Source organism: Verrucosispora sp. TAA-831 (assembly GCF_050780145.1).
Classification (GTDB): Bacteria; Actinomycetota; Actinomycetes; order Mycobacteriales; family Micromonosporaceae; genus Micromonospora.
This window is the reverse complement of record NZ_CP192240.1, coordinates 3945675-4001704: the sequence shown is the minus strand read 5'-3', so window position 1 is coordinate 4001704 and position 56030 is coordinate 3945675. Positions and strand designations below refer to the sequence as shown.

The following is a 56030-nucleotide window of genomic DNA, read 5'->3' as shown; positions in this document are numbered from 1 at the left end:
TGTGCTGTGTTCAAGTGATGGCGAGCGGCGTTTCTCCTGCTCAACTGAGGTTGACAGCAAGAATTGTCCGGCACGGCGCGGGCGAGATCGTGGCCGCGATCGCCGCCCGGGTGCCGGTGGTCGACCTGCGGATCGACGAGCCCTCGATCGAGGACGTGGTCCGCCGGGCGTACGCGGGCGAACTCGGTCAGCCGACGGTGGGAAGACCGACATGAGGGCGTACCGGACGCTGGCCCGGACGGCCTGGTCGACGGTCCTGGTCTACCGGGGCGAGTTCCTGCTCCAAGTCGCCGGGGTCGCGGTGCAGACCGTGGCGCTGTTCGCGGTGTGGCGCGCGTTGTTCGCCGCCGACCCCGGCGGCGAGATGGCCGGCCTGACCTGGGAACAGATGAAGGCGTACCTCTTCGTCGCCTTCCTGGCCGGCACCCTGCTGTCCAGCTTCACCGACGGGCAGGTCGCCCTGCGGGTGCTGGACGGCTCGGTCGCCATCGACCTGCTCCGCCCGATCGACTACCAGGTGGCCCGGTTCGCCGAGACGATCGGCTATCTCGTCGGCGAACTGCTGGTGGTCGCGGTGATGCCGACGGGGTCGGTGCGCCGCTCGACCCACACCACGGTGGACGGCCGGGCCTCGTCGTTGCTCATGGGCATCATTGTGGTGCGCCATCGTGGCGACTGTCAGGTCGGCACGCGGCATCCGGTCGCGATCCCGGCCCATCGACCGGCGTGGCCGATCGGGCCGCAGAATGCGGCCCAGGGTCATCGGCTGCCCTGGTACGTACACCCATTCGTTCTCGCCACGCCGGCACCGATGGGGAGATCGGTGACCGGACGTCGATGCGATTCATGCACCACCGGTTAATGGCCCGTCACGGTGCGCGTGCCCCGGCTGTGCAGAGGCTTCACCGCACCGGTACGAGCGTTTCGTCCAACCGCGCGAGATGAGTCGTGCGGGCGGTCAGCGACCGGCTTTCGCGTGGTACTCGTCCACGATCTCCTGCGGAATCCGGCCCCGGTCGGAGATGTCCTTACCGGCCTTCTTGGCCCACTCCCGGATCGCCTTGTTCTGCTCCCGGTCGGTGCTGGCGGAACCCTGACCACGAGCAGCCCGGCCGCCCACGACCACGCCGCCGCGCCCCACCTTCGTGCCGTGGGCGACGTAGGAGGCGAAGGCTTCCCGCAACTTCGCGGCATTGCTGCTGGACAGGTCGATCTCGTACTGCACGCCGTCGAGAGAGAACTTCACGGTCTCGTCGGCGTCGCCACCGTCCAGGTCGTCGACCAGCTTATGAATGATCTGCTTAGCCACGTCTGAGCACATTCCCTTCCAGTGAGGACAGTTCCACGAACGTGGTAGTCACAATAGCGCCTGCGTTACTTGCCGCGTCAACGGGATCCGCATAACGGCCCAGGTATTGACCGATCCGATCGCCCGGGTGGATCTGCCCGGCCCGAGAGGGCCGAAAATGTGCGGTGCGGTAAGTGGACGGCGACTATGTGTCGCGGCGAAGGGTGGCCGACCACCCGCCGCCGCGCGATTCGGGGCTCCGGCCGGGGCCGGGACGGTGCTCGCCCGACGCGGCCCCGGCCCGTCGTGAGCGATTGCGGCCCGGGCGGGTGCGGTCCACGCCGTCCGGGCCGCAATCGACGCGGTCGACGGCGGTGCGCGGTTCCGGTGCGGTTCCGGTCCGCCGGGTCGCTGCCGCCGCGCGATCGGCAGGCATTACCCCGATCTCGCCCGACGGCGTCCGGGGAATCGTTCGCGGAACGGTCGGCCGAGTCGGCGGGGCGAATTCGTGGGAGCGCCATTTTCGACTGCGTTCGACACCGGACGCACCGCTGCTCCGGTCCGGAAGTGGTCCGGGCCGGAGCAGCGGCGTAATTGCCGACCTTACGGATCAGACGATGTTGATGTCGCTGCACCACATGTAGGTCTGGTCCATGTGCGACGCCTTCCAGATCACGAAGAGGACGTGCTGTCCGCTACGGCCGGAGGTCGAGACGTTGAACGAGATGTTCTGCGTCGGCGCGTACCGCCCGGTCGTCTGGATCAGGTCGATGTTTCCCCACCCGACCTGCTGGGTGGCCGGGTTGAACCCCTGCCGGGTCAGGTACACCCGGAAGAAGTCGGCGCCGTGGCTGGCCTGGTCGTAGAACTGGAGCGTGAAGCTGCGGCTGACGGTGGTCGCCTTCCAGGCGCCCGGCTGGTTCAGGGCGTTGTTCCGGGAGAGGGCGTTGCTGCACAGTTGACCGTCGGGCGTACGGGCCTGGAACTGCCCACCCAGGCCGTCCCGCAACTGGCTCATCCAGTTCCACATGGTGTCGGGGTTGGCCTGGAAGGCCCGGTAGCACATCGGGTCCTGCGTCTGCATGGCCGGATCCATGTGCCGGTGGCCCCAGTTCTGCCAACACTGGTAGGCGCGGGTCGCCGGGTTGATCACGGTGCCGTGGGCCTGGGCGGCACCGGCCCAGGGCAGCATCGCGACGACCATGGTGAGCGCCAGGGCGAGCGCCTGAAGAGGTCGGTGGACGACCGACCGGGATTGAGGGGGGTGGTGTGAACGCACGGTGCATCCTCCGTTCCGAGCGCTCCGGGGGACGGTGTGGGAGCGCTTCCAACGAGTGTTGCATCGAGGGTACCCTATATCAATGATCGTCTATTGATTTTCGGAACCGCACCATTCACCCGGCACGACGAACTCGTCGATCGTGTCGCCGCTCATCTCGTGTCGTACGGGGAATCGGATCTCTGCGCCGTCCGCGTCGGTCCCGGGACTCCGACTCCATGGCACCGTCGACTGACCTTCCACTCAGTCGCCGCCGTCCCCGGCACGGGGGTGGCGGCAGGGCCACGCCCGGTGAGCGGGTGCGTCGTCCCGTAGGTTTGGCGGTGCGGCAACGGGAACCACGGCGAGGGGCGGAGCACACATCATGACGGCGGTATCGGGTCGACGGCCTGCTGCTGTGGGTCCGGCGGTGACCACGCCCGCGGCAGAGGACGACCTGCGTACGTTGTTCGGCCAGTCCATCGCCGTGTTCGCCGCGCTGGCCGGGCCGACGCACGTGCTGGAGGCCGCGAACCCGGCGTTCTTCACCACGATCGGCCAGGAACGCGCACGCACCGGGGTCCCACTGGCGGACCTGATGCCCGAACTCGCCGGTCAGGGCTTCATCGACCTGCTGGACCAGGTCTACCGCGCGGGGGAGTCCTACACCGGACGTGACGTCCGGGTCGAGCTGGGCACCGGCCCGCAGGCCCGGGAGACCTTCTTCGACTTCACCTACGAACCACGCCGCGACACCGACGGTACGGTGATCGGCATCCGGGTGATCGGCGTGGAGACCACCCAGGTCAAGCATGCCCAGTGGCTGATGGCCGAACATCGCGCCCTGCTGGAGCAGATCGCCCGACAGGCACCCCTGACCGAGGTGCTCGACGGGATGGCCCGCTGCATCGAGAACCTCGCTCCGCAGGAGGTGCTCGTCTCGGTCCTGCTCGCCGACACCGACGGCCGGCACCTGCGCCACGGGGCGGCACCAAGCCTGCCGGACTTCTACAACCAGGCCATCGACGGCATCGCCACCGGCGAGGGTGTGGGTTCCTGTGGCACCGCGGCCCACCGGCGGCAGCCGGTCGTCGTCACCGACATCGCGACCGACCCGTTCTGGAGCGACTTCCGCGAGTTGGCCGACCGGGCCGGGCTGGCCGCCTGCTGGTCCACGCCGATCCTGGCCCGTGACGGCGGACTGCTCGGCACCTTCGCCATGTACCACCGCGTTCCGCGCGTCCCGCAGGACACCGACCTCGCCATCGCCCGGCTCTTCGCCGGCACCGCGGCACTGGCCATCGAACGCCACCACATCGAGCAGGCGCAGAAGGCCGCCGAGGAGCGCGCCGCGGCAGCCCACGACGAACTGGCCAAGGCGGTACGCGCCGAGCGCGAACTCCGCGCCGAGGCCGAGCAGCGCGCCGCCGCCGCTGCCGAACTCAACGCCCGGATGCGGTCCGCCGCCGCCGCACAGGTCGCGGTGCCGCACCCCGATCACTGCCAGCTCGGCGGCACGGCCGGATGCGCCGAACCGGCCGAGATCAAGATCGCCGACTCCTGGGGCGACGCCGCGTGGGGCTGCCCCGCCCACGTCGAGGAAGCCATCATCAACGTCCGTTCGGTGTTCATCGCCAACGAGGAGCTCGGTGGTCTGGCCGCCTACCTGGCCCGCTGACCCCTGTCGGACCGGAACGACGCCGGCACCGACGACGGCGCGCGGCAGGCGGTGTGGGATGGGCCGACGGCAACCATCGCGCGCCGCCATCGCGGACCACCTCGCCCCGACCCTGCGGGCGTACACGCTCACCGTCGATCCGGCCCGGTGGGTGACCCTGGCGTTGCCGCCGGACCGCTACTGGCAGGAGCGCGCCGCGCTGCCCTGGATCTGAGGCCGTCGAACGCCACGAGCTGAATACCGCGGTCGGCGCCGTGACGTCAGCTCCCGCCCCGGGATCGACGCGGATAGCCGCCGGTCGACCGGCCCGCGACGAAGGTGATGGCCGTCACAGTGATCCGGGACCCGATCGTGGTCCGCCCATCGTCTTACCCGGTGTGAGTACCGGCATGGACGCGGCGGACGAGGGCGAACTCGTGCGGCGCGTCGCCTGCGGAGATCGGCGGGCCTTCGACGAACTGTATCGGCGCACCGCGCCGTGGCTGGAGGTGCGGCTGCGCCGCCGGTGCGCCGACCCCGACGTCGTCGCCGAGGTTCTCCAGGACACCTATCTCACGGTCTGGCGGGCCTCGGGCACCTTCGCCGGAGTCCGGACCGGAGGGGGCGGGGCGCGGGGGACCGCCGTGGGCTGGCTGTGGACCATCGCCGCCCACCGACTGGTCGACGCGTTCCGTCGTCGGGCCCGCACGGCGCGACTGCCGCAGGTGCCACTGATGCCGACCACGGCACCCGCCGCCGAGGACGAGGTGATGGCGGCGCGGATCGGACAGGAACTCGAACAGGCGCTGCTCACGCTGCCGCCCGAGGTCCGGGCCGCCCTGCGCGCCACCGTCCTGGACGGCCTCTCGCCGCGAGAGGCGTCCGTGCTGCTGGGGGTACCCGAGAACACCGTCAAGTCCCGTGTCCGCCGGGCCCGCATCGCGCTCCGGGAGGCCCTGTCATGACCCCCCATCCGACCCTCACCCAGATCGAGCGGTACGCCACCGCCGACCCCCGCCTCGACGAGCCCAGCGTCTGGGCCATCGAGGTGCACCTGGAGGACTGCGCCGACTGCCGGGCCCGGCTGGCCGGCAGCACCACCGTCGACACGCGTACCGTCCTCGCCCAGGTCGCCGCCACCCTGGACCGGGAGATCGCCGCGTCCCCGGCCCCGGCCGCCCGCAGCCGGTCCTGGACGGTGCTGCGCCGCCGCTGGCTGGCCGGCACGCTCGTCCCCTGGCTGGCCATGACCGCCGCGGTACTCGCCTGCGCCGTCCTGCTCAGCGAGTTGTGGACCGAGTTGCCGTCGCTGGTGCTGCTGCTCGCGCCGCTGGCCCCGTTGCCCGGCGTCGCGGTCGCCTGGCACCGGCGGGCCGATCCCGCCTGGGAACTGATCGCCACCACCCCCGGCGCCGGCCTGACCACCCTGCTGCGACGCACCGCGACGGTGCTGGTGGTCGTCATCCCACCCCTCGCGCTCGCCGGCTACGGCACCGGCGTGCCACCGGCGCTGACGCTGTTGCCCTGCCTGACGTTCACCGCCGCCACGCTGGCGCTGGGCAGTCTCGTCGGCGTCCGTCGGGCCGCGATCGGACTGGTCGCGGTATGGACGCTCGCGGTGATCACACCCAGCATCGCCGCCGCCCGTACGCCACTGGTGCTGACCGAGGAGAGCACCGGCATCTGGGCACTGACCACGGTCGCCCTGACCCTCACCGCGCTGCTGCGGGCCGACGGGCTCCGACGACTCGCCCAGCAGTAACACCTTTCCGCCCACCGGACGCGCGACGCCGCGTCCCGCTCCACCGACCCCGAACGAAGGAGGATGCCGATGCGTGCCCTGAGCGCGGCCGAAACGGCCGTCACCACCCATCCCTGGGCTGTCCACGCGGAGGGACTGCGGGTCCGCGCCGGACGACGCCTGGCCGTCGACGGCCTCGACCTGGCCCTGAACATCGGGGTCCACGGACTGCTCGGCCCCAACGGCGCCGGGAAGACCACGCTGATGCGGTCCCTGGCCACCGTCCTCGCGCCGGCCGCCGGGCGTCTGACGCTGCTCGGACACCCGGTCGACGGCCGCGCCGACCTGCGGGCGGTGCGCCGTGGCCTGGGCTACCTGCCGCAGCACTTCGGCTTCTACCCGCGCTTCACCGTGCGGGAGTTCGTCGGATACATGGCGTGGCTCAAGGAGATGCCCAAGGCCGCGATCCCTGCGGCGGTCCAGCGGGCCGTCGACCGGGTCGGCCTGACCGACCGGGCCGACGCCCGGCTCAAGACCCTCTCCGGCGGTATGCTGCGCCGCGCCGGCATCGCCCAGGCCATCGTCAACGACCCACAACTCCTGCTGCTCGACGAGCCCACCGTCGGCCTCGACCCGGAACAACGACTCGACTTCCGCGAACTGCTGCGCGACCTCGGCACCGACAGTTGCGTCCTGGTCTCCACCCACATGGTCGAGGACGTGGCGGCGGCCTGCACCGACGTGGTCATGATCAACGAGGGGCGCCTGGTCTGGCAGGGCACCGCCGAGGCGCTCAGCGCCCAGGGCGACCAGAGCCACCCGGGCGACAGCCCGACCGAGCGCGGCTATTCCGCCGTCCTGCGCCGGCACCGGGCGGAGGCCGCCCGATGAGCATCCTGGGAGTCGAACTCCGCCGCTCCGCCGCGCTCGGTGCCGCGCTGATCACCGTGCTCGCCGGGATCGGCGCACTCTATGTCGCCCCGGCCCGCTGGTCCGGCGGCTGGATGTCGCTGGCTCTCATCACCCGCGAGTACCTGCTGCTGATGTGGCCGTTGGCGCTGGCCGCCGGTGCCTGGCAGGGCCGTCGGGAACACCGGTCGAACGTCGGCGAACTCTTCGGCACCACCGCCCGGCCCCGCGCCCAGCGGATGGTGCCCGTCCTCGGCGCGATGGCCCTCACCCTCGGCACCGCCTACCTGCTGGTGACCGTGGCGGGTGCCGCCCGGATCGCCACCAGCGCCGGCTATCTGCCCCTGCTCGGCTTCGCCGTCGTCACCGGCGTCGGCGTGCTGTCCCTGATCGCCGCGGCCTGGCTCGGTCTGGGGATCGGGCGTCTGCTACCCGCTCCGGCGACCGCGCCCGCGTTGGGCGTGGCCGGTGTCCTGCTCGTGTCGGTCAGCATGTTCCTCCGACCGGACTGGCTGGCCGCAGCGGTGTCACCGATCTATGGCACGAGCCAGTTCCACGCCTATCAGACGATCGACAACCGGGTCAGCGGTGCGGTGGCGATCTGGCTGGCCCTGCTCGCCGTCGCCGGACTGATCCTGTTCGTCGCCGGTGGCTGGCGGGCCCGTACGGCGGCGCTGGTGCCGGTGCTGCTCGGGCTCGCCGCGGCAGTGGCGGTCGTGCCCCGGGACCCGGCCGTGCTCGACGCGCCGGTCGACCCGGTCGCCCGGGAACTGGTGTGCACCGACGACGCCCCGACGGTGTGCGTGAGCCGGGTCAACACCAGGGTCCTCGACGACCTGACCCCGCTGGCCCGTGAAGGTCTGGCGGCGTTGGCGAAACTCCCGGACGCCCCGACCGCCGTGCACGAGGACACCGCCACGTACGGGCACGGCGAGGCCACGCCGTCCCGCGACGACGTCGTCGAGGTGCCGGTCCGGATCGACAGGTACGGCGGACTCGCGCACCCGGGCGTCGTGGCCGTCGAGGTCGTCCGAGGGCTGGGCGTCCCCATCGACCTCGAATGCCGGCAACACCACGAGGCGGTCGAACGGGCGGCGGCGTACTGGCTGCTGGGCCGCGAGCCGCAGTCCGACGTCGGGCTCATCCCCGGCATGATCCAGGAGAACCCCGAACTCAACGCCGAGGCGCTCGCCCTGTGGCACGGGCTGCGCGAGGTCTCCGCCGACGAGGCTCTGGCCCGGGTGACGGCGGTCCGTGACGCCAAACGCGCCTGCGAGGACCCGACGGGACTGCTGTCCCGGAGCCCCCGGTGACCTGGACGCTGCTCTACCTGCGCTCCCGGCGCGTACCCCTGGCCCTGGCCGTGGCCCTCGGCGGCGCGGCGGTGATCTGGACGCTGTGGCTGACCATCGCCGACCAACGGGACGTCGCCCCGACGACGGTCGTCCTGACGGTCCTGCTGATGGTCGCGGTGCTCTCGGCCACCCTGGCCGCCCCCGACGAGCACCTGGACCGGACCGCCTCGGTGCGGTGGCCGCCACGGCGCGCGGCACACCTGCTGGCCGGTCTGCTGGTGGTCCTGCTGGTCCTGCTCGCCACCCGCTACACCGGGGCCCGCTTCGGGCCGGCCACGCTGGTGTTCCGCGACGCCACCGGCCTGCTCGGACTGACGGCGCTGTGCGCGACGGTGGTGGGTGCCGGTCGATCGTGGTTCCTGCCGCTCGGCTGGACCGCCGTCGCGGTCATGTATCCCCTGGAGGGCACCAGGGGAGCGGTGCTGACCTGGCAGGCCCAACCCACCGACAGCACCGCCGCGACGGTGACGGCGGCGGTGCTGGCCCTCGGCGGGCTGATCGCCTACTCGCTGGCCGGCCCGGCCCGCAGGGAAGCCACCGAGTCGATTCCCTGAGGCGTTACAGGAATCGGCAAGCCATTGATATTCTTCGAGCAGATCCAGTTCGTGCCGCTCGTCATGGAGGTCGTCATGCGCCTGCGCCGCACGGTCGTGTCCCTCGTCCTGCTGGCCGCCGCCGGGGTGGTCGCCACCCTCGGTCTCGACCAGGCCCAGGAGATCTCGCACCTGGCGGGATTCACCTGGTCCAACTGACCCGACCGCACCTGCTCGTGATCGTGGACCTCCGACGATCGCGAGCAGGTGCGTGTGTCACCGGTCCGGTGCACCCGGGGTGCGAGGCGACCGGGTCACCGCCACGGTGAGCGCCGTGGACAGGCAGACGGAGGCGCGGGCGATGGGCATCAGCATGACGCCGGAGCAGCATCCGCGGGTCAGTGGCGCGCAGTTGTACGAGTCGATCGGGTCCGCGTACCCGGCGACGCGGCGCACCGAGCCGCGCATCGCCGCACGGGTCTGGGAAGCCCTCGGTGACGCCCGCACGGTGCTCAACGTCGGGGCGGGCACCGGCTCGTACGAGCCCACCGATCGTGAGGTCACCGCGGTGGAACCCTCGGCGATCATGAGGGCGCAACGTCCCGTGGACGCGGCACCGTGCGTGGCCGCCAGCGCGGAGAACCTGCCTTTCGAGAACGGGGCGTTCGACGCCGCGCTGGCCTTCAGCACCGTCCACCACTGGCACGACCCGATCGCCGGGCTGCGCGAGATGCGGCGGGTGGCCCGTCGCGTCGTGGTGTTCACGCACGACGCCAGTGACACCGGTTGGCGTCAGCGGTTCTGGCTCAGCCGGGACTACCTGCCCGAGGTCGCCGGCCTGGTGGTCGGCCGCCCCTCGGTGGACGAACTGGCCCGCGCCATCGGGGCCCGCACGGAGCCGGTGCTCGTCCCGTGGGACTGCGCCGACGGCTTCTTCGAGGCGTACTGGCGCCGACCCGAGGCGTACCTGGAGGAGCAGGTCCGCCGGGCGGTGTCGGTGTGGACCCGGGTCGGGCCGGCGGCCGAGCAGCGCGCCGTACGCGCTCTCCGGCAGGACCTGTCCTCGGGCCGGTGGGCCGAACGCAACCGCGAACTCACCGACCTCGACGCCGCCGAACTGGGCCTGCGGCTTCTCGTGGCCTGAGGCTCACCACCCGGAGTGGGGATCGCTCAGGTCGCGGTGAAGACGACCGCGCGTCCGGCGGCGGCGGCGCGCTCGTAGAGGGCTGTGATCTCGGTGAAGCCGTCCCAGGTGTACGCGAAGTCCGCGTCGTCCTGGGCACCGAGGTAACTCGGGTCGTCGACTGCGTCGAACCGTCGGCGCAGCCACGCCGGTTGGACCTCGCGCAGGGCGTCGGCGACATCCCGCACCTCGGCGGCGCTGACGTAGACGACGTAGTACTGGTCGTGCAGGTGCCGCCCGCCGAGCACCGCGTGGGACAACGGGTACGTGCCGGCGTCCGGGTCGAGGGTGCCGTCGGTCAGGCAGCGGTGGACGGCGTCCCACGCCTTGTCGGTGTCCGCCGTCAACTCGCCGTCGGTCCACGACTCCTCGATGCCTTCGAGGATGTCACCCACACCGCCGCTGTCGCCTCGATCGGCGGCCACGAGCAGTGCGCGTTCCGTGTCCGCCGCGACGGCGAAATGCACTCCCAACATCCCGGGATCGTACGGGGGCACCGCACCGTCCCCGGTCGGTGCGGCGGGTGGGCACCCGGCTGACGCCGGATGCCCACCCGTTTCCCCGTCGGACGGTCACCGACCCGAGGCGAGGGGCGGTCCGGATGTCAACGGCGCAGCAACGCGTCCGAGACCTTGAGGTGCGAGATCACCTCTTCGATCTCCGGCGGTCCCTCGACGTAGTCACCGGCCTTGAGGCGCTGAGACTGCACCCGGTACTGCTCCTGTAGGGCGGCCAGACGCTGGGTTGCCTGGATGGCCACGCAGTCGCCGACCGGATCGCCCGGCATTTCGGGCACCGTCACGGCCGGGCAGTCCACACCGAACTGCGCCGGAGCGTGGCCTCGCGGTGAGAACCAGTCGTTGTACGCGCACGCACCGCCCAGCGTCTCCGGCCGGCACGCGTCGTACGCCTTCAGTGCGCCCGCCATCGCCTCGGCGAGGTGATCGGAATCGCCGGTACCCGGCAGGGTGAACGCGCCCGGGAGGTGCTGTCCGCCGAAGAGCAGGCTGTTCAGCGTCTCATTGGTGCGCAGCGCCTTGGCCCAACCGACCTGGCTGTACGCCTGCAGGAGCAGCAGGGTGTCGTTGAGCTTCGTGTACGCCCGAGCGAGCGGGGTCGCCGGAGAGTTCAGGTCGGTGAGCACCCGCTGGTAGTAGTACTTCTGCCGACCGTGCAGGGCTGCGGTGGCCCGCAGCCAGGCGTCGTCCTCGCTGGCGGCGACGTTCGAGATCTGGGCGTGCCGTTCCACGCCCGTCCGCAGGCCGCTCGCCCAGAGGTTGGACACCGCCTCGTCGGGGGCGATGCTCCGGCCGGACCCGGTCTTGGAGTTGTACCACTCGACCTTGCCGGCGGAGCCGACGTGGACCAGTCTGCGTGCCTCCCGCCACTCGCCACCCGGCCACTGGACGTGCAGCCGGATGGTGACCCGTACGTCGGCGGTGGTGCCGGTCTCGTAACCGGCCTCGTAGTACTCCTGGTTCTCGTAGACAGCGTCGAAGCAGGTCTTGAACGACGGCTGCGCCGCCTGCGGCAACAGGGTGTACGCGGTGTGGTACGAGTGCGGCAGGTTCGCCGTCACCCCGTTGCTCGGCACCGGCAGGGGCCTGGCATTGGTGGCGCAGGTGCGCATCGTGTCGACCGCCGCCACCCGACCCGGGGGTGCCTGGTTGGCGTGGCCGAACGGGTCGTACCTCCCGTTCATCCCGACCTCTTTGCGGATGTCGCCGAGCGCACCCGTGAGCGCCGTCAGGTCCGTCCCGTACGACTGGGTCAGCTTGGTGAACAGGGTATTGGTGCCACCGGCTTCGGTGGGACCGCTGAAGCTGCGGGCGACCGTCAGGATGTCCTGGCCGGTGTTCTGCAGGTCGATCGCCCGCTGCGGTGTGCCGGTGCGGGCGAATGCGGCGTTCTGCTCGGTCATCGCGATGTAGGCGCGGGAGGCGGCCGACCACACCCCGGCGTTCGGAACGCCGAAGCCGGTCTGCACGGTGGGCATCGGGAACTGGGGGTCGTACCCGCGGGCCAGCCGGGCGAGCAGCAGCATCGAGCCGTTCGGCGTGTGGGTCCTCACCCCGTCCACGCCGAGGGAGCCGACATCCTTGGTGGTGACGGCGAGCCCGCTGGCGGCCGACTTCTCCTTGCCGTAGTGGAAGAAGGCGGAGACCGCCGGCCAGTAGAAATCGAAGTTGTCCAGCGGGCGGCCGGATTTCGCCTCGTACCCGAGATAGGTCTCGGCCTGCAACTTGAAGTCGTGCATCGCGTTCTCCTCGAACGCGGCGTGGGTACTGACCGCCAACGCGCTGACCTTGGCGTCGAGCCCCAGCAGGATGGACTGGATCGAGTCGAGGCGGGCGCGGACGTCGCGGATGTCGCCCCGGAGCCGGTCGAACTGGACCAGCATCTCGTCGAAGATGACGACCAACGCCTGCTCGATCGCGTCGAACCGGACCTCCATCCGGGTGCCCAGCTCCCGCATCTCCTGACGCATGGCGGCGATCTGGTCGAGGATCATCTGTTCCGGGCTGGGACCGCTGCCGAAGAAGACCGACGTGAGTGACATCGCGGCGCCGAGCAGGTTGCCGGCGAGAGCAGCGGTCCCGATCGAGCTGAGCGCCTCGAAGACGTCCAGGCCGGCGACCTTCGGGATGTACTCGTTGATGGCGGTCGCGATCGTCAGCGCCGCGCCGCCGACCGTGGAGATCTCCTTGGCCGCCTTCTTGTCCGCGAACCCGATCAGGGTGGCGACGAAGTTCAGCGCGGCGCCGGCGCCGTCGATGGCGACCTGCCGGTCCTCGGCCTCGGACAGGGCCCGGGTGTAGTCCGCCGGGGTCGGCTTGGGCCCGGGGCCGACTGGATACTTCACCGACATCCGCGCCAGCTCCTCGCGGAGCGCCTCGGTGTCGGCGTTGATCCGTGCGAAGCCCTGCCGCGCCATGTCGAGCAGCTCCGTGGTGGACGCCCGCTGCTGGGACATCATCTGGTTGAGCGCCTCGGCGTTGATGAAGGAGGCGAGCAGCGGATCGGCGAGCATCTCGCCCCACGTGGCGTTCAGCCGGATGCCGACCCGGGCGCCGATGAACCCGTCCCAGGCCTCGGCGAAGGCCGGATCCTGCTGCCCGAGTCGGGTGATCTCGCCCCACTCCCGGTCCTGCACGGTGTAGAACCGTTCCAGGTACAGGTAGTTCTGGTAGGCGCCGGTCACCTGATGCCGGTAGAGCTGTTCGGAGGCGAGTTGGTCACCCCAGGTGCTCTCCAGCAGCACCCGCAGGGCGGGGGCGACGAAGCTGACCCCCGGGAGCCCGGAGATCGCCTCGATTCCCTTGATCACATAGCTGTATGCGGTCGACTCTGTGCTCGGCATGCCGGCGTACTCGTTGCTGACCGCGGTGTTGAACCGGATGATCATGTCTCGGAGCTGGGCGGCGGTCGCCTGCGGATGGCTCGCCCGCCAGTCCCGCAGTGCGGCCGAGACGATCATGTCCTGGATGCCCTGCTGGCCCCGGTCGTGAATCCGCATGTGCAGCGAGAAGAGACGGTCGCGGGCCTGTTGCGGGTCCCAGTCGCCGGTGTCGTCGGCGCGGGCGACGACGGCGCTGCCGAGGAGCAGCGAGAGGACGGTGACGAAGACGACGGCGAGCCGTCGCCGCAGGGCGGTGCCTTTTCTCATGCTGACGCGCGACGGCGGGATCTTGCCGCCGGCCCACGTGGTGGGTGACACGTTCACTTCCCCAATCTGCTGTGGACAGCGTCGACCGCACATGGTCGGTGCGGCCGGACGCGAACGTCCCACCGTGACGGCCGGTGCTGCGAGACTGATGGGAAGTCACTGGGAAGCGGTCGGCACGAGCCCTTCGTCGACGAGCAGGCCGGTCAGGCCGGACCAGGTCAGACCGGTGCCGCGAGCGCGAGCGGCCCGGTAGTCGGCCGGGTCCATGGCGGCGGCCACGGCGGCGGTGTTGCCGGGCGCGTCATGCGGATCCATCTGCTCCGGGTGGTAACCGATGCTCGCGCCGAGGGTCTCGACGGCGCCGAGCAGCACCGCCCCCGTACCGGCCCGGCCGGTGCGGCCGAGCGCGCCCGCCACCGAGTGCACCAGGGCCAGCCAGCTCGACCGGTCGTGCCGGGGGTCCGCCTCCCGGAGAATGTCGGTCAGGATGTGCAGCGCCCGGTCCGGCTCACCGAGGTCCACACTGACCTTGGCCTGCATCCACGCCGAGGAGAGCATTGCCCACTGATGACCGCAGGAGCGGGCCAGTGTGTTGGCCCGCGCCAACTCGTCGCGCGCCCGGGGAAGGTCACCGCAGGCGCGGCTGAGCTGACTCCGGACGGTCAGCGCCTCGGCCTGCGCCCACGGTTCGCCGACCAGGTCCGCCAACCGCACCGCCTGGTCGGCCAGGGGAAGGGCACCGGGGACGTCGCCGCCGATGGCGGTCACCGATGCCAGGTAGATCACGGCGGTCGTGTGCGGGTGCCGGGCACCGACCTGGGCGCACAGTCGCGCGGACTCACCCAACGCGGCCACGCTACCGTGGTGGTCACCGCTGAGGTAGGCACAGCCACCGATCGCCATCAACAGCCGGGCCCGAGCCAGCGTCCACTCCGCCGAGCCGGACGCGGCCCCGTCCGCACGCGCGTCCAGCGCGGAAAGGGTACGACCGCCCCAACGGAGCCCTTCCGCGATCTGGCCGGTCCGGTACCAGAACCAGGCGAGCGCGCCGCAGATCCGCGCCGCGAGCAACACCTCGTCGGCGGCCAGTGCGGACGTCAGCGCGGCCCGGATGTTGTCGCGTTCCGCGCTGAGCCGCGACAGCCATCCGGTACCGTCGGCGGTCGGCAGCCGTTGTTCTCCGATCTCGACCAACCCGAGCAGCCACCGTCGGTGTCGCGCCGACGCCCGGTCCCGTTCCGCCTCGGTGAGCGCCGCGTTCGCGTACTGGCGAACCAGCTCCAACATCCGATAACGGCGCGGGGTGGTGTCGGGATCGGCGGTAACCAGCGATTTGCGGACCAGCGCCAGTAGGACCGGCACCGGGTCGGGCACCTCGCCGTCGCCGCTGACCTGCCGGACGGCGTCCAGGTCGAAAGCCCCGTCGAAGACGGCGAGCTGTCGAAACAATGTCTGCTCAGGCCTGGTGAGTAGTTGGTAGCTCCAGTCGATCGCGTTTCGGACGGTGGCGTGCCGGTGGTCCTCGTCGGGCGACCCGCTACCGAGCAGAGCGAGCCGGTCGTCCAGTTGAAAAGCGATCTCCCGCAGGGACAGCGCCCGGCACTGGGCGGCGGCCAACTCGATCGCCAGGGGCAGACCGTCGAGGTCGCGGCAGACCTGCGCGGCCAAGAGCCGGTCTGGCCCTTTGCCCGGATGCGTCAAGGTGGCTGCGGCGATTCGATCCGACAGCAACTCGACGGCGTCGTCCAGGCCGAGCGGCGCCAGCTCCATGACCGCCTCACCGGGTACGCCGAGCGGTTGCCGGCCGGTGACGACCAGGCGTAGCCCCAGACACCCTCCGAGCAGGGTACGGGCCAGGTCGGCGACCGCCGCGACGAGATGCTCGGCATTGTCGACCACCAGCAGCGCCTTCCGGTCGGCGAGCCGCTGAGCGAGGTGCTCGGCCGTGCTCACGCCCGGCAGCGCGAAGACGTCCGACACCGCACGGACGACCTCGGTGGGATCGTGCAGACTGGCCAGCTCGACGAGCCACGGACCGTCCGGGTCGGTCCGTTCCCGGCAGTGCTCCAACACCAGCCGCGTCTTGCCGACCCCACCCGGCCCGACGACCGTGACCAGACGATGACCGGTGACCGCCAGTCCGAGGGTCGCCAGCTCGCCGCGTCGGCCGATGAAGGACGACAGCCCGGCCGGCACGTTGCGTCGGGGTGGTGCCACGTCCGGCAACCTGCGGGACGGCGTCGGTCGCGGATCGAGGGACGTGTCGTTGCGAAGGACCTCAGCCTCCAACCGGCGCAACCCCGGGCCGGGGTCCACACCGAGCTCGGACACGATGCGCTCACGGGCCCGACGCAGGGCGGCGAGCGCGTCTCCCTGCCGTCCGGCCCGGTACAACGCCAGCACCAGCAACTCCCAGCCCCGCTCACGCAACGGCTCGTCGAGTACGAGCGCCTCCAGGTCGCCGACGGCACTCTCATGGTTGCCGCCGGCAAGCACCGCCGCCAGGCGCTGTTCGCGGGCCATGGCGTGCAGTGCGTCGAGCCGCGCCACCTCGGTCACGGCGAACTCGGAGTCGACGAAGTCGGCGTAGGCCGGACCTCGCCACAATGTCAGCGCCTCGTCGAGCACCGCCGTCGCGGCGTCGTGGTCGCCGGCCGAGGTGTGCCGGTCGCCGCGCATCACCAGAGCGGTGAACCGTTCCGCGTCGACGAGACCGGCCGGCACCCGCAGCGCGTACCCCGGGCCTTCCCTGACCACCACCTGCGCCGCAGTGCGGGCCGCCCGGCCTGGTTCCAGGGCCCGCCGCAGACTCGCCACGTAGCCGAAGAGGGTCGCCTGCGTCGGGGTGACGGCGTCGTCCCAGACCTGTTCCATCAACCGGTCAGTGGGAACGATCCGACCGCGCGCCGCGACCAGACAGGCGAGGACCTTGCGTTGGCGGAATCCGCCGAGGTCGACGGGGACCCCGTTCAGTCTCGCCTGCAGGGGGCCCAGCACCCCGAACTCAAGACGTGGTGGCACTTCCCGACAACCTCCACCGGTCGACCATTCCGAACCAAGATCATCATCGATGGTCGACCGTATCACGGGTTTCCACCCGTCGGTCGACACGTGTGAGGTGTCGAGGGGCTGAAGCGTAACCCATAAGTTACGCTTCATTCGTGGACGAGGTGGCTGCGGCGATCGCCGACCCGGTGCGCCGGGAGATCCTGCTGATGCTGCGCGGCGAGTCGCTCTCGGCCGGGCAGATCGCCGACCGGTTCGTGATCAGCCGACCGGCGGTCAGTCGTCACCTGCGCGTGCTGCGGGAGGCCGGTCTGGTGCGCGACACGCCCGACGGACGTCGACGGGTCTACGCCCTGACCACCGCGCCCCTCGACGAACTGGTCGGGTGGTTGGGGCGGCTGATGCGCCCGCCCCGATGGCAGCAGCACCTCGACGCGTTGGAGACCGAGGTCTTCCGCACCCGCCGCGAGCGGCGCACCACCACGACCGCGCAGCACCCATCGACGAGGGAGACCGCGTGACACCGACCCCGACCGGCCGACTGTTCGACCGCGACCTCGTGCTCACCCGCACGTTCCGCGCACCCATCGCCGACGTCTGGGCGAGCCTCACCGAGTCGTCACGGACGGCGCGCTGGTTCGGCCCGTGGCGGGGTGACGCGGGGCCCGGCCGCACGATCGAGGTGCAGATGGCGTACGAGGAGGACGCGCCCTGGATGGACATGACCATCGAGGCGTGCGAACCGCCGAACCGACTCACGGTCTCCGCGGTGGACGAGGACGGCAGTTGGCATCTGGACATGGCGCTGTCCGAGAGCGCGGGCGTGACCGAGCTGCGGTTCACCCACCACCTGACCGCCACCGACCACGTCGGCGAGTCCGGGTCGGGGTGGGAGTACTACCTCGACGCGCTGGTGGCCGCACACACCGGTCGGCCGAGGCCGAACTTCGACGACTACTACCCGGCGATGAAGGAGCACTTCGAAGCGCAGCGATGAGCAGCTTCCGGCGCGGGTGCTCCGCTCTGCCAGGACACGTTTTCCCGAGATGTCATGACATCGGCGGCTTCGCCGACCCATGACGGCGGCGAGTGGGTCGACAATCCTCCATGGACTGGCGATCGGAGTCGCCTGGGGGAGGGTGCGGGATGAGTGGACCGGCCGGGCAGGCGCAGGCGGCTCTGGCCCGGTTCGTCGACGACCTCAAACGCCTGCGGCAACACTGCGGATCCCCGTCGCTGAACACCCTGGTGGCCGTGTCGACGGCGCTGGGGTCACCGCTGGCCCGCTCCACCCTCAGCGACAAGCTCAACGCGAAGTCGTTGCCCGAGTGGCCGTTCGTCGTCTCCTACGTCACCACCTGCCTGGCCCACGCCGAGCGGGCCGGGATCCCGGTGCCCGCCGAGATGGCGGAGCTGAGCCGCTGGGACGCGGCGCACTGGCGGCTGTTACGCACCGTCGACGCCGGTCGCGCGGAGGACCGCCTCCGAGCCGCCGCCCGCACGCAGCTCGCCCGGCGCGCCGAGGACACCACCGTCGGGACGGCTCCGCCGGTGACACCCCGGCAGCTCCCGGCGGCGGTACCCGGGTTCGTGGGACGCCGTACGGTGCTCGCCGAGCTGGCGGCGCTGCCGGCACACCGGCACGCTGCGCCGGGCACCGTGCCGGTGGCGCTGCTCAGCGGTACGGCCGGCGTCGGCAAGACGGCGCTGGCACTGCACTGGGCACACCAGGTCGCCGACCGCTTCCCCGACGGGCAGCTCTACGTCGACCTGCGCGGGTTCGACCCGGACGGGCCGGTACCGGAACCGGCGGAGGTGCTGCGGGAGTTCCTGGAGGCGTTCGGGGTCTCCGCGCCCCGCATCCCGGCGGGTCTGTCCGGCCGCTCCGGGCTGTTCCGCAGCCTGCTGGCCGACCGGCAGGTCCTGGTGCTGCTCGACAACGCCCGCGACGCCGCGCAGGTGCGTCCCCTGCTGCCCAACTCGCCCGGATGCCTGGTGCTGGTGACCAGCCGTAACCACCTGCCGGGACTGGTCGGCATCGAGGCCGCCCGACCGTTCGTCCTCGAACCGCTGTCGCCGCCGGAGGCGTACGAACTGCTCGCGGTCCGGCTCGGTCCGCAGCGGCTGGCCGACGAGCCGCACGCGGCGGCACGGATCGTCGCGGCGGCGACCGGACTACCCCTGGCGTTGGCCATCGTGGCGGGACGGGCCGCCACCCGGGTCGGCCTCAGCCTCGGCCACCTCGCCGACGAGCTGGCCGAGCCGGGACGCCTCGACGGATTCACCGGCGGCGACCGGACCCTCGACATCCGGGCGGTCTTCTCCTGGTCGTACCGAGGTCTCGACGCGACCACCGCATCAGCGTTCCGCCTGCTGGGGCTGCATCCCGGACCGGAGGTCACCGGCGCGGCGCTGGCCAGTCTCGCCGACCTGTCCGCCACCCGGGCCGGGCGGACGCTGGCGGCCCTCGCCGACGCGAACCTGGTCTCCGAGCCACGACCCGGCCGGTACGCCCTGCACGACCTGCTGCACGCCTACGCGGCCGAGCAGACGACCGGACACGACCCCGACCCGGTACGCCGGGAGGCGCTCGGTCGTCTCCTCGACCACTATCTGCACACCGCGTACGCCGCGGCCCTGCTCCTGTACGACCACCGCGACCCGATCAGCCTCGTCCCGGCGCGCGTCGGGGCGGTGGTCGACCCGCCGACCGACCGGGCCGGGGCCTGGCACTGGCTCGCCCGGGAACACCGGGTGCTGCTCGCGCTCGTCGCCCTCGCCGCACATCACGGCTTCGACACGCACGCCTGGCAGCTCGCCTGGACCGTCAACACCTACCTGGACCGCATCGGCGCCTGGTCGGAGCAGTTGGTCGTGCAGGAGCTGGCGTTGGTCGCCGCGGCGAGGGTGGGCGACCGGGACGGTCAGGCCCGTGCCCACCGCAACCGGGCCGTGGCCTGCCTGCGGCGCGAGGACCACGAGCAGGCCCGGTCCCATCTGGACGCCTCGTTGGCGCTCTACACCGCCCTCGGCGACGCGGTCGGCAGCGCCCGGGTCCATCTCAACCTCGGCATCCTGGCCGAGCGTGAGGGGCGACTGCGCGACGCCCTCGACCAGGCACGGCAGGCGCTGGAGCTGTTCACCGCGGCGGGGAACGTCAGCGGTCGGGCCAACGCGCTGAACAACATCGGCTGGTACCACAGCCAGCTCGGCGACTACCCGCAGGCGTTGGCGCACTGCCAGCAGGCGTTGGCGCTGCAACAGCAGGTCGGCAACCGGTACTGGCAGGCGCACACCTGGGACAGCCTCGGCTACGTGCACTTCCGGCTGGACCGGCAGCCGCAGGCGATCCGGTGCTATCACCGGGCGCTGGCGCTGTGGCGGGAGGCGGCGGAACGGTACTTCGAGGCGACCACGCTGACCCACCTCGGCGACAGCCACCGTGCGGCCGGCGAGCCGGACTCGGCCCGTACCGCCTGGTGTCGGGCGCTGGAGATCCTGGAGCAACTCGACCACGCGGACGCCGCGCAGGTCCGGGCACGGTTGACCGCCGCGCCGGCCCGGTCGGCCTGACCGAGCCGGCGTGGATCGGCTGTGGGCGGCGGTCACCGCCACTGCGCGTAGTTGGTGAGAGCCTGCTGCGTCAGTCGGGTGACGACGCTGCTGGTGTGGACCGGTCCGGTGCCACCCACGCCGCTGCTCAGGATGCCCAGGGCGGTGAGCGTGGGCGGGCAGGGACAGGGCGGCTTCGGCCAGGGGAAGTCCAGTCGCGGCGGCAGCGGGCACCAGTCCTCCGGGTCGGGGGTGTAGGCGACAGGGCTGCCGTCCTGTCCGCCGCTGAAGCTGTGTGCCGCGTAGAGCTGCGTGGCGGTCTCGGCGCGGATGCGGTCGGTGCTCGCCCACTGCCCGGTCCGGTCCGCCGGATACCCGTGGGTGACGGTGCACGAGCCGGTCAGGGGCTGGGTGGTGGATCCGAGGTCGTACCAGCCGGTGCTGTTGCCGACGGCGCAGTTGAGCTGCACGGCCCCGTAGTCGTGGGCCGGGTCGCCGCCGCCGGGTGCGTAGATGGAGCCGGTCCAGTTCTGCGGGGCGAAGAGGCGGGTCGCCGCACACGAGCCGAAGGGCGCCGTCGTCCCGTTGTGCCCCGGGTACGCGACGATGTTCGTCCGCCAGCCACCGCTGGAACCTCCGGTGTGCACGCAGTGTCCGGCCGTCGCCACCGTTCGGGCGCTGATCATGAAGCCGGTGCACCTGCCGCCGGGGAACGTCAGCAGCACGGTGGCACTGGCGGGATACGTCGTGGTCGACGTGACCGGAACCCGGTTGTCCGGTCCGGCGCTCGTGGTGGCCGCCGCCGGTGCCGCCGCGAGGACCGTGGACGCGAGCGCCACGGCGGCCAGGGCGACGACCGCCCCACTTCTTCTCAGCATCGGATCTCCTTCGTCGGGGGGCGGTTGCCCGGTGTGCACGCCCACGGTGACCCGGTCGCCTGCTGTCCGGCCGGTTCCCGGACACCGGCCCGGCCGGACGACGGGGACCCGGTCGCGCGGCGTCGGCGGGTGCGGCTCTACAGCGGCGGTGTCGCCGGGACGGAGGTGCGACGTCGGCGGTGCGCGACGTCGAACAGGGCGATCGCCAGCAGGACCAGGTTGGCGCAGATCACCGCGAGCAGCGGGGTGAGCGCCAACGCGACCGGGGCCAGCGCGCCGAGAAGCGCGATGCCGGCCAGCAGCGGCCAGGCGACCCGGCCGAAGACCTCGTACTCGAAGCGGATCCGCCCGACGAGGAAGATCGCCGGTCCGCCGACGACGATGGCGAGCAGCTCCGGCTCGACCGTGCCGGTCGGCTCGGTGATGATCAGTTTGGCGCTGGCGGCGGCCGTCACCACCCCGCCGATCATCAGCAAATGGGTGTACGGCGCGGACCGCGCGAACCGGCCGGGTTCCCGGGCCTTCTCGATGGCCCGGGTCAACTGCGCGGCGGCCCGGTGCACGTAGATCCGGAACAGCAGCGTCGCGCTGGCGAACGCCATCACGATCGCCGCGGTCCGTTCGGCGGTGACCGGGTGCGCGCTGTACGTCAGGCCGGCGACCAGGATGATGTCGCCCAGGGCGATGATGAAGAACTGGTGGTACCGCTCGGCCATGTGTTCGGCGATCGGGTTGAACTGGGCCGCGCCGATCCGTCGCCGACCGGGGAACGGGTAGCCGAGCGCGAAGGCCAGGTAGTCGACGGCTGCCGCGCCGCCCCACCACCACAGGCGCGCCGTGCTGTCGGCGAGGGCACCGGCGATCCACGCGACGGCCGAGATCCCGAACCACGCCCAGATCCGGACCGCGCGTCGGCGCGGGATCGGCTCGTGCAACGTCAGGAAGAAGAGGAATCCTCGACCGAGGTGACTGGCCACGTAGGCCCCGGCGAAGATGGCCGCGCGGTCGGCGAACGCGGACGGCAGGGCGGCGGCCATCATCAACGCGCCGAACATGACGCCGATCGTCACCACCTGGATGACCCAGCTGTCCGGGTTGTAGAGGTCGGCGACCAGCGTGGTCAGCACCCACACCCACCAGACGGCGAGCAGGACGACGACGGCCTCGGCGACGCCCCGCCAGGTCAACTTGGTCACCAGGGTCTCGGACAGCAGCGCGAGCGCGACGACGAAGACGAGGTCGAAGAAGAGTTCCAGGAAGGTCGCCCGGCGCGGGGTGGCGGCACTGCGGAGCAGGCTGTTGGCGGAGGTCATCGCGGCACCCGGCCGCAGGCCGACGCCACCACCGCAGACTGTCCTCTGGTAACCATACGGGCTATATCGTAGGAATGTCCTGGTGGCCAGGTGCGTGGTCCGTGGAGTAGTGCCCCCTCTGCGTCCGAGGCCGGAGCGTCTCCGGATTGACCTTGCCCCAGGGGCCGGGCCCACGATGAGACGATCCACAGCGTCGGGCCGGAGGAGAACCATGAACGACGACCTCACCGCCGGTGAGTTCCAGATGATGACCGGCTTGTCGGCCAAGGCGCTGCGCCTGTACGCGGAGCGCGGCATCCTGGCCCCGGCGTCGGTCGACCCGCACTCCGGCTACCGGCAGTACGCGCGCTCGCAGGTGCGACACGGGATCATGGCGGACCTGCTGCGCCGTGCCCAGGTGCCACTGTCGGAGTTGGGCGAGGCCGCCGACTTCCCGTTCGCGCAGTGGCGCGACAGCGTCATGATGCGGCGCAGCTTCGAGGACTTCTTCCTCGCCGTCGCCGAGCGCATCGCCGGATTCGACCCGACCGACCTGACCGCCCACCGTCAGCACGCACCGAGCCTGGACTGGGTGGGCGTGATGCTGGATCTCGACATTCCCGACGACGTGGAGGGCACGATCGGGCGGATGTCCGAGATGGCCGCCGTCACGCCCGAGATCGACCAGGCGTTCGGTGCGGCCCTCGCCGACCTGGCGGTGCCACCGGCCGACCTCTGCTGGTCCGCCGCCCCGCAGTCGGCCGGGGCCGGTGCGGGGGCCGCCCGGATGCTGCTGGCCCGCCCCGGGCCCGCCGGCCTCGACGGGGCGTCCCGCGACCTGATCGAGGAGCGGGTGCGCGCCCGGACCGGCGAGTCGGTCCGCGTGGTGACCGGGACGCTGCCGCCCCGGCTGGAGATCACGTTCACCGCCACCGCGGTCGGCGACCTCTCGCCGGTCGACGAGGCGGCGGCCGGTTACCGGCACCTGCTCGCCTTCGGGGAGTTCACCACCCGGCACGGCCTGACCGCGTTGTCCCCGATGCCCCGGGAGGTCAGTCACGGCCCGTCGCTGTTCTCCGACGACCCCGAGCACCGCCCGGTGAGCGTCTTCGACGCCCGTCCCTGACGAATCCGACCACGGTCAGCGCAGACATCCATCGTCTGCTATATATGGGAACGCTTCCACAGGCGGTCGACGGACTCTGGTCCCGCCTGGGCACCCGTGACGTACCGACGGTCGGACGCCGGGTGCCCGGCGGCGGACCGCTGCCGTGGCGACCAACGGAGGACAGGCATGCGCACACTTCTCGCCGCGGTGACCGCCGCGCTGACGCTCGCCGCTACGGCCGGCAGCGTCCCGTCCGACGCCGCGAACGCCTCGCAACGCGGCTCCTGCACCCGACACATGCTGTTCTGCGAGGACTTCGAGCGCCTGCCGCGCGGCGGTGCCAGCAGCCTGAACTGGGGCATCGACACCCGCAACGGCACCCTGACGGTGGAACGCACCCACCGGGGCAACCAGGTGCTGCACGTACACACCGTCGACAACGGACGCGCCTTCCTACGCGTCGACGACTTCGCCGCACCGGGCAACCGCTTCTACGGCCGGATGCGGCTGCGCGTGGACGCCTTCCCGACCGCCCCCGACTGGGCGCACTTCACCCTCGTCGAGGCCACCGGCACCGGCAGCGCCGAGATCGTCCGACCGGTCGGCGGCCAGTACGCCCCCACCGTCCCCGGCATCTTCTGGGGCGTCGGTGCCGACGGCGGGCCCACCGGCGACTGGACCAACTGGCGCGAGTCCGCCCCGGTGGTGGAGGACACCTGGCAGTGCGTCGAGTGGAAGCTCGACCCGACCGACAACCGCGTCACGGTCTGGATCGACGGGGTGGCCAACCCGGAGCTGACCGCCTCCACCACCGAGCACGGCGGCAACGACGTGCCGTTCGTCCTGCCGACCGTGAACACCGTGAAGATCGGCTGGCAGCTCTATCAGGGCGGCACCACGCCGGGCGTCTTCGACCTCTGGATCGACGACATCGCGCTGTCCAGTCGACGCCTCGGCTGCTGACCGCCACCGTTGCGTGCAGGTCCGGTGGGAGTCCGGGTAGCCTCGGGCGGGTGCGGATCATCGCGTTCCTGGCAGTCCTCCTCGTCGTGCTGGCCGCCGTTGCGCTCATCGGAGCGGTGCTGACGGCCGGTGCCCGACGTCGCCGTCACGCTGCGCAGGTGTCGGCGCGGTGGACGGTGCGCCACTACGCCATCCCCGGTCGGGGGCACACCGTGGTCGGTGTCAGCCTCACCGACGCCGACGGTCGGATCCACGGTGAGAACGTCGTCGCCCGCATCCCGGACGGCGCTCCCGACTGGCAACGCGACTTCGTCGCGGCCCGGCAGGAGGCCGAGGAACGCGCGTTCCACCTCAACAGCGACCGCCCGCCGATGCTCGGGAGCTGACGCCGTCGGGTCTCGCGGGTGCGGCACCGGCGGCTGGGCTAGCCTGCCTGCTCATGGAGGCCACCGACGACCGTCTCGACCTGGTCGTCGACCCGGCCCGGCCCACCGGTCGCACGCTCCTGGCCGGTGGCGTCGAGCAGTCGTACGTGGATCTCGCCGACCCCACCTACCTGCACTTCGAGTACGTGCGCCGGATGGCCGCCGTGGCCGACCTCGCCGCACCGGCCGGTGATCCGCTCGACGTGCTGCACCTGGGCGGCGGCGCGTTGACCCTGCCGCGCTACGTCGCGGCGACCCGGCCCGGCTCGGCGCAGGTGGTCGTCGAGCGGGACCCGGCCGTGGTCGACCTGGTGACCCGGGAGCTTCCACTGCGGCAGCCCGGAGTCGAGATCCGGGTGGACGACGCGCGGCAGGCGGTCACCGCAGCGTCCGCCGACGGGTACGACCTGGTGTTCGCCGACATCTACCGGGCGGCCCGGATGCCGCCGCACGTGGCCACCGTGGCGTTCGCCGCCGAGATCGCCCGGCTGCTGCGGCCGGACGGCGTCTATCTGGTCAACGTCACCGACCTGCCGCCGCTGCTCCTGGCCCGGGTCCAGGCGGCCACCCTGCGCGCGGTCTTCGCCGACGTCTGCGTCGTCGCCGACCGGCGGATGCTGCGCGGCCGACGGTACGGCAACGTGGTGCTCGCGGCGGCCACCCGCCCGGGTCGGCTGCCGGTGACGCGCCTGGCGGCGCGGGCGCGGCGAGACCCGGTGCCGGGCGCGGTGCTGCACGGGCCGACGGTGGACGCCTTCGTCGGCGGCGTCCGACCGCGCACCGACGACACCGGGCGCTGAGCAGGCCGCCACACGTCCCGCTGACGCGTCGATCGCCTGGCCGACGCGGTGCTGGCGTTAGACTCGCCGGCCATGGGACGGATCGTCTTCAGCCTCAACCTCACCCTGGACGGTTGCGTCGACCACCAGGAGGGGATCGCCGACGACGAGACGCACGCCTACTTCACCGGCCTCATGGACGAGGGCGGAGCGATGCTGTGGGGTCGCGTCACCTACGAGATGATGGAGAGTTCCTGGCCGGCCGTCGCCCGTGGCGACGTGGAGGCGCCGCCGGCCCTGCGCGAGTGGGCGGTCAAGCTGGAGGCCAAGCCCAAGTACGTGGTGTCGTCGACGCGCACGGACTTCCCGTGGGCCAACAGCCACCACATCGCCGGCGATCTGCGTGCGGGCGTGCAGAAGCTCAAGGACGCGACCCCGGCCGGAGTCCTCCTCGGCAGCGGCAGGCTCGCGACCGCGCTCGACCGGTTGGACCTGATCGACGAGTACAAGCTGCTCGTCCATCCCCGGATCGCCGGTCACGGCCCGACGCTGTACCAGGACGGGCTGCCGGGTACGCGTCGACTCGAACTGCTCTCGGCGCAGCCGATGCGCAACGGCGCGGTGGCGCTGCACTACCGCCGCGCGCACTGAAGCCGGAGTCCATCGCCGCCACCGGCCACGTCGGGCGGGCCGGCGGGGCTTGCGGCGCGCACGTCGCCGAGTAGGTTCATCGACGTGGATCTGGAGGAGATCGCCGTCCGGCTCGGCGTACCCGTCGACGACGTCGCACGCGTCCACCGGCTCGCCGGTGACCGCCCGTCGGCCCCGTTGCCCGCGAAGGCCGACGCGCCCGCGCTCCTGGACCGGCTGGCGGTACGCCCGGACGACGCCGCCGAGATCTTGGCGGGCTGGCCCGATCCCGACTCGCCGCTGTGGACCCCGGAGCTGCGGTGGCTGCTCGACCGCTCGATCGCCCTGGTCCGCGCCGACCTCGGTGGGTACGACTGGCTGCCGCCGGGCCCGGAACTGCCCCGCGAGCGTGGCCCGGCCTGGCGGCACCTGTACGTGTACGCGTACCTGGCCCTGCTCGACGTGGTGCGGGCCTTCCACCGCGACCACGGCGTCCCCGACGCGGTGTCCTGGACGACCCTGGCGGACCTGGGCCGCAACCTCGCGATCGACCGGCGGATGCACCGTGAGGGCTGGCCGGTCATGCAGAGCTGGTTGACCCTGCACGCCCGGGGCGGCCTCTACGAGTTGGGCCGGTTGCAGCACCACCGTGGCGAGGGCAGCATCGGCCTGCACATCCCCGAGGCGGGGCCGCTGACGCCCCGGGCCGTCACCGACTCGCTCGACACGGCCCGTGCCTTCTTCCCGCGCCACTTCCCCGACGAGGAGTACGCGACGTTCTCCTGCGGCTCCTGGTTGCTCGATCCGCAACTGCGGGAGTACCTACCGGAGGACTCCCACATCGTCCGGTTCCAGCGCCGGTTCACCCTGGAGCCCTACGAGGAACCGGACGGGCTGGACGCCGACGTCGAGGTGCTGCGGTTCGTGTTCCGCAGCCTGAGCACGCCCGTGGACGAGCTGCCGCGCCGCACCGCGCTGCACCGCGCGATCGTCGACCACCTGCGCGCCGGTCGCCACTGGCACTGGCGTCGAGGCCACTTCCCGATCTAGGGCCGGGGCCATGACCGGGGCGTGTCCGGAGAACCTCGGTGTGGCTCGGGCGCTCTAGCCTGAGGGCATGTCCGGCTTACCAGCTTCGATCGAGGACACCGCAGAGGAGATCGGATTCGGCCGGGTGGAGCGGGCCTTCCGGCCGAGCTACTCGCTCAGCGTCTCCTCCGCCTTGTTCTTCCTCCTGTTGGGAGTGCTCTTCGGCGTCGCCACGACCGCGGTCACCACCACGGTCGGGATCGTGGTCATGGGCGGCCTGACCGGTGCGGCGGTGCTGCTCGCCGGATGGGGTGCGGTGGACACCCGGCGGCTGATCCGGCGCCGGTTCTATCTGTGCGACGGCGGCCTGTTGGCCGCCGAGAACCACACCCGACTCACCCACGCGATCGCCTGGGCAGACATCGCCGAGGTCTGGCGCTACCACCTCCGCATGTACAGCGAGAACGGCGCGACGACGATGCACCGCTGCCGGTTGCGGCTCACCGACGGCACGAGGGTCAACCTGGAGAAGCCGCCGCTGGTCGACGGTGCGGACCTGGGCGAGCAGGTGGAGCGCCGGGCGGCCTCGGCCCGCCTCCCGCAGGTGCTCGCCGAACTGACCTCGGCCGGCCGGGTCGAGTTCGGTCCGCTCACGGTGACCCCGGACGGGATCGCCTCGGCCGGCAGGTACGCGTCCTTCTCCGACATCGCCGTGGTGCGACTGCGTCGGGTCCGGCTCAAGATCTGGACCCGCGACGCCGCGAAGCCGGTCTCGGTCCTGGTCCGCCGGGTGCCGAACCTGTGGATGCTGGTACTCATCCTCCAACGCCACGGCGCGCCGACCGACATCGAGCTGTACCGGCCGGCCTGAGCACCGCGCGTCCACCGAGCCGAGCACGGCGGCCGACGGTGGCGCCCGTCCCGGTCAGCCGGTCAGCCGGTCGGCCGCTCCGGCGCACCGGGCCGCGCCGCCTCGGGCCCCGGCACGGCCGTCCGTTGGCCGGGTACGTCGGCCGGGGCGGCGCTGCCCGCCGACCCGTCGGACCCGGCGGCGGCCGGTGCGACCGGAGGCGCCGTCTGCTCGCCGGCCTCCCGCAACGCGGTACGCGCCACCACCTGCTGCAACGTCACGGTCCGCTCGGAGCGGCCCCGCCCGATGAAGCTGACGAACCAGTGCAGTACGGCGGTGACCCGGTTCTTGAAGCCCACCAGGTACAACAGGTGCACGGCGAGCCAGAGCAGCCACCCGGTCAGTCCGGCCAACCGCAGCCGCCCGACGGTGGCCACCGCCGAGAAGCGCGAGATGGTCGCCATGCTGCCCTTGTCGCGGTACCGGAACGGCTGTCCCGCCGGCTCGCCCCGCAGCCGCCGCAGGATCTGCCGGGCCGCGTGCCGCCCGCCCTGGATGGCCACCTGCGCCACGCCCGGCAGCCGGTCCAGGGCCATCAGGTCGCCGACGACGAACACTTCGGGGTGCCCGGGCAGGGTGCAGTCGGGCTCGACCCTGACCCGACCGGCCCGGTCGGTCTCGGCGCCGGCCCGCGCGGCCAGGTGCGCGCCCAGCGGCGAACCCGACACCCCCGCCGCCCAGATCTTCGTCTTGCACTCGATGCGCCGTCGCTGGCCGTCCCGGTCGGCCACCTCGATGCCGTCGTCGTCCACGCCGACCACCGTGGCGCCCAGCTCCACGTCGACGCCGAGGCGGTGCAACTGCCGCAGCGCCTTGCCGGAGAGCCGGTCGCCGAACGTGCCGAGGACCGAGTCACCGGCGTCCAGCAGCACGATCCTGGCCTTGCGCGGGTCGATGCGCCGGAACTCGCCCGGCAGGGTCCGGTGCGCCAGCTCGGCGATCTGCCCGGCCATCTCCACGCCGGTCGGTCCGGCACCCACCACCACGAAGGTCATCCACCGCGCGATCGCCGCCGGGTCGGTCTCCAACTCGGCCAACTCGAACGCCCCGAAAATCCGCCCGCGTAGTTCGAGCGCGTCGTCGATGCTCTTCATGCCCGGCGCGTGCTCGGCGAACTCGTCGTGCCCGAAGTACGACTGCGTCGCCCCGGCGGCGACGATGAGACTGTCGTACTCGACGCGGAACGTGGTCAGCGGCGCGTTCGCGGTGACGGTCCGGGTCTCCAGGTCGATGTCGGTGACCTCGCCCAGCAGCACCTCGGCGTTGCGCTGGCGGCGCAGGATCTCGCGGGTGGCGGGCGCCACCTCGCCGGGGGAGAGGATGCCGGTGGCCACCTGGTAGAGCAGCGGCTGGAACAGGTGGTGGGTGGTCCGCGCGACCATGGTCACGTCCACCGGCGCGCGGCGCAGCGCCTTGGCCGCGAACAGCCCGCCGAAGCCGGATCCGATGATCACCACCCGGTGCCGCCGGTCACCGGTGCCCGTGCCGTCGGTGCTCCTGTCTCGGTGCATCTGCGCCCTCCGTCCCGGTGTGAGCCACGCCCTTCGGCGTCTGCACGTCATCCTCAAGCGCGCTCCCGGCCGGACGGAACCGGCGGCTCGATCAATCTGATCTGATTTCCGGTACGTCGGCGGCGAAACCCGTGCCTCGGCGGCTCCGCGTACGGCCGGACCAGAGCGCCGTGTCCGGCGGCCCGCGCCGTACGTTGCCTCTGTGACGGCGCTCACCGGTCCCGGCTGCCGGCAGGTCGGCGCCGAGGCGTGGACGGACCGTGACACGCGCGTGCGGAGCGTCAGCAAACTTGATTGATTCCAAAAGAGTGGAGTAGGTTGGCCGGCATGACGTCCGACTTCGAGGCCCAGCTCCGTGCGGTCTCGTTGCGCGTGACCCGGCCCCGACTGGCGGTGCTCGCGGCGCTGCGGAACCACCCGCACGTCGACACCGACGCGGTGACCCGGCTGGTCCGGGCCGATCATCCCACCGTGTCCCACCAGGCCATCTATGACGTGCTGCGGGCTCTGACCGACGCCGGTCTGGTGCGTCGCATCCAGCCTGCCGGGGCCGTCGCCCGGTACGAGTCCCGGGTGGGGGACAACCACCACCACGTGGTCTGCCGCTCCTGCGGCGCGATCGCCGACGTGGACTGCGCCGTCGGTGACGCCCCCTGTCTCACCGCCTCCGAAGACCACGGTTTCGTGGTCGACGAGGCGGAGGTCGTCTACTGGGGCACCTGCCCCGACTGCGACCGCACGCACCACCAGTGACACGCACCACCAGTGATCCGCCAGGTCGGAAGGAAGCAGCACATTGAGTAACGCACAGCACGACGGTCCGACGAGCGCCCAGGGCGTGGACAAGAAGGCCGAGTCCGGCTGCCCCGTGGCCCACGACTCGGTGACCGCGCACGGCAGCGAGAGCGAGAACCCGGCGATCGACTCGCCCACCCCGAAGACCGGCGGTCGCCCGCGTACCAACCGGGACTGGTGGCCCAACCAGCTCGACCTGTCGGTGCTGCACGCCCACTCGTCCAAGGGCAACCCGCTCGGCGCCGACTTCAGCTACGCCAAGGAGTTCGCCAAGCTCGACGTCGAGGCGCTCAAGCGGGACATCACCGAGGTCCTCACCACCTCGCAGGACTGGTGGCCGGCCGACTTCGGCCACTACGGCGGTCTGATGATCCGGATGAGCTGGCACGCCGCCGGCACGTACCGCATCGAGGACGGTCGCGGCGGCGCCGGCGACGGCGGCCAGCGGTTCGCCCCGCTCAACAGCTGGCCGGACAACGCCAACCTGGACAAGGCCCGCCGCCTGCTGTGGCCGGTCAAGCAGAAGTACGGCCAGCAGATCTCCTGGGCCGACCTGCTCGTGCTCGCCGGCAACGTGGCCCTGGAGTCGATGGGCTTCAAGACCTTCGGCTTCGGCTTCGGCCGCCCCGACGTGTGGGAGCCCGAGGAGATCTTCTGGGGCCCGGAGGACACCTGGCTCGGTGACGAGCGCTACGTCTCCGAGCAGGAGATGGCCACGGGCGTCGGCGCGACCGAGATGGGCCTGATCTACGTCAACCCGGAGGGCCCCCGTGGCAACGCGGACCCGCTCGCCGCGGCGCACTTCATCCGGGAGACCTTCGCCCGGATGGCGATGAACGACGAGGAGACCGTCGCGCTCATCGCCGGTGGCCACACGTTCGGCAAGACCCACGGTGCCGGCATCGCCGACGACCACGTGGGCCCGGAGCCCGAGGGCGCCCCGCTGGAGACGCAGGGCCTGGGTTGGCTGAGCACGCACGGCAGCGGCAAGGGCGCCGACACGATCACCAGCGGCCTCGAGGTCACCTGGACCGACCGGCCGACCGAGTGGAGCAACCGCTTCTTCGAGATCCTCTTCGGCTACGAGTGGGAGCTCACCACCAGCCCGGGTGGGGCGAAGCAGTGGGTCGCCAAGGACGCCGAGGCGATCATCCCGGACGCCCACGACCCGTCGAAGAAGCACAAGCCGACCATGCTCACGACGGACCTGTCGCTGCGTGTGGATCCGGCGTACGAGCGGATCTCCCGCCGGTTCCTGGAGAACCCCGACGAGTTCGCGCTCGCCTTCGCCAAGGCCTGGTACAAGCTGCTGCACCGCGACATGGGCCCGGTCAGCCGCTTCCTCGGCCCGTGGGTCCCCGAGGCCCAGCTCTGGCAGGACCCGGTGCCGGCCGTCGACCACGAGCTGGTCGGTGACGCCGACGTCGCCGCCCTCAAGACCAAGGTCCTACAGTCCGGGCTGAGCACCGCCCAGCTCGTCTCCACCGCCTGGGCCTCGGCCGCCAGCTTCCGCTACACCGACAAGCGGGGCGGCGCCAACGGTGCCCGGATCCGCCTCGAACCGCAGCGGAACTGGGAGGTCAACCAGCCGGAGCAGCTCGCCGCCGTGCTCAAGACGCTGGAGGACATCCAGCGGGAGTTCAACGCGGCCGGTGGCGCGAAGATCTCCCTGGCGGACCTGATCGTGCTGGCCGGCTCCGCTGCGGTGGAGAAGGCGGCGCGCGACGCCGGGGTCGAGATCACCGTCCCGTTCCACCCGGGCCGCACCGACGCCAGCCAGGAGCAGACCGACGTCGAGTCGTTCCGGGTCATGGAGCCGCGAGCCGACGGGTTCCGCAACTACCTGCGCCCGGGTGAGAAGACCCAGCCGGAGGTGCTGCTCGTCGACCGGGCGTACATGCTCAACCTGACCGCGCCCGAGATGACCGCCCTGATCGGCGGCCTGCGCTCGCTCGGGGCCAACGTCGGCGACAGCCGCCACGGCGTCCTCACCGACCGGCCCGGCGTGCTCACCAACGACTTCTTCGCCAACCTGCTCTCCCCGGGCACGCGGTGGAAGGCGTCGGAGACCGACGAGCACGTCTACGAGATCCGCGACCTGGCGACCGACCAGGTGAAGTGGACCGCCACCGCGGTCGACCTCGTCTTCGGCTCCAACTCGCAGCTCCGGGCGCTCGCCGAGGTCTACGCCAGCGACGACGCCCGCGGCAAGTTCGTGGCCGACTTCGTCGCCGCCTGGACCAAGGTGATGGAACTCGACCGGTTCGACCTGGCCTGATCCGGGTCGTACCGAAAGGGGCTCCGGTCGATCGTCGACGATCGACCGGGGCCTCCCGTCTGTGGGACACCGCGTCGACCTCCCGTTCCCGGCAGGCCGCGCGGTGTCCCTACGCGGTGCGGCGGGCGAGCACGAAACCCGCCCCTGCGGCGACGGCGACGAAGACGACCACCACGCTCAGCGCCTGGTTCAACGTCGCGCCCGCGCTCTCCGGCGAGGACCCGCCAGCGGCGGCAGGCGGCGCTGCGGTCGCCTCCGGCGGGTTCTCCAACACCGCGTTGGTCGCGATCAACCTCGGTGCCGGGTAGTCGCTGTCGGCGGTGCGGTCGATCCAGTCGAGTGAACTGCCGTCGGCACACAGTTGCAGCACCGGGAAGTGCAGCGTGTCGCCCGCCTGGGCGGCGATCCGGGCGGTCACGCCCACCTCGGCTGTCTCCAGCCCCGGTCCGGTGAACGTGACGCGGTCCCCGGAGAGCGCGGCGGACCAGCCCTCCGGTTCCACGGTGCCGGTCGCGGTCACCCCCTCGGGCAGGGCGACGACCAGTTCCGTGGTGGGGGAGTCGTCGCAACTGTGGTCGTAGGCGAACGTCAGGGTCGTGCTGCCGTCACCGTTCGGCTGCGCCCCCGCGACCTCGACGTGCGCCGAGGCCGGCGCCGTCCCCAACGCCAGGTACGCGACCACGCCGCCCGCCACGGCGGCCGTCCGGATCCACCGTCGCGGCGTCATCCGACGTCCACCGTGACCCGGGCGACCGGACTCTCGTACTTCGAGGTCCGGACGCTGACCTGGACCACCCACGAGCCGGCGAGCGGCAGGTCGACGACCGCCTCGTACCGGCCGGGTCCGGTCGGCGACAGCGTCCGTTCCAGCGGCCCGACGTCCATCGCGGGCAACTGGACCGTCAACCTGGGGTCGTCGACCGGCTCGACGGGCCGGCCCGTCGCATCGAGCAGATTCAGTTCCATCGAGTTCACTCCCACCACCCCGGGGGTCAGCCGGACCACGGCCCGCCCCGACCCCAGCGGAGCCTCCACCAGGATCGGACGCTCCCCGGCATCGGCCGCCGGACGCGTACCGGCCTCGGTGACCGGGCTCTGCGTGACCAGGAACCCGGTGGCGGCGACCACCCCGACCAGCAGCGCCGCTTCCCACCGGACCGCGCGCCGCAGCAGCCGCCACGCCGCCGGAGCTCCCTCGTCGCGATCGATGGCCACGACGCGCGGCACCAGACGGAACCGGTTGTGTGCGGCCACCGCCAGCACCACGACGGTCAGTCCCGCCTTGGTCAGCAGGGCCAGACCGTAGGCCGTGTCCCGGAGCGCCTCCCAGGACCCCAGGATGCGCCATCCGAGCAGTACCCCGGCGACGCCGAGCAGGGCGACGAGGACGGCGGCGACCCGCGAGAACGCGGACACCGTACGCGCCGCCGCGCCGGGCGGCAGTTCGGCCGACCGGGTCAGCGTCCAGGCCAGGGCCACCAGCCCGCCCAGCCACACCCCGGCGGTGACCACGTGCAGCACGTCGGCCGGGACGACCAGCCAGGCCGGACCGTAGGTCCGGGTGTGGCCGACCAGGGCGACCGCCCCCCAGGCGAGGACCACACCGGCGAACGCCACCGCGGTCAGCGGCGCCCGCCGGTCGGGACCGGTGGCCCCGGCAACCGGCGAGGGCTCGGCCGCCTCGACGGTAGGCGGAGACCCGGCCGTCGCGGTGGCCCACCAGGCGGCACCCAGACCCAGCATCACCAGCAGACTGCTCAGGGACTCCTCCGCACCGAGGCCGGCGGTCCACAGCGCGGGATCGACCAGTCCGTCCAGGTTGCGGCCGTCCTGCCAGGCGGGCACGGCCGGCACCAGGACCAGCCGCGCCACCACGGTCAGCCCCACCGACCAGGCGGCCAGCCGCAGCAGCCGTCGCCGCAGCACCGGCGCGTCGGCGCGCAGCAGCACCAGCAGGAAGACCAGGACGCCCGCGCCGACCAGCAGGCCGAGGTACGCGAGCGCCTCGGTGACCTGACGCAGGACGTCCAGCCCACGTCCCGGACTGCTCTCCGGCACCGCCACGGTGGAACTGCTCGGCGCCCCCACCGCGAAGCTGAATCCGCCCGAGACGGGGTGGCTGTCGGCGGAGATCACCCGGAACGTGACGATGTAGGTGCCGCCGGGCAGCTCCGGCGGCACGGTCAGGACCACCGTGGTGTCCACCGACCGGCTGTCGCTGGACAACTCCGCGCCGGCCGCGTCGAGCAACCGGACGCCGCCCGCGCGTACCGCCACCGGCTCGTTGAAGGTCAACGTGATCTGGGCCGGCGTGGTCGCCAGCACGGCGCCGTCGGCCGGGTCGGTGCCCAGCAGGACGGCGTGGGCGGCGGCCGGCGCCGCCGGCACGACGGCCGCCAACAGGCCGAGCAGGCCGGCGAACGCGATGGACCGCACCCACCGCGTTCGCCCGCCTGCTGCCGTCCGCCGTGCCGCGAGGCCGCTACGGGACGTCACCTGCGTTGCCGCCCGTCAGGCCGTCCTGCGGGTACGCGCCAGCGCCAGCCCGCCGGCCAGCAGACCCAGCGCGCCGAGCACCAGGCCGATCCACCCCACCGCGCCGCTGCCGCCACTGGACTCCGTGCTGGTCCGGGCCACCGGCTGCACCGCGGCGTCGCCGTCGGCCTCGGCGGTCAACACGAACTTCGGTGCCGGATACTCCAGCTCGTCGGCGTTCTGACCGTCGGCGGGCATCTGCACCCAGGGCGTCTCACCCTGCTCGCAGGTCTGCACCGAGGGGAACGCCAGCGTCTCGCCGGCGGCGTCGGGCAGCTTCACCGACAGCTCGAAGGTGTCCCGCAGGTCGGCCGGCAACGGCGTCCTGGCGGTGTAGACCACCTCGGCGACCCGCTGGGTGACCTCGTTGCCGTGGCTGTCCTTGACCGGCGGATTCAGGTCCGCCATCACCTTCTCCACCGTCCAGTTCGGATTCACCGTCGGCGTGACGGTGACGATCCGCTCGGGGATCTGGATGGACACCTTGGTGGTGGCGGAACCGTCGCAGCCGTGCGGCACACCCATCGTCAGCACGGCGTACGAGCCGGCGGTCGTCACCGACGGGCTGATCGTGACGTGCGCGGCGGCCGGTGAGCCGGCGAGCGCCACGGTCGCGGCGGTGAAGAGCCCGAGAGCGCCGAGCTGGGCGACCCGACGACGTGTGAGGAACATGTGTGGACGACCTTCCGGGAGGGGTGCGGCGACCGGTGCGTACGCACCTCGCTTACCTGGTCGGGCACACCCCGCCCGGAGTTCCCTGCATCGTCGAGGATTTCTGCCGTGGTCAGGAATCCGCGCGGGTGCCGAGGGCGAACCGGATGGTCGTGGTCAGCCGGAGGCTTCCGCCGTCCGGGGACAGCACGTCCGCCACGTCGGCGAGGGCGGCGGGCAGCCGTTCGGTCGGGATGCTCTCCAGGATCGTGCGGGCTCCGTGGGACCAGACCCAGGCGACGAAGTGGTCGCTGTCGCGGAACCGGCTCTCGAACGGTACGTCGTGCACGGTGACCTGGTGGTAGCCGGCACGGCGCAGCAGGTCACCGGTCGACTCGCGGGTGGCGAAGTCGTCCTCCCGGCCGGTCGCCGGTGGTTGGCGGCGCTCCGGCGGCACGTGCCGGGCCAGCGTGCCGAGCGCCGCGGTGAAGCGCGGGTCGTAGGCGGCGAAGGTGGTGACGCCGAGCCGCCCGCCGGGACGCAGCAACCGCCGGTAGGCGCTCAGTGCGGACAGCGGCGCGGGTAGCAGGAACACGACGAGTCCGGCGAGCACCGCGTCGAAGGCGGCCTCGGGCAGGGGTGGATCCTCGGCGTCGGCGACCTCCACCCGGACGTGCGGGAGGCCGGCGGTGTCGGCGCGGGTCAGGTCGACCATCGTCGGAGCCAGGTCGATGCCGACGACACCGCCGGTGGGGCCGACGGCCTGTGCCGCGGGCAGCAGGACGGCACCCCGCCCGCATCCGACGTCGAGGACCTGTTGTCCCGGGCGCAACCCGGCCCGGCGTACCAGTTCCCGCCCCATCGGGCCGAAGAACTCCACGCCGACGCGGTCGTAGGTGGCGGCGCTGCGGTCGAACACCGCCGCCGTGTCGTGGCTGGCGCGAGTCGCGCCGATTCGGTTACTCACGGGCTTCCCCCTGGGTGTCTGGTGGTGCCGTCGAACCATCCATCGTCGTGCCTCTATACCCAGCCCACCCGGACCTTAACGATCACGGTATTCGTTCCAGCCTCCGCGCGTCGCTCCTTGGCGAACTCGGTTCGAAGAAACGTCCTCGCTGAAGCGCCACTGATATGAACTATCTTAAGGTCTGGGCGTTGCGAGATTAGGAAAATCAAGCTACAACTAGTCCTAGGTGCGTCGTCGACGGCAGGGGGCCGCAGGTGGACTGGCAGGAACTGACGGATCTGACCCGTGGGCAGTCGTTCGTGGTCGAACGGGTCCGCCTCACCGGCAGCGGCATCGCGGTCGAAGGACAGTTCGAGCCGCCGCAACTCGCCCAACTCGGCGTCGACGACCAGGTGTTCGTGGCCGCCTTCGTGCGGTCACACGGCTCGATCAAGGAGATGGAGCGGATCTTCGGAGTGAGCTACCCGACGATCAAGTCCCGCCTCAACCGGATCGCCGCCCAGCTCGACTTCGTGGACACCGACCCGGGGCCCACCGGCGCCGACGTCGTCGACCGCCTGCGGCGGGGAGAGATCGACGTCGCACAGGCGTTGACCGAGCTGGAGAGTTCACGGTGATCCCGCAGTTGGTGACGATCCGTCACCGCCGCCCCGACGGCCGCTGGCGGCGGCGGTACGTACCGGTCCTGCCGGTCCTGCTGCTGCTCGCGCCACTGCTGCTGATCGCCCTCCCGGTCGCCCTGATCGCCTGCCTCGTCGTCCGGGTGAACCCGGTGGCCGCGTCACGGGGGGTGGGACAGGTGCTGTGCGCCCTGCCCGGCACCCGGATCGAGATCGGGCAGGGCGGCAAGGCCCTGCTGATAAGCGTGAGATGAGTCGAGGAAGAGGACCGACATGAACGAGCAGCGCCGCCAGATCCTCCAGATGCTGGCCGACGGCAAGATCACCGCTGACGAGGCGGAACAGCTCATCAGCGCCCTGGAGCGTGAGCAGGTGGCGTCGCCGACGGCGGCCCTGCACCGCCCGAAGGCGCGCCCCAAGTATCTGCGCGTGCTGGTGACCTCGAACGACGACGACGGTCCCGGCCAGGTCAACATCCGGGTCCCGCTGCAACTGCTGCGCGCCGGGGTACGCCTCACCAGCCTGGTCCCCCCGCAGGCGCTCAGCAAGGTCAACGTCGAGCTGGCCAAGTCCGGCGTACCCATCGACCTGACCCAGCTCAAGCCGCAGCACATCGAGGACCTCGTCGAGCAGCTCGACGACCTCACCGTCGACGTGGACCAGCCCGAGGCCAAGGTGCAGGTCTTCTGCGAGTGACCCGCACGTCCCGCAGCCGGGCCGCGGGGTGTCGGGCAGCGCGGCCCGACACCACGCGTCACCTGTCGGACAACAGTGCGGCGACCGCCTCGGCGGTGCTCGGGTGGGTCTCCACCAGGGTCGCCGCGCCGCCACGCGGTGTGTGCCAGCCGTCCGCGACGCCGAACAGCTCGGCGACCGCGTCCACCGGTTCCGGATGACCGGCCAGCAGGGCGTGCACCGGCCCGGCCGCCACACCCGGGACACCCGCCGCGACGGTCGGGGTGGTGGGGGCGGTGGCCAGCCAGGGCGGCACCCAGGAGTTCAGCTCGGGCAGGGTGCCCGGGAAGGTACGCCCCGCCTCCCGGACCAGCAGCGGCACCGACTCGGCGCCGTGCTCCCGCAGCGTGGTGACCAGATTGGGTAGCCAGGGCAGCAGCACCGGGTCGGGCAGCCGGGCGAACGCGGGCGACATGGTCTCCACCACGAACGGCGCGAGCCCCGGCACCGGTTCCAGCGCGTGCACGAACCCGGACAGGTACTGCGGGAAGGCCGGCACCACCAGCGGGTTCGCCAGCAGCTCCCGGCACTGGGCCCGCAGCTCGGTCAGGGGCAGCAGACCGAGCTGGTGCCGGGCCGCCCAGAGCAGGGCCACCTTGGCCGGAGCCTGCGGATGGGACTGACCCACCGCGAGTTCGAGCTGGGAACGTTCGCAGCCCAGGGCGAGTGCCAGGCTCTCCAGGCTGAACAGGAACCCGAGCATCGCCCCGACCTGCCGTACGCCGGTCTCCTCCTCGACGAAGGCGGTCGGCAGCAACGTGCAGTAGTGCGCGTACCCGGTGGTCACGAACGCCGCGCACCAGGCCGGCAGCGTCGGCGCGGTGGCCTGGTGGTGAGCGAGCAGCCGACGGATCCGGCGCAGCACGTGCGGCGCGTCGTCGACGGTACGTTCGGCGGCGAGCAGCTCCACCGCCCGGTTGCCGAGTTCCTCGACCAGCCGAGGGCTGTCCAGCAGCCGGATGGCGTCCTCGACGGCGGTGAGCGCACCGACGGCGGTGGCGTCCGGGCCGTGTGCCGCCCGACGCAGGCGCTGTTCCAGCACCTGTTCGACGGTCACGCCCTCGTACCCGAGTTCGATCAGCGCACGCTGGTGACGGCCCAGCGCCAGGTCCCAGCTCTCCTGGATGGACCGGTGACCGAGCCGACGTTCACCCATGATCGGACGGACCGCACCGGGCGGCAGCACGTGCCGCAGCATCCAGAGCAGATCCGAGCAGCCCGCCAGCTCCGGGCTGGCCGGTAGATCCAACAGCGCCCGCTGCATGGTCCGCTTCTCCAGGTCCAGACCGAGCGGCTGGAGCCGGTCCAGCACGTCGCGGGCCAGCGGCGGCAGGGCGTCGTAGCCGACCTGCCCGATCCGGTCCCCGCCGAGCAGGATCTCGCAGAGCCGCCGCACATCGCGCCGACCCGGCACCACGTCCTTCTCGATGCACGTCACCGCCGCGTCGGCGAAGTCGTACGGGGTGGGTCGGGCCCGGTCACGCAGCCCGGCCAACAGGATCGAGGTCTCGAACACCGCGATCGCGTCGGCGGTGCTGGCCAGGTAACCGTTGCGCCGGGCCAGCCGGACGATGTCCACACACCACCGGCGCAGCTCCGCCTCGTCGAGCCCGTCCAGGGTGGGGGGAGCGGCGAGGAACCCGGAGAGCCGGTCGGTGACCGCCTCGGCCGGTGCCGGATCCGGCTCGCCGCGTCCCCGTCGGCCCCGGGACGTGCCGCCCCGCTGGCCGTCCAGCCGGTACGGCGTCACACCCGACCCGCTCACCGCCCTGGTCCAGCTCGCCGCCGCGATCGACACCGATCCGGGCGCGAGACCGAACTGTGCCTCGATCGCCGAGTGGCTGGACGGGATCAGGCCGTACCGCCACCGGGTCGCGGTGCGCGGCGAGATGTCGAAGTCCGGGGCGGTGGAGTCCAGGCCGAACTGCTCGACCCGGCTGGCGGCGTGGAAGGCGCCGCAGACGTAGAGACAGTCCTCGGGTGCCGCGCCGGAGGCCGCCAGGTGCTGCCGGATCCGGGTCCACATGTAGCGTTCCCGGTCCTCGTCCCGGTCGGTGCGGTCCGACCCGGCGGGACGCAACCGCCGGAACAGGCTGCCGATCAGCACCATCACCTGACGGTAGGTGTCGTGGTCGGCGACGGTGAGTGGCCGCTCGACGTACTGGTCCCACCACTCCGACCAGTGCCGCACCTTGCCGTGGTGCAGCAGGTGCGCCTCCAACTCGGCGAACCGGGGACGCAGGTCGCCGATCTCCACGCCCACCGCGTCGCCGTGCAGGGCCGCCTGTTCGCCCGCCTCGGCCCCGCTCTCCGCGCCGGGCACCTCGCCCGGTGGTGGTGTCTCGGCACGGGGCGACCACTGGAAGACGTGATCGGTGGAGCGGTCGACCAGCACCAGTTCCACCCCGGGCGTCTCCAACGCGTACGCGATCGCCTGGTACTCGGCGGACGCCTCGGTGACCGGCGCGATCACGCTGAGCGGACCCCACGCGGCGGGGAAACCGTCGAGTTCGGAGGCGAACGCCTGCACCGCCACCGGCAGCCGACAGTTGCGCAGTTCCCCCAGCAACGGCCGCAGGTCCTCGCAGAGCTCCAGATAGATCACCCGAGGCTGCCTGCTCCGCAACCGACGCACCATGGCCAGCGCGGAGGCCGGCGAATGGTGGCAGACCGGGAAGATCTCCAGCCGCTCGCCCAGGGCCCGGTCCACGTCGTCGACCATCCCGGCCAGGATGTCGGCCAGCGCGTCCGGACCGCCCGCGAACGCGGCGGCCGCGTCGGTGAGCTGCTCACGCAGGGCACCGAACGCGCCGACGGCCGCCGGGGCGCTCATGACAGGGCGGCGATCGCCTGACGGCCACCGTCGAGGAAGCCGCGCCACTCACCGCCGTCCTCGGTGGCCCGGGGCTCCACCACCGCGTGCAGGTACTTGTTGAGGATCGCCAGGTCCTCCGGGCTGCGTCGGGCCAGCGATCCCATCAGCGAACCGGCGAGCGTCTCGGCCCGCAGGGTCCGGTCGCCGAAGAACTGACTGTGCAGGATCGCGTCCTCCAGCACCCCGATCTGCTCGGCGGTGGACAGCGCCGACTCCAACTTCTCGTCGTCGCTGGTCGCCGACGCGGCGGCGGCCCGCAGGTCGGCGAAGCTCTGCAACAGGATGTCCAGCAGCGTGGGCGGCACGTCCAGCTCCACATGGTGGCGGCGTAGCAACTCCTCGGTCCGGAACCGGACGATCTCCGCCTCGCTGCGTTTGTTGGTGACCACCGGGATCCGGACGAAGTTGAACCGTCGCTTCAGCGCGGACGACAGGTCGTTGACGCCCCGGTCCCGGCTGTTGGCGGTCGCGATGATGGAGAATCCGGGCTGGGCGAAGACGATGTTGTCGTCGTTCAGCTCGGGGATGGAGACGTACTTCTCGGACAGGATGGAGATCAACGCGTCCTGTACGTCGCTGGTGGACCGGGTCAGCTCCTCGAAACGGCCCACCACGCCCTGCTCCATCGCCGTCATGATCGGCGACGGGATCATCGACTCACGCGACTGGCCCTTGGCGATGACCATGGAGACGTTCCACGAGTACTTGATGTGGTCCTCGGTGGTGCCGGCGGTGCCCTGCACGACCAGCGTGGAGTTGCGGCAGATCGCCGCCGACAGCAGTTCGGCGAGCCAGCTCTTGCCGGTGCCCGGGTCACCGATGAGCAGCAGGCCCCGGTCCGACGCCAGCGTCACGATGCTGCGTTCGACGAAGCTGCGGTCGCCGAACCACTTCTGCGGGATCTCCCGGTCCAGACCGTCGGCGCGTTCCGAACCCAGCACGAACAGCCGGACCATGCGCGGGCTCAACCGCCACGAGTACGGCTTCGGTCCGGTGTCCACCGACTCCAGGAAGTCGAGTTCGTCGGCGTACTTGACCTCGGCGGGGGCACGCAGCATCTCGGACATCAGGGGTGTCTCTCCTAGGTGAGGAAGCTCTTGAGTTCGAAGACGAGTTTGCGGATGTGGCCGGAGACGACCGGGGTGCCCAGGTCCTTGAAGCGCTGTCGGAACCACGGATTGACGCTCTGCTGACCGGAACTGCTGACCGAACCGACCGGGATGAACCGCACCCCCGACCGGTGCACCGCCTCGATGCCGTCGAACAGGGGCTGGGACCGGCCGAACTCGTAGAAGTCCGAGATCCACACCAGCACCGTGTTCCGCGGCTCGACGATCTTCGGGCGGGCCATCGCCATCGCCACCGGCCCGTCGTTACCGCCGCCGAGCCTGGTGCGCAGCAGGACCTCGAACGGGTCGTGCACCCACGGGGTCAGGTCCAACGCCCGCGTGTCGTACGCGATCAGGTGCACGTCGACCTTGGGCAGCCCGGCGAAGATCGACGCCAGGATGGTGCAGTTGACCATCGAGTCGACCATCGACCCGGACTGGTCCACCACCACGATCAACCGCGACGGCGTGGTCTTGCGTGCCGTCTGCCGGTAGTAGAGCCGGTCGACGTAGAGGCGTTCGTCCTCCGGGCTCCAGTTGGTCAGGTTCTGCCAGATGGTGCGGTCCAGGTCGAGGTTGCGGTAGGCCCGCTTCGGCGGCACCGACCGGTCGATGCCGCCCACGCTGGTCTGCTCCACCTGGGTCCGCAACACCTCGGCGACCTCGTCGACGAAGCGGCGGATCAGCGCCTTGGCGTTGGCCAACGCGGTGCCGGACAGGTTGGCCTTGTCCCGCAGCAGTTGCTCGATCAGCGACATGCTGGGCGTGAGCTGACGGGCCAGCACCGGGTCCGCCAGCACCTCCCGCAGGTGCATCCGCCGGACCAGGTCGCCCTCGATGCCGGCGAGGGTGCCGCCGAGGCCGGTGCCCTGTCGGCGCAGCTCGCCGGGGGCGCTGCCGAGCGCCTGCTCGAACCAGCCGGCGTCGGCCTGCCAGCGGGCCAGTTGACCGGCGCTGACCGGCCCCGTACCGGTGGCGAACACGTTGAGCAGCACCTTCGACACCAGCGCGGCCCGCCGGACCTCGGCCTCACCGGGCTGATACGACCCGTCGCCCGTCGCGGCCTCGGGGTCGGAGAGCAGTCCCCGCAGCTCGTCGGCCACCTCGGGGAAGCGCTGCACCACGGTGTCCACCGACACCGACGGGTCCAGCAGGGCCGCCGGCAGGCCGAGGTCCTCGACCACGGCCATGCTCGCCGACTCCAGCGTGGGCTGCTCGTCCGGGTCGAAGATCCGGCCCAGCAGCCGCCAGTAGAGCACCTGCCGCCGGTTCGCGGCGGCCTGGTCGTCGGGGGAGTGGGTCATCGGCGCAGCAACCGTCCCGCGCGTTCGCGCAGTACGGCCACGGCGTCGCCCGCCCTGGCCTCGGACTTGGCCACCTTCGGGTCGGTGACGCCCTCGGCCCAGTCGCCGTTGTGCGCCTCGACGGGCGCGCGTTTGACCGTGGCCTGCACCGCCAGAGGCTGCACCCACCACCGTCCACCATCCCACCGCGCCAGACCGAGACAGCAGGTCGAGGCGGCGACCAGTGCGGGGGTGAGTGGACCGGCCGCCGGCAGCCGTTCGACCGTGACGCCGATCGACTCTCCGTCGCGCTCAAGGGTGAGGCCGTCGCCGTCCATGCGTACCCGGTAGCCCTCCATCAGCACCGGTTCGGCGATCACGGCCGGATGCCGGTCCAGCGGGGCGGTGGCCGCCGCCGTCGCCTCGGCGAGCAGCAACCGGCCGGTGGCGAACGGGTCGGCCGGCTCGCCCGCGCGGGCCTGCGAGTCGCACCAGGTCAGGTCACCGCCGCGCACCGGCAGGTCGGTGACGGCCACCGCCCGCCGCTGGGCCACCGCCGCCAGCAGCACCGGGTACGCCGCCAGGAGCCGCCACACCGCCGGCCCGGTGATCGTCTCGACCTTCCCGGCCGCCACCGCCGTACGGACCAGTCGGGCCGGTCCGCCGTCGGAGGGCTCCAGGACGGCGTGCACCTGCACCTGCACCGCCGTGGCGTGCTCGTGCACGTCCACCCCGAGCGGGAGCAGCCGCCCGGAGACATGCGTGACGTCGTCCACCGGGCCGGAGCGATCCCGCGTCAGCAGCACGGCGCGGGTCCACAGGTCGGCCCAGCGGCGGGCCGGCACCTGCGGCATCGTGGCCACCGGCAGGCTCGCCCGCAGCTCGGCGGCGAGTCCGTCGAGCAGCACCGCCAGCCGGCGTAGCCGTGGCTCGGCCAGGGCGGCCTCGACCGGTGACCCGACGGCGGAGAGCATTTCGTGGTCCACGCCGCGCCAGCCGGCCACGGCCACCTCGTGCAGCCAGGCGGCGGCTGCGCCGCTCGCGGCGGAGATCTCGGCCGGTGCACCGGCCGGGGCCGTCCACGGTGCCCGGTCCCGCCCGACGGCGCTGTCGAACCGGTCGAGCAGCGCGTCGTGCGCCGCACCGAGCAGCGCCGACCGGGCGCCGGCCAGGACGGCGAGGTCGTCCGGCCCGAACCCGCCGGAGGTCACCCTGCCCACCGCGTCGGCCACCCGGGCAGCCAGCGGGGTGCCCGCCACCGCGTCGGCCATCGTCGCCAGTGCTGCGGCGGCCTGGTCACCGACCCGCGCGAACCCGCCCACCAGTGCCTCGTCGAAGCCGACCACCACCGTGTCGACGTCGGCCAGACCGACCGGACCATCCTGCGCCAACTGCGCCAACTGGGTGCCGATCATCAGCGACCCGCCCCGGTGGCCGGGAACCAGTGCAGCTCGGGCAACGCGGTGCCGCTGTCCGGTAGTTCGAGGTAGGCCAGGTGACGCAGGAACCGGCTGAACACCACGGCGGCCGGGGTCGGCTCGTGCCGGGTGTCCATCCGGGCCAGCAGGTCCGTCCCGCTGCGCACCCCGTCACCGCCGTCGACCCGCAGGTACCGGCCGACCCGCTCGACGCCGTACTGGAGGACGGCCTCGTCGGCGAGGGAGTGCAGATGCTTGCAGGGCGCGCCGCGCAACCCGCCACAGGGCCGGTTGTTGTTGGTGCTGCAGTGATAGGCGTGGGTGCCGGCGGTCACCGACGAGACGTAGACCCGCTCGATGTCCGAGCCGCTGGAGACAACGCCCTGTAGTCGGCCGTCGGCCAGTTCGACGAAGGGCACCTTCGCCAGCTTGCGCGGGCGGGCCGGCGGCATCACCGCCAGCACGCTCCGCCGCCGCCACGCGGCCTCGTCGGCGTCCGTCACCGCAATCCTCCCGCCCGCCGCGGACTCGACGTCCGCCGTGGTGATGTCGCGCCGACCGGTGTCGGCGTCGTGCTGACAAGATCCTTGCCCACGGGTACGACATCCGACCGTGTGGGCTGACAGGCCCGCCGCCCGTCACCCATCAGTCCATCCTCCTAGGATGCTCTACGGGGCGTGTCAGCCGACACGAACCCCGACCGAGGCAACGGGCGATGGACCGCGATCAGGGGACGACCGGTGGTGGCCGCATGGGACTGCTGCGGTCCGCCTGGCTACTGACGGGCGCGGTGTGCCGCGCACTGGCCCGCCTGACCCGGCGGCAGCGGGCGATCGTGGTGCTGCGCTACGTCGAAGACCTGTCGGTGGCGCAGATCGCGGCGGTTCTCGGTTGTCCGACCGGCACGGTCGAGGCGGCGACGCACCAGAGTCCCGCACCGGACCGACTCGACGCGGTGGAGCACCGCGTCGAGTCGTGATCCGGATGTGGCACCGGCGTCGCGCTCCGCTCCCTCAGCGGGATGCCGGCTGGGCCGCCGGTCCTGCGCTGCGCCTGCCGGCGGCGACCGACGGCCGGTGGGGGCCGGTCACCTCGCGCGCGATCGACGCGGTCGGTCCCGGGAGGTGCTCCGGCGTCCGCAGGACGTGGTCCGCGCCGCTGAGCGCGATCACCCTCGCCGCGCTGCTGGTGGCGGTGACGGTGACGGTGATCCGCTGGCCCCGCGTGGCGGCGGTCTCCCGGACCACGAGCAGCGCGGAGAGCGCGGCGCAGTCGAGATAGCGCAGCGGAGTCAGGTCGAGCACCAGATGGGTGACCCACGGGGGAGTCAGGAGTTGCCCGAGGTGGTGCCGGATGACCGTGGTGGTCGCCAGATCGGCCTCCCCGGACAGGGTCACGTGCCGGGTGCTCGGTCTGGCGTCGTAGTACTTGAATCGCAGAAGGTCCTGGTCAGTGACGAGATTCATGCGAATGCTCAGTCCCTGCCCTGGCGAAGGGCACTGGCGCGGCCGGATGAGGTTGCCACCATCGATCCGGCGCCGGGGAGGACAGCGCGTGGGTGCCGACCTCGACGTGGCGCGTAGGGCGCCTCCCTCGACCGTACCCGTGGCCGGCGACCGGTGCCATCCCCGCCGATGCCGGCGTCGACGCCGTCGGCCCGGGTCCGCCGTGCCTCGGCCTGCTCGTCGCCGCAGGTCAACCGTCTGATACCGGGGTGACCGGTTCGAGCTGCCGGACCGCGTCGACGATGTCGGGGAACGCGTCCACGAACGCGTCGACGTACCGGGGCTCGAAGTCCGCGGGCGTCCGGATCCGACTCTGGAGGCAGCCGATGAAGTGCAGTCCCGCGCCCCCGGCGGCCAGGGCGTCACCGGGGGAGTCCCCCACGTAGACGCACTGTGCCGGCGGCAGTCCCGTCGACGCCAGCAGTTCGTCGAAGGTACGCGGGTCCGGCTTGCGGAACCGCGTGTTCCCGGCGTGGTAGACGCCACTGACCCGGGTGGCCAGGACGTGGTCGGGTGCCAGCATGTGCCGGACCTCGTCCTCGGTCCGCGACGTCAACAGGAACACCGCCCGGCCGGACAGTACGAACTCGTCCAGCGCCCGCAGGTTCTCCGGCGGGATCACGTCCAGCCGGCCGTCGGCGATGTGCCGTTCCAGTGCCTGCTGGTGCAGCGCGGTGAACCGGGCCAGGTCGAGGCCCGGCGACCGGATGGGCATGGCGTCCAGCAGCGGCGCTCCCCACGTGGACAGGTGCACGTGCGGAGGGATCGGAGGTCGGCCCATCCGTGCCAGCACCTCGTTCTCCAACGCGAGCGCGGCGGCCTGGGTGAGGCACAGGGTGTCGTCGACGTCCACGATCACAGCCCGGATCACACGCCCAGCGTAGACCTCTCTCGAGTCCGTGCGAGAGACCGAGGAGGTGGCACCCGTGACTGTTTGGAGATGGGCGTTCCTCTCTGGGGCCACGGTCGGGCGATAGGTCGTCCGGAAGCACAGGCCGCCACGGACGCGCTGCTGCCGCTGCCCGAGTTCGGCGACGGTCGCAGCGCTGTGGTGACCCTGAATGGCCCGGGGCGTGCGCCGCCCCGGGCCACCGGCGCCAGGGACGCGGGCGTACGGCTGCGGAGGACGACGAGCCCTGAGCCCGCCTGCCGGTCGCCCGGGATGCGGCAACGCACGCCGCGACAGCCTGCGTTTCCCCGTACCGCTTCCACCACTGACGCGCGTCACCCGACACGTCGATACCGATTCGACATCTGCCGGAGTCCGTGGATGCCTTTGGGTATCGGGCGGTGTCCGCTACGGTGTCACTGCCACAATAGTTGTCAGGTGCAGCTCAGTAGAGCACAGCGCCACGCCGTTCAGCAACTATTGTGGTCGTCCCCAATCGGGGTGCGGCGATCGTCGCAGGTGGATCGGAAGGATGGTCATGGCCGACGTTGGTGGCACCGACGGGCCGACCTCGTTCGCCGCCCGGTTGCGGCACCTGTTCGAGACGCGTCTCAAACCCGGCACCGACAGACCGTTCACGCCGGACGAGGTCGCCAAGGCGACCGGTCTGTCCACCAGCTACGTCAACTACCTGCTCCGGGGGGAGCGGGACAATCCGTCGCGATCGGCCATCCAGCAACTGGCCAACTTCTTCCGGGTGGAGCCGAACTTCTTCTTCGACCGGGTCGCCGACGCCGAGTCGGTGAGCGACCCGGACCTGGAGACGATCACCGTGCTCGCCCGCCGGATGCCGCCCGGCGCGCCACGGGCCAGCCTGCGGGCGATCGTGGAGCAGGTCGCCGCGCTGGAGGCACAGAGCAAGGAACGCCGGGACCGGTCCGACCCGTAGCGCGGATCCCGCTCACCGAAGGGCGAGGAACGTCGGCACGGCGACGAGCACTCCCACGACGGTGCCGGCGACCACCTGGGCGACGGTGTGGTCCCGCAGCCGTACGCGCGACCAGCCGACCAGCGCCACCAGCGGTGCGGTGACGACGAGTGCGGGACCGAACGCGACCACGAGCACCGCGGCCGAACCGGCGGCCACCGCGGCGTGGATGCTGAGCTTCCAGACCAGGTTCACCGCGGTCACCGCCACCCCGAGCAGGAACATCACCACGACGATCGCGACGACCGGGCGGGGCGCGTCGAGGCCGATCATCAGCGACAGTCCCACGAGTACGGAGAGCAGGCCGTACAGCAGCGGCGTCCGGCGCTGCTCGCGGACCCGGATGTGGTGGTCGGTCAACCGCCCACGGCGGACGTCCCACCAGATCATTGCGTTGGGGATCGCCGAGCAGAACAACGCACCCACGAGCGCCCACCCGAGGCCGTCGACGAGGGGGGACACGCTCGTCACCCCGATGACGACGGGCATCGCCGCGGCCAGCAGCGCCGGTGCGAACACCTCGGTCACCACGCGTGCGGACCGCAGCGCCGGTCGACCGGAGCGGACCTCCCTGGTGTCGGACACTCCCGCATTCTGCCCGGCCCGGCCGGTCCGTCGCGGCAGGGGCGCGCGCCCGCGCGGGGATCCCACGATCGACGCCGGTTGGCTATGCTGCCCCCTTGTGCCACCACTATTGTGGCGCAGCGCGAGTCTCGACGGACCGGACGTGGGGATCAGGACGAGGACGGACGACAGGCACGGGAACGTCTCGGTGGAGGCTCGCACGGGGGGAGCGCGGGGGCGATGTGGCGGCACCGACGGCAGGTCCAGAGGCTGATCCGCCAACTCGTGGTCGACCTGCCGGCACCGTTGACGCTCCCCGGCATGATCTCGACCCTGGCCCAGGCTCGTCGCCGGGACATCCAGGTCCTGGCCATGACGATGGGTGAGCAGGCCGGGCCGTGCGGGCTGTGGGTGGCGACCGCGGAGACGGACTACGTGCTCTACAGCCGCGACTCGTCCCCGCTCGTGCAGACCCAGACGATCCTGCACGAGTTGATGCACATCGCGCTGCGGCACACCGGCAAGGTGCTGCTGCCGTCCACCGTGCCGGAGCCGACGGACTCGGCCGGCGTCCGGGCACTGCTGGCCCGCTCGTCGTCGACGTTCCACGACCGCCAGGAACACGACGCCGAGCTGCTGGCCACCCACCTCGGCGCGCAGATGGCCGCCGTCGGCCGGGTCGGCGGCTTCGACGATCTCGCGGACGAGACGGCGGCGGTGATGTACCGCATCGCCGCGACGCTGACCGACTAGCCGGGAGGTACGCATGCTGGTGGCGGCGGGCCACGTCGCGGCGCTGGTGGTCGCCGTCGCGGCGTTCGTGGTGAGGCTGGGCGCGCTACGACGAGACCCGTCGAACCCGAGGATCCGGGCCAGCCTGGCGATCTGCCTCGGCTGCGGCGTCGCCGTCACCGCCGGGTGGGCCCCGGTGCACAGCGGGATCGACGGGATGTCCGGGGTGCCGAACCTGGCCAAGCCCGTCGAGCACGGCGCGGCACTGATCACCGCCACCGCGATCCAGTTCCTCTTTCTGCATCTGGGGGATCCGCAGCGGGCGCGTCGGTCGATGCGACGGCGATGGCTGTTCTTCGCGGTGGTGGCCACCGTGATGATCACGATGTTCTGGGCCGCCGACGTCCCCGAGTCGGAGCCGATGCACTTCGCCGAGCGCTACGGCGACCGGCCACAGGTCATCGTCTACATGCTCGCGTTCCTGGCATACCTGGGCGTCTCCGTGGTGGACATCCTGCGCATGTCGCTGGGCTACGCGCGCTTCGCCGGCACCCGGCTGAAGGTCGTCATGCGGTTGTTGAGTGCCGGTGCGTTCTTCGGCGCCGCCTTCGTCGGGCACAAGGCGCTGTTCCTCGCCTGGAGACTGGCCGGCTCCACGCCTCCCTGGCCCGAACCGGTCGCGTCGCAGTCGCTGGTCACGCTGTCGGTCGTGCTGATCTGTTCGAGCTTCGTGCTGTCCGCGGTGTGGAGGACCGTCGACGGTCTGCGCGCCTGGCCGCGCAGAAGGGCGCTCTACCGCGACCTGCATCCGCTGTGGTTCCTGCTCTACCGGGCCGTTCCGAGCATCGCGCTGCACCCGCCCCGCAGCCCGGAGCGCAACCCCTGGTGGGTGTGGGGCGTCGGGCAGCGACTGTACCGGCGGTGCGTGGAGATCGGTGACGGTCTCCAGGCGGTGGGGCCGTCGGATCCGCAGGTGGTGGCGCGGGCCCGGCGGCGTGCCGCGACGGCCGGATGGGACGGGGCCCGGGTGGCTGCTGCCGGGGAGGCCGCCGGGATCCTGGTCGCCGTCCGGCGGTACGTGCGGGGACAGGTGGCCGACGCCACGGTGGAGCCCGGTGTGGAACCGCCGTCGGGAGACATCGCACACGCCGACGTGGAGGCCGACGCGCGGCGCCTCGCGTCGATCTCCGCCCTGCTGGGGGACCGGTTGATCCACGACACCGCCGTCGAGCGCCTCGACACCGGCTCGACCTAGTCGTCGGTGAGGACTGGCGCCGACCCGTGTGGTGATGAGAGCGTATGTGCCGCAACCAGATGACTTGTCCGGGCGGGCGCGTGCGCGGGAAGCGGCAGGAGATCACCATGTCCGAGAAGGGCACCAATCAGCCACGCCTGCGTATCGGTGGTTGGATCTCTGCGCCCGACACGGACACCGCCCCGACAGCGTCCTATCGGTCGGGCCGCGGCCGACCCGACCGGCCTGGTGGAACGCCGCACCGGAGCACGCCGTCCCCGGCCTTGCCCCGCATCGTGCTGTCCGCACCCACCCGGCGGAGCCGTACTCCCGCCGAGGCCGGTCCGGGTCGTCGTCCCGGCGACGGGTCCGCCACCGTACTGCTCCCGCCGTCCGGTCGGTCGCATCCCGGCGCGGCCGCCGACGTCCGGCGTAAGTTGCTGCTCTGTGGGGTCGCGGTGGTCGCCGTGAGCACCATCGTCGGCGTGACGGCACTGTACGACGGGTCCACACCCGAGCCGGTACGCGGCGAGTTCGCCGCCGCGGTGCCCCGCCCGGACCAGCCCGGCGACGGACTTCCGATCGGTCCCGGTGCTCCCGGTTCCGACACGCCTTCGGCTGTCCCCGCAACGCCCACCCTGTCGCCGGGGGCCACCCCGACCGTCGACGGTGGTGGAGCGAGCGTGTCCCGCCGGGCGACTCCGGGCCCCACGTCCGCACACCCCGTCCCCGTCCTGCCGCCGCCGGTGGCGAGCGACCCCGCGCGTCCCTCGTCGACGCCACCGGCTCCGACCGGCACCGCCCTGACTCCGGGTGCCCGCATCGGCCTGGAGGCAGCCGCCCTGCCCGGCCGCCGGGTGCGGCACGCCGGGTTCCAGGCTCGCGTCGACGCCGTCGACGCCGGCAGCAGCGCCAGTTCCAAGGCCGACGCGGCGTTCGTCGTCCGCACCGGCCTCGCCGGGGCCTGCCTCTCCTTCGAGTCGGTCAACTTCCCCGGTCACTACCTGCGGCACCACGAGTTCCGGGTGTTCCTGCACCGCGCCGACGGCAGCGACCTGTTCCGCGCCGACTCGACGTTCTGCCAGGTCACCGGCATCAGCGGTACGCACACGTCGCTGCGTTCCTACAACTACCCGAACCGTTACCTCCGGCACGACGGGCAGCGTCAGATGCAGGTGTCCCCGATCGGCGACGGTGCCTCCTCGTCGTCGGCGACCTTCGTCGTCCGTCCCGCCCTCTGACGCCCCGCGTACCCCCGGCTCCGTCCCGGTAGTCCGCGCTGCGCCGACGTCGCCACCAACCGGGTCGCGGGCCGTCGGGCCCGACCGAGGAGACGGATCGGCGGATCGGAGCGACACCCCCCGGGCCGCCCCGATCCGCCACGCCCGCGTACCGCCGATGAGTGTGCCGGTCCGGGCGTCCCGGTTGACAGAGGCCGGTGTCCCGACGGCCGGGACATCGGCCCGATGGCCCGATTCGGCCTACGGCCGCCGCTTCCGTGGATGTCCGAGGATCAGCGCACCCGATCCTGCTACTGCGCGGCGTAGATCTGTTGCAAGATAGTGGCAATAGCAAAGTCATCGCAGAATGACGTGGAGGAACTTCCTGATGGCGGTCTACACCCTGCCCGACATGCCCTACGACTACGGCGCTCTGGAGCCGGCGATGTCGGGGCAGATCCTGGAGTTGCACCACAGCAAGCACCACGCCGCGTACGTCAAGGGGGCCAACGACGGCCTGGAGCAGCTCGCCGAGGCCCGTGCCAGGAGCGACTTCGGCACGCTGGTCGGTCTGGAGAAGACGTACGCGTTCAATCTGTCGGGGCACGTCCTGCACACGATCTTCTGGGGCAACCTGTCGCCGGACGGCGGCGACCGCCCCGACGGTGAGTTGGCGGCGGCGATCGACGAGCACTTCGGCTCGTTCGAGGCGTTCGCCGGCCAGTTGTCGGCGGCGACCAAGAGTGTCCAGGGCTCCGGCTGGGGCGTACTGGCCTGGGAGCCACTCGGGCAGCGGCTGATCGTGGAGCAGGTCTACGACCACCACGGCAACGTCGGACAGGGCACCACGCCACTGCTGGTCTTCGACGCCTGGGAGCACGCCTACTACCTGCAGTACAAGAACGTGCGACCGGACTACGTGGACCGGCTGTGGAACCTGGTCAACTGGTCGGACGTGATCGTCCGGTTCGACGCCGCCCGCGCCGCCACGCCGACGATCTGAGCGGCGTGACCGGCCCAATCCCGGCCGTGGCGGAACTGGTGCAACGCGCCGCCGGGGTGATCGCCGCCAAACACCGTGGTGACCTCGCCGGTGCCGAGGAACTACTCGCCGCCTTCGACTCCGAGCAGGCCAGGACGCTCGGCTTCTATCTGCTGGCCGACCTCAGCCTCGGACTGCTGCGGACGCAGAGCGGCCAGTCCCTGGACGACCTCGTCCGGGAACTGTCGCTGCTCGTCGCCGCCACCGCCGGACGGCCCGAAGCCTGATCGGCGGAAACGACACCGGCGGCCCTGTCCCACGGGTACGGGACAGGGCCGCCGAGGCGCTCACCCCGGCGGGCCTGTCGTGGGCCCGCCGGGCGTGGAGCGGTGGGTCAGCGTTGCAGGGTGAGTAGTGCGGGGCGGTAGGGCAGGAGGCCGTAGTCGCCGCCGGAGTTGGGGGAGCGTCCTTGGTAGAGGAGTTGGAGGTTGCAGGCGTTGACGGTCATGGTCTGGTCGGGGTTGGTGCGGATGAGTTCGCCGTGGCTGATGTCGTTGGTCCAGGTGGCGCTGCTGTTGGCTTTGCCGGCGAAGGGGTTGTTCTCGGTGGCGGCCTGGGGGGTCCAGGTGCCGTTGAGGCTGGTGGCGGTGAAGGAGCGGAAGTAGCGTCCTTGGGAGCCGATGGCTTCGACGAGCATGAGGTAGCGGTTTTCGCCTTCGAGTTTGTAGACCTGGACGCCTTCGAAGAGGTTGTTGGTGGTGTCGGTCATGATCGTGGTGTAGTTGGCGCCGAAGTTGCCGGGGAAGTTGCCGATGGGCATGCTGGCGCGGTAGATGCGGCCGTTGTCGCCGGCGAAGAAGAGGTACATGTTCTGGCTGTCGCCGATGAGGGCCTGGTCGATGGGGCCGGTGCCGGAGTTGGTGATGGATCCGGTGAACAGGGTTTGTGCCGGTCCCCAACTGTTGACGTCTGCCGGGTTGGTGGAGGTGCGGTAGGAGAAGGCGGGGCCGCCCCACTGGTAGGCGAGGACCCAGATGTTGCGGGGGGCGAAGTAGAACAGGGAGGGGGCGACGGCGGAGAACGGCATCGGGTTCTGGCTGGCGGAGCCCATCTGGTTCCAGTTGGAGAACAGGCCGAAGTTCATCGAGCCCCAGCTGGTGCCGGTGTCGTGGGTGGTGGCGTAGACGAGTTGCTGGCCGTTGTAGGGGGCGTGGGTGAAGTCCTTCAACGACACCCAACCCGAGCGGGGCTGCGCCAACGCGCCGGTCGAGGACCACCGGTACGACGACGGCAGCGAGCAGGTACCCGACGGCGGCGGCGTGGTCGGCGTGGTCCCGCCGTCGGCGCGGACGAGCTGCCACTGCTGGTTGGTGCCGCCCCAGTCGTCGTACTGCACGATGTTGCCGCCGTCAGCGGTCGAGGCGCCCTGCACCTCTACCGCCTTGTTGCTGTTGCGGTTGATCAGACGAACGTAGCCACCGGCCGAGTCGGCCAGCCGGAACTGCTGGTTGGTGCCGTTGCCGTCGGTCCACTGCACGATGGACGCGCCGTTGGCGGTGGAGAAGTTGTAGACGTCCAGCACCTTGCCGGACAGCCGCGACTTCAACCGGTAGTAGCCACCGCCGGAGTCGACGAACTGCCACTGCTGCTGATTGCCGTTGTTCCTGGTCCACTGGGTGATCCGCGCACCGTCGCTCGTGGCCAGGTTGTACACGTCCAGGGCCTTGCCGCTGTTGCGGTTCACCAACACGTACCACGCGTTGGTGTCGACCGTGGCCGCAGCGGCGGGCGTCGCCAGCACCGCGGCGGCGGCACCACTGACCATCACCGCTGCCACGCCGGCAGCGATGACCCGCGGCAACCACCGGCGCCGCCGCGACGGCGGTGCGATCGATGGAGATCTACCGAAGGCAGACATGATCCTCCTTCAATGACCAACAGATGAACGGTCCGCCCGGAGTCGGGCGCACCGTGACGCACGGGTCGAACGCAATCGCGGTATGGCAGCGCTAACATGATCGCCGCTATAGCTGGGCGCGCCCGATCCCAGATCCGGCGCAGCGGGCTTGCCCGGTAAGCCGCAGGCGCCGTCCTTAGGCATCGACTGTGAGCGATAACATGCCGTTCGTCAAGTCGTAACGTTTCCGACTCGGCACTCCGGCGCCGGGCCTGCCGGACCGACGGTCAGGGGTGGCCGTGCGCGCCGTCCGGGCCCGACGGGGTGAGCCTGCGGCTTCCCGTCATCACGACCCTGGGGGATCGATCCGCCGTGTCGCTTGGCGAGCCCCCGCATGCCGCGCAAAGCTGCGGGTTGCGGCGTAGCGCGTCGCCGGTGCGCAGACGTTCGAGGCAGGTCGTCGGTGGGCACATCGGACAACGGCCATGGTGACCCCGAGCCTCCCGGCCGGACCTCCACGCCGCCGTCGATGTCGGTGCCCACCGTCTGCTCGCCTGCTGCCACGCACGCCCGCCACGCTGGCGGATGTCACCGCGACGCGCAGTGGCCGGAGGCAACTGGGTCTGGGTGGGCAGCGGCGGCGGCTCCGCCGACGCAACGGCGGCTATCATGATGGCCCGACGGCGAGCCGCTGAGACTCGCGTCGCCGGCCCCGGGGTGAGCTGCGAGGCTGCCGTGTCGGCCCGAGGCCCCGGACGAAGGGGAGTGGCGATGGCGATCAAGTCGATTCCGGGCGCTGCCCGCAACACCAGGCAACGGGCCGAGGTCGTCGGGCTGCTCGACGAGTTGACCGAGTTCCGTAGCGCCCAGGGACTGCACGCCCAGTTGCGGGACCAGCAGGCGTCGGTCGGCCTGACCACCGTCTACCGCACCCTGCAGGCGTTGGTGGACGCGGGCGAGGTCGACACCGTGCGTCTGCCCTCCGGCGAGCAGTTGTACCGCCGGTGCAGCCGCAGCCACCACCATCACCTGGTCTGCCGCGAGTGCGGTCGCACGGTGGAGGTGGTCGGTCCGGCGGT

General features: G+C 71.6%; 54 protein-coding genes and 1 pseudogene (1 of these 55 only partly in view). 34 read left to right on the top strand and 21 right to left on the bottom strand.

Features of this window, described 5'->3' with window-relative positions:
• Window positions 1-50 precede the first annotated feature (50 nt).
• Both ACQVFL_RS17990 and ACQVFL_RS17985 read left to right on the top strand, forming a co-directional pair.
• Window positions 51-215: a hypothetical protein gene (locus ACQVFL_RS17990; protein WP_431727070.1), complete on the top strand. Its 165-nt coding sequence runs from the start codon at window positions 51-53 to the stop codon at window positions 213-215.
• On the top strand, window positions 212-862 hold the full coding sequence (locus ACQVFL_RS17985) for an ABC-2 family transporter protein (protein ID WP_431727069.1): 651 nt from the start codon (window positions 212-214) through the stop codon (window positions 860-862). The genes ACQVFL_RS17990 and ACQVFL_RS17985 overlap by 4 nt, the downstream gene beginning before the upstream one ends.
• Before the next feature lie 96 nt (window positions 863-958).
• Here ACQVFL_RS17985 and ACQVFL_RS17980 read toward each other — a convergent pair whose 3' ends face one another.
• Both ACQVFL_RS17980 and ACQVFL_RS17975 read right to left on the bottom strand, forming a co-directional pair.
• The gene (locus ACQVFL_RS17980) at window positions 959-1309 is read right to left on the bottom strand and encodes a histone-like nucleoid-structuring protein Lsr2 (protein ID WP_131053450.1); all 351 of its coding nucleotides are present in this window, start codon (window positions 1307-1309) and stop codon (window positions 959-961) included.
• A gap of 589 nt (window positions 1310-1898) precedes the next feature.
• Window positions 1899-2492: a lytic polysaccharide monooxygenase auxiliary activity family 9 protein gene (locus ACQVFL_RS17975; RefSeq protein ID WP_431727068.1), complete on the bottom strand. Its 594-nt coding sequence runs from the start codon at window positions 2490-2492 to the stop codon at window positions 1899-1901.
• A gap of 484 nt (window positions 2493-2976) precedes the next feature.
• Between ACQVFL_RS17975 and ACQVFL_RS17970 the strand changes: the two genes are divergently transcribed.
• From ACQVFL_RS17970 to ACQVFL_RS17930, 9 genes and pseudogenes are all read left to right on the top strand, one after another.
• Window positions 2977-4224 (top strand): GAF domain-containing protein, encoded by a 1248-nt coding sequence (locus tag ACQVFL_RS17970; RefSeq protein ID WP_396694651.1) that lies wholly within the window; start codon window positions 2977-2979, stop codon window positions 4222-4224.
• 58 nt (window positions 4225-4282) lie between these two features.
• Window positions 4283-4438, top strand: coding sequence for a hypothetical protein (locus ACQVFL_RS17965; protein WP_431727067.1), 156 nt, complete (start codon window positions 4283-4285; stop codon window positions 4436-4438).
• Window positions 4439-4613: 175 nt separating this feature from the next.
• Window positions 4614-5168 (top strand): RNA polymerase sigma factor, encoded by a 555-nt coding sequence (locus ACQVFL_RS17960; RefSeq protein ID WP_396694807.1) that lies wholly within the window; start codon window positions 4614-4616, stop codon window positions 5166-5168.
• On the top strand, window positions 5165-5965 hold the full coding sequence (locus tag ACQVFL_RS17955) for a hypothetical protein (protein ID WP_431727066.1): 801 nt from the start codon (window positions 5165-5167) through the stop codon (window positions 5963-5965). The genes ACQVFL_RS17960 and ACQVFL_RS17955 overlap by 4 nt, the downstream gene beginning before the upstream one ends.
• Before the next feature lie 69 nt (window positions 5966-6034).
• The gene (locus ACQVFL_RS17950; protein WP_396694657.1) at window positions 6035-6835 is read left to right on the top strand and encodes an ABC transporter ATP-binding protein; all 801 of its coding nucleotides are present in this window, start codon (window positions 6035-6037) and stop codon (window positions 6833-6835) included.
• Complete coding sequence (locus tag ACQVFL_RS17945) at window positions 6832-8166, top strand: hypothetical protein (protein ID WP_431727065.1); 1335 nt, start codon at window positions 6832-6834, stop codon at window positions 8164-8166. The genes ACQVFL_RS17950 and ACQVFL_RS17945 overlap by 4 nt, the downstream gene beginning before the upstream one ends.
• Window positions 8163-8762, top strand: coding sequence for a hypothetical protein (locus ACQVFL_RS17940; RefSeq protein WP_431727064.1), 600 nt, complete (start codon window positions 8163-8165; stop codon window positions 8760-8762). Before ACQVFL_RS17945 ends, ACQVFL_RS17940 begins: the two co-directional genes overlap by 4 nt.
• Before the next feature lie 24 nt (window positions 8763-8786).
• Window positions 8787-8960, top strand: coding sequence for a hypothetical protein (locus ACQVFL_RS17935; protein ID WP_396694663.1), 174 nt, complete (start codon window positions 8787-8789; stop codon window positions 8958-8960).
• Between the two features lie 88 nt (window positions 8961-9048).
• A pseudogene (locus ACQVFL_RS17930) lies at window positions 9049-9885 on the top strand (class I SAM-dependent methyltransferase); the annotation flags it as partial.
• A 26-nt stretch (window positions 9886-9911) separates the two neighbouring features.
• Here ACQVFL_RS17930 and ACQVFL_RS17925 read toward each other — a convergent pair.
• The 3 genes from ACQVFL_RS17925 to ACQVFL_RS17915 all read right to left on the bottom strand — a co-directional run bounded on the left by ACQVFL_RS17925 (window position 9912) and on the right by ACQVFL_RS17915 (window position 16612).
• The gene (locus ACQVFL_RS17925; protein ID WP_396694665.1) at window positions 9912-10400 is read right to left on the bottom strand and encodes a DUF1877 family protein; all 489 of its coding nucleotides are present in this window, start codon (window positions 10398-10400) and stop codon (window positions 9912-9914) included.
• Between the two features lie 128 nt (window positions 10401-10528).
• Window positions 10529-13642 (bottom strand): hypothetical protein, encoded by a 3114-nt coding sequence (locus ACQVFL_RS17920; RefSeq protein ID WP_396694667.1) that lies wholly within the window; start codon window positions 13640-13642, stop codon window positions 10529-10531.
• A 105-nt stretch (window positions 13643-13747) separates the two neighbouring features.
• Complete coding sequence (locus tag ACQVFL_RS17915) at window positions 13748-16612, bottom strand: BTAD domain-containing putative transcriptional regulator (RefSeq protein ID WP_431727063.1); 2865 nt, start codon at window positions 16610-16612, stop codon at window positions 13748-13750.
• 140 nt (window positions 16613-16752) lie between these two features.
• Here ACQVFL_RS17915 and ACQVFL_RS17910 point away from each other — a divergent pair, with 140 nt between their 5' ends.
• The 3 genes from ACQVFL_RS17910 to ACQVFL_RS17900 all read left to right on the top strand — a co-directional run bounded on the left by ACQVFL_RS17910 (window position 16753) and on the right by ACQVFL_RS17900 (window position 20170).
• Window positions 16753-17118 (top strand): metalloregulator ArsR/SmtB family transcription factor, encoded by a 366-nt coding sequence (locus ACQVFL_RS17910; protein ID WP_396694671.1) that lies wholly within the window; start codon window positions 16753-16755, stop codon window positions 17116-17118.
• A complete protein-coding gene (locus ACQVFL_RS17905; RefSeq protein ID WP_431727062.1) occupies window positions 17115-17594 on the top strand; it encodes an SRPBCC family protein in 480 nt (159 codons plus the stop codon). The genes ACQVFL_RS17910 and ACQVFL_RS17905 overlap by 4 nt, the downstream gene beginning before the upstream one ends.
• Before the next feature lie 149 nt (window positions 17595-17743).
• Complete coding sequence (locus ACQVFL_RS17900) at window positions 17744-20170, top strand: ATP-binding protein (protein WP_431727061.1); 2427 nt, start codon at window positions 17744-17746, stop codon at window positions 20168-20170.
• A 32-nt stretch (window positions 20171-20202) separates the two neighbouring features.
• Here ACQVFL_RS17900 and ACQVFL_RS17895 read toward each other — a convergent pair whose 3' ends face one another.
• On the bottom strand, window positions 20203-21027 hold the full coding sequence (locus tag ACQVFL_RS17895) for a trypsin-like serine peptidase (RefSeq protein WP_396694677.1): 825 nt from the start codon (window positions 21025-21027) through the stop codon (window positions 20203-20205).
• Between the two features lie 137 nt (window positions 21028-21164).
• Window positions 21165-22340 (bottom strand): low temperature requirement protein A, encoded by a 1176-nt coding sequence (locus ACQVFL_RS17890; RefSeq protein WP_431727060.1) that lies wholly within the window; start codon window positions 22338-22340, stop codon window positions 21165-21167.
• Between the two features lie 211 nt (window positions 22341-22551).
• Between ACQVFL_RS17890 and ACQVFL_RS17885 the strand changes: the two genes are divergently transcribed.
• The 7 genes from ACQVFL_RS17885 to ACQVFL_RS17855 all read left to right on the top strand — a co-directional run bounded on the left by ACQVFL_RS17885 (window position 22552) and on the right by ACQVFL_RS17855 (window position 28124).
• On the top strand, window positions 22552-23445 hold the full coding sequence (locus ACQVFL_RS17885; protein ID WP_396694681.1) for a MerR family transcriptional regulator: 894 nt from the start codon (window positions 22552-22554) through the stop codon (window positions 23443-23445).
• Window positions 23446-23613: 168 nt separating this feature from the next.
• The gene (locus tag ACQVFL_RS17880) at window positions 23614-24390 is read left to right on the top strand and encodes a hypothetical protein (protein WP_396694683.1); all 777 of its coding nucleotides are present in this window, start codon (window positions 23614-23616) and stop codon (window positions 24388-24390) included.
• A gap of 50 nt (window positions 24391-24440) precedes the next feature.
• Window positions 24441-24776: a hypothetical protein gene (locus ACQVFL_RS17875; protein ID WP_396694685.1), complete on the top strand. Its 336-nt coding sequence runs from the start codon at window positions 24441-24443 to the stop codon at window positions 24774-24776.
• Window positions 24777-24829: 53 nt separating this feature from the next.
• On the top strand, window positions 24830-25615 hold the full coding sequence (locus tag ACQVFL_RS17870) for a spermidine synthase (RefSeq protein ID WP_431727059.1): 786 nt from the start codon (window positions 24830-24832) through the stop codon (window positions 25613-25615).
• Between the two features lie 72 nt (window positions 25616-25687).
• Entirely contained in the window at window positions 25688-26245 is a 558-nt protein-coding gene (locus ACQVFL_RS17865; protein ID WP_396694689.1) for a dihydrofolate reductase family protein, read from the top strand.
• Window positions 26246-26329: 84 nt separating this feature from the next.
• Window positions 26330-27274 carry an acyltransferase domain-containing protein gene (locus ACQVFL_RS17860; protein ID WP_431727058.1) on the top strand — a complete coding sequence of 315 codons (945 nt, stop codon included), beginning with the start codon at window positions 26330-26332 and terminating at the stop codon, window positions 27272-27274.
• A 67-nt stretch (window positions 27275-27341) separates the two neighbouring features.
• Complete coding sequence (locus tag ACQVFL_RS17855; protein ID WP_396694693.1) at window positions 27342-28124, top strand: DUF6585 family protein; 783 nt, start codon at window positions 27342-27344, stop codon at window positions 28122-28124.
• Between the two features lie 62 nt (window positions 28125-28186).
• Here ACQVFL_RS17855 and ACQVFL_RS17850 read toward each other — a convergent pair whose 3' ends face one another.
• Window positions 28187-29674, bottom strand: a complete 1488-nt coding sequence (locus ACQVFL_RS17850) for an NAD(P)/FAD-dependent oxidoreductase (protein WP_431727057.1) — start codon at window positions 29672-29674, stop codon at window positions 28187-28189.
• 327 nt (window positions 29675-30001) lie between these two features.
• On the opposite strand from ACQVFL_RS17850, the gene ACQVFL_RS17845 reads away from it, so the two are divergent.
• Complete coding sequence (locus ACQVFL_RS17845; RefSeq protein WP_396694697.1) at window positions 30002-30427, top strand: Fur family transcriptional regulator; 426 nt, start codon at window positions 30002-30004, stop codon at window positions 30425-30427.
• Between the two features lie 43 nt (window positions 30428-30470).
• Entirely contained in the window at window positions 30471-32747 is a 2277-nt protein-coding gene (katG, locus tag ACQVFL_RS17840; protein ID WP_431727056.1) for a catalase/peroxidase HPI, read from the top strand.
• A gap of 109 nt (window positions 32748-32856) precedes the next feature.
• Here the strand turns inward: katG and ACQVFL_RS17835 are convergent, their stop codons facing one another.
• The 4 genes from ACQVFL_RS17835 to ACQVFL_RS17820 form a co-directional block, all read right to left on the bottom strand.
• Complete coding sequence (locus ACQVFL_RS17835; RefSeq protein WP_431727055.1) at window positions 32857-33474, bottom strand: DUF1775 domain-containing protein; 618 nt, start codon at window positions 33472-33474, stop codon at window positions 32857-32859.
• The gene (locus ACQVFL_RS17830; RefSeq protein WP_431727054.1) at window positions 33471-35183 is read right to left on the bottom strand and encodes a copper resistance protein CopC; all 1713 of its coding nucleotides are present in this window, start codon (window positions 35181-35183) and stop codon (window positions 33471-33473) included. The genes ACQVFL_RS17835 and ACQVFL_RS17830 overlap by 4 nt, the downstream gene beginning before the upstream one ends.
• A gap of 75 nt (window positions 35184-35258) precedes the next feature.
• Window positions 35259-35954 (bottom strand): YcnI family protein, encoded by a 696-nt coding sequence (locus tag ACQVFL_RS17825; RefSeq protein ID WP_396694705.1) that lies wholly within the window; start codon window positions 35952-35954, stop codon window positions 35259-35261.
• A gap of 112 nt (window positions 35955-36066) precedes the next feature.
• The gene (locus ACQVFL_RS17820; protein WP_431729843.1) at window positions 36067-36888 is read right to left on the bottom strand and encodes a class I SAM-dependent methyltransferase; all 822 of its coding nucleotides are present in this window, start codon (window positions 36886-36888) and stop codon (window positions 36067-36069) included.
• 266 nt (window positions 36889-37154) lie between these two features.
• On the opposite strand from ACQVFL_RS17820, the gene ACQVFL_RS17815 reads away from it, so the two are divergent.
• From ACQVFL_RS17815 to ACQVFL_RS17805, 3 genes are read left to right on the top strand one after another with little or no spacing between them, the layout of a single operon-like run.
• A complete protein-coding gene (locus ACQVFL_RS17815; RefSeq protein WP_350699841.1) occupies window positions 37155-37517 on the top strand; it encodes a DUF2089 domain-containing protein in 363 nt (120 codons plus the stop codon).
• On the top strand, window positions 37514-37774 hold the full coding sequence (locus ACQVFL_RS17810; protein ID WP_431727053.1) for a hypothetical protein: 261 nt from the start codon (window positions 37514-37516) through the stop codon (window positions 37772-37774). The genes ACQVFL_RS17815 and ACQVFL_RS17810 overlap by 4 nt, the downstream gene beginning before the upstream one ends.
• Before the next feature lie 19 nt (window positions 37775-37793).
• Complete coding sequence (locus ACQVFL_RS17805; RefSeq protein ID WP_396694709.1) at window positions 37794-38216, top strand: SHOCT-like domain-containing protein; 423 nt, start codon at window positions 37794-37796, stop codon at window positions 38214-38216.
• Window positions 38217-38274: 58 nt separating this feature from the next.
• On the opposite strand, the gene ACQVFL_RS17800 is transcribed toward ACQVFL_RS17805, so the two are convergent.
• The 5 genes from ACQVFL_RS17800 to ACQVFL_RS17780 are packed head-to-tail and all read right to left on the bottom strand — an operon-like array spanning window position 38275 to window position 45392.
• Window positions 38275-41088 carry a DUF5682 family protein gene (locus ACQVFL_RS17800; RefSeq protein WP_431727052.1) on the bottom strand — a complete coding sequence of 938 codons (2814 nt, stop codon included), beginning with the start codon at window positions 41086-41088 and terminating at the stop codon, window positions 38275-38277.
• Window positions 41085-42197: an AAA family ATPase gene (locus ACQVFL_RS17795; protein WP_396694713.1), complete on the bottom strand. Its 1113-nt coding sequence runs from the start codon at window positions 42195-42197 to the stop codon at window positions 41085-41087. The genes ACQVFL_RS17800 and ACQVFL_RS17795 overlap by 4 nt, the downstream gene beginning before the upstream one ends.
• Before the next feature lie 14 nt (window positions 42198-42211).
• A complete protein-coding gene (locus tag ACQVFL_RS17790; RefSeq protein WP_396694715.1) occupies window positions 42212-43543 on the bottom strand; it encodes a VWA domain-containing protein in 1332 nt (443 codons plus the stop codon).
• Window positions 43540-44937 (bottom strand): hypothetical protein, encoded by a 1398-nt coding sequence (locus ACQVFL_RS17785; RefSeq protein ID WP_431727051.1) that lies wholly within the window; start codon window positions 44935-44937, stop codon window positions 43540-43542. The genes ACQVFL_RS17790 and ACQVFL_RS17785 overlap by 4 nt, the downstream gene beginning before the upstream one ends.
• Complete coding sequence (locus ACQVFL_RS17780; RefSeq protein ID WP_396694810.1) at window positions 44937-45392, bottom strand: hypothetical protein; 456 nt, start codon at window positions 45390-45392, stop codon at window positions 44937-44939. The genes ACQVFL_RS17785 and ACQVFL_RS17780 overlap by 1 nt, the downstream gene beginning before the upstream one ends.
• A 299-nt stretch (window positions 45393-45691) precedes the next feature.
• Here ACQVFL_RS17780 and ACQVFL_RS17775 point away from each other — a divergent pair, with 299 nt between their 5' ends.
• On the top strand, window positions 45692-45919 hold the full coding sequence (locus ACQVFL_RS17775) for a sigma factor-like helix-turn-helix DNA-binding protein (protein WP_396694719.1): 228 nt from the start codon (window positions 45692-45694) through the stop codon (window positions 45917-45919).
• A 34-nt stretch (window positions 45920-45953) separates the two neighbouring features.
• Here the strand turns inward: ACQVFL_RS17775 and ACQVFL_RS17770 are convergent, their stop codons facing one another.
• Window positions 45954-46406 (bottom strand): STAS domain-containing protein, encoded by a 453-nt coding sequence (locus tag ACQVFL_RS17770; protein WP_396694721.1) that lies wholly within the window; start codon window positions 46404-46406, stop codon window positions 45954-45956.
• Between the two features lie 229 nt (window positions 46407-46635).
• Window positions 46636-47316 (bottom strand): HAD family hydrolase, encoded by a 681-nt coding sequence (locus ACQVFL_RS17765; RefSeq protein ID WP_431727050.1) that lies wholly within the window; start codon window positions 47314-47316, stop codon window positions 46636-46638.
• A gap of 556 nt (window positions 47317-47872) precedes the next feature.
• On the opposite strand from ACQVFL_RS17765, the gene ACQVFL_RS17760 reads away from it, so the two are divergent.
• Window positions 47873-48283, top strand: coding sequence for a helix-turn-helix domain-containing protein (locus ACQVFL_RS17760; RefSeq protein WP_396694725.1), 411 nt, complete (start codon window positions 47873-47875; stop codon window positions 48281-48283).
• A 12-nt stretch (window positions 48284-48295) separates the two neighbouring features.
• Here the strand turns inward: ACQVFL_RS17760 and ACQVFL_RS17755 are convergent, their stop codons facing one another.
• Window positions 48296-48907: a phosphoesterase PA-phosphatase gene (locus tag ACQVFL_RS17755; protein ID WP_431727049.1), complete on the bottom strand. Its 612-nt coding sequence runs from the start codon at window positions 48905-48907 to the stop codon at window positions 48296-48298.
• 219 nt (window positions 48908-49126) lie between these two features.
• Between ACQVFL_RS17755 and ACQVFL_RS17750 the strand changes: the two genes are divergently transcribed.
• From ACQVFL_RS17750 to ACQVFL_RS17730, 5 genes are all read left to right on the top strand, one after another.
• Entirely contained in the window at window positions 49127-49639 is a 513-nt protein-coding gene (locus ACQVFL_RS17750) for an ImmA/IrrE family metallo-endopeptidase (protein WP_431727048.1), read from the top strand.
• Window positions 49640-49652: 13 nt separating this feature from the next.
• Entirely contained in the window at window positions 49653-50873 is a 1221-nt protein-coding gene (locus ACQVFL_RS17745) for an MAB_1171c family putative transporter (protein WP_431727047.1), read from the top strand.
• Window positions 50874-51136: 263 nt separating this feature from the next.
• Entirely contained in the window at window positions 51137-52093 is a 957-nt protein-coding gene (locus ACQVFL_RS17740) for an AbfB domain-containing protein (RefSeq protein WP_396694733.1), read from the top strand.
• A gap of 367 nt (window positions 52094-52460) precedes the next feature.
• Entirely contained in the window at window positions 52461-53075 is a 615-nt protein-coding gene (locus tag ACQVFL_RS17735; RefSeq protein ID WP_431727046.1) for a superoxide dismutase, read from the top strand.
• A 5-nt stretch (window positions 53076-53080) separates the two neighbouring features.
• Complete coding sequence (locus tag ACQVFL_RS17730; RefSeq protein ID WP_396694737.1) at window positions 53081-53341, top strand: superoxide dismutase; 261 nt, start codon at window positions 53081-53083, stop codon at window positions 53339-53341.
• Between the two features lie 107 nt (window positions 53342-53448).
• On the opposite strand, the gene ACQVFL_RS17725 is transcribed toward ACQVFL_RS17730, so the two are convergent.
• Complete coding sequence (locus tag ACQVFL_RS17725; RefSeq protein WP_431727045.1) at window positions 53449-54972, bottom strand: non-reducing end alpha-L-arabinofuranosidase family hydrolase; 1524 nt, start codon at window positions 54970-54972, stop codon at window positions 53449-53451.
• Between the two features lie 750 nt (window positions 54973-55722).
• Between ACQVFL_RS17725 and ACQVFL_RS17720 the strand changes: the two genes are divergently transcribed.
• Window positions 55723-56030, top strand: partial view of a Fur family transcriptional regulator gene (locus ACQVFL_RS17720; protein WP_431727044.1) — the 5' portion only. 100 nt of this gene lie beyond the right edge of the window; the window shows 308 of its 408 coding nt (coding positions 1-308); it begins with the start codon at window positions 55723-55725; its stop codon lies off the right edge, out of view.

Excerpts from the sequence above, each read along its gene's own strand:
- ACQVFL_RS17985 (WP_431727069.1), top strand. The coding sequence starts at position 212 with ATGAGGGCGTACCGGACGCTGGCCCGGACGGCCTGGTCGACGGTCCTG.
- ACQVFL_RS17975 (WP_431727068.1), bottom strand. The coding sequence starts at position 2,492 with ATGGTCGTCGCGATGCTGCCCTGGGCCGGTGCCGCCCAGGCCCACGGC.
- ACQVFL_RS17965 (WP_431727067.1), top strand. The coding sequence starts at position 4,283 with ATGGGCCGACGGCAACCATCGCGCGCCGCCATCGCGGACCACCTCGCC.
- ACQVFL_RS17960 (WP_396694807.1), top strand. The coding sequence starts at position 4,614 with ATGGACGCGGCGGACGAGGGCGAACTCGTGCGGCGCGTCGCCTGCGGA.
- ACQVFL_RS17955 (WP_431727066.1), top strand. The coding sequence starts at position 5,165 with ATGACCCCCCATCCGACCCTCACCCAGATCGAGCGGTACGCCACCGCC.
- ACQVFL_RS17950 (WP_396694657.1), top strand. The coding sequence starts at position 6,035 with ATGCGTGCCCTGAGCGCGGCCGAAACGGCCGTCACCACCCATCCCTGG.
- ACQVFL_RS17945 (WP_431727065.1), top strand. The coding sequence starts at position 6,832 with ATGAGCATCCTGGGAGTCGAACTCCGCCGCTCCGCCGCGCTCGGTGCC.
- ACQVFL_RS17925 (WP_396694665.1), bottom strand. The coding sequence starts at position 10,400 with ATGTTGGGAGTGCATTTCGCCGTCGCGGCGGACACGGAACGCGCACTG.
- ACQVFL_RS17900 (WP_431727061.1), top strand. The coding sequence starts at position 17,744 with ATGAGTGGACCGGCCGGGCAGGCGCAGGCGGCTCTGGCCCGGTTCGTC.
- ACQVFL_RS17895 (WP_396694677.1), bottom strand. The coding sequence starts at position 21,027 with ATGCTGAGAAGAAGTGGGGCGGTCGTCGCCCTGGCCGCCGTGGCGCTC.
- ACQVFL_RS17890 (WP_431727060.1), bottom strand. The coding sequence starts at position 22,340 with ATGACCTCCGCCAACAGCCTGCTCCGCAGTGCCGCCACCCCGCGCCGG.
- ACQVFL_RS17885 (WP_396694681.1), top strand. The coding sequence starts at position 22,552 with ATGAACGACGACCTCACCGCCGGTGAGTTCCAGATGATGACCGGCTTG.
- ACQVFL_RS17880 (WP_396694683.1), top strand. The coding sequence starts at position 23,614 with ATGCGCACACTTCTCGCCGCGGTGACCGCCGCGCTGACGCTCGCCGCT.
- ACQVFL_RS17870 (WP_431727059.1), top strand. The coding sequence starts at position 24,830 with ATGGAGGCCACCGACGACCGTCTCGACCTGGTCGTCGACCCGGCCCGG.
- ACQVFL_RS17865 (WP_396694689.1), top strand. The coding sequence starts at position 25,688 with ATGGGACGGATCGTCTTCAGCCTCAACCTCACCCTGGACGGTTGCGTC.
- ACQVFL_RS17855 (WP_396694693.1), top strand. The coding sequence starts at position 27,342 with ATGTCCGGCTTACCAGCTTCGATCGAGGACACCGCAGAGGAGATCGGA.
- ACQVFL_RS17850 (WP_431727057.1), bottom strand. The coding sequence starts at position 29,674 with ATGCACCGAGACAGGAGCACCGACGGCACGGGCACCGGTGACCGGCGG.
- ACQVFL_RS17845 (WP_396694697.1), top strand. The coding sequence starts at position 30,002 with ATGACGTCCGACTTCGAGGCCCAGCTCCGTGCGGTCTCGTTGCGCGTG.
- ACQVFL_RS17835 (WP_431727055.1), bottom strand. The coding sequence starts at position 33,474 with ATGACGCCGCGACGGTGGATCCGGACGGCCGCCGTGGCGGGCGGCGTG.
- ACQVFL_RS17825 (WP_396694705.1), bottom strand. The coding sequence starts at position 35,954 with ATGTTCCTCACACGTCGTCGGGTCGCCCAGCTCGGCGCTCTCGGGCTC.
- ACQVFL_RS17805 (WP_396694709.1), top strand. The coding sequence starts at position 37,794 with ATGAACGAGCAGCGCCGCCAGATCCTCCAGATGCTGGCCGACGGCAAG.
- ACQVFL_RS17800 (WP_431727052.1), bottom strand. The coding sequence starts at position 41,088 with ATGAGCGCCCCGGCGGCCGTCGGCGCGTTCGGTGCCCTGCGTGAGCAG.
- ACQVFL_RS17795 (WP_396694713.1), bottom strand. The coding sequence starts at position 42,197 with ATGTCCGAGATGCTGCGTGCCCCCGCCGAGGTCAAGTACGCCGACGAA.
- ACQVFL_RS17790 (WP_396694715.1), bottom strand. The coding sequence starts at position 43,543 with ATGACCCACTCCCCCGACGACCAGGCCGCCGCGAACCGGCGGCAGGTG.
- ACQVFL_RS17785 (WP_431727051.1), bottom strand. The coding sequence starts at position 44,937 with ATGATCGGCACCCAGTTGGCGCAGTTGGCGCAGGATGGTCCGGTCGGT.
- ACQVFL_RS17780 (WP_396694810.1), bottom strand. The coding sequence starts at position 45,392 with ATGCCGCCGGCCCGCCCGCGCAAGCTGGCGAAGGTGCCCTTCGTCGAA.
- ACQVFL_RS17775 (WP_396694719.1), top strand. The coding sequence starts at position 45,692 with ATGGGACTGCTGCGGTCCGCCTGGCTACTGACGGGCGCGGTGTGCCGC.
- ACQVFL_RS17770 (WP_396694721.1), bottom strand. The coding sequence starts at position 46,406 with ATGAATCTCGTCACTGACCAGGACCTTCTGCGATTCAAGTACTACGAC.
- ACQVFL_RS17760 (WP_396694725.1), top strand. The coding sequence starts at position 47,873 with ATGGCCGACGTTGGTGGCACCGACGGGCCGACCTCGTTCGCCGCCCGG.
- ACQVFL_RS17750 (WP_431727048.1), top strand. The coding sequence starts at position 49,127 with ATGTGGCGGCACCGACGGCAGGTCCAGAGGCTGATCCGCCAACTCGTG.
- ACQVFL_RS17745 (WP_431727047.1), top strand. The coding sequence starts at position 49,653 with ATGCTGGTGGCGGCGGGCCACGTCGCGGCGCTGGTGGTCGCCGTCGCG.
- ACQVFL_RS17735 (WP_431727046.1), top strand. The coding sequence starts at position 52,461 with ATGGCGGTCTACACCCTGCCCGACATGCCCTACGACTACGGCGCTCTG.
- ACQVFL_RS17725 (WP_431727045.1), bottom strand. The coding sequence starts at position 54,972 with ATGTCTGCCTTCGGTAGATCTCCATCGATCGCACCGCCGTCGCGGCGG.